Genomic DNA, 55,358 nt, shown 5'->3' with positions numbered 1-55,358 from the left:
ACGCTGACGACACCGTTCGGGCGGCCCGGCGTCCGAAAGCAGTCAAAACGTCGTCATGCACGTCTGAGTACCACACACTGACCGTCACGATAGGTGGTCAGACCAACCCATGCAACTCCCCAGTCTCATCACCGTCGAGGGCGCGTACTGGTACTTCATCACACTCCTGCTCGCGATAGCGTTCGGGTTCGCACTCTACATCGCCGCGGGAGTGCTCGGTCTCGTCCCGGGGCCACAGGAACTCGTCCCTGGTGGAGCGTCGCTCTTCCTCACGGCTTCCCTGAGAATGTCCGCGTAGCGCCGTTCACGCCACGCGCTCGTCGAGCGACCACCCGCCGGCCGCGGCGCTGTGCATCGTCGTGTCTCGCCGAGAGCCTGAGAAGGCGAGGACTCCCGAAACCGTCTTGCCAACCTCGCCCTCGATTTCCGTTGTGTCTCCGGTAGAATAACGTTTCTGAATTCGTCAACGCGGATGGGTTTCGAGCGCCGTACCGTGGTTTGCGGGAACAGGTACCACGATTCGCCCGTCGCTCACACCCGTCGCGAGGGGTGGTCCAGCCGCGGTCCTCGACCGGCCTCTGGAGGGGTGACCTCACCGTTCGTTGACGGGTACGCCGTGCGTATCGGGAGTTATGTTGTGCCCAGTCGTCAGGGGTGGTCGTCGTAAGCCGACGTTTCACGCGTTCCAGACGTTCTGAACTGCCTCTGTGGGAGGACCGTTTTCCGGGTGTAAATGTCGGGTTCGTTCACGAAACGGTGTAGGAACGTGTTCAACCAACCGTCGCAAGGGTCGGTACGGTCGGCCCGGTTTATCCGGCTCCTCGGAGTCCGAGCAGAGTGCAATGAACTGGAAGCCAACCCGACGGACGGTTGCTGCACTGCTCGTGGCCGCGCTCCTGCTCGTCGCAGGCTGCGCAGGCCCGAGCGGTGGGAACAACACGACCGACGCCGGTGGCGTCGAGGACGCCACGCCCGCGGAGGAGCCGACGACGATGGAAGAGGAGGACACGACGATGGGCGAGGAGACCTCGGAGATGCCCAGCGAGGAGACGACGGAGGGCAACATGACCGACGGTGAAACCACCGAAGGGAACATGACCGACGGCAACACGACCGACGGCAACATGACCGACGGCAACACGACCGAGGGCAACCTCACCGTCGGCAACGAGACGACCACGTCCGAGTACTAAGGCGACCGCGTCTGAGTACACGGTCGACGCCCACCGGCCACGCGGTGTCGACGCCGCAGCCGAGTGAACCGTACCTGTCGATTCCGCCACCGATTTTCGTGCCCGGCCCCGTCTTCGGGGCCACTCCGGTGGCAAGACACTACTCGCCCAGTGGCGACACCGGTGCTCCGCCGCGTCTGGGCACTCCTTCTCCGACGCATACGGGTCAGCCCACTACCCGGGCTATCACCGTCGCGGCGTACTCGCCGCGGTCGGTCGTCACCCGCACGTCGAACGCGGCGGCCACGACGGTCGTCTCACCCGCGCGCTCCTGGACGACGACGCCGTCGACCGCTTCACAGGTGCCGAACGCACGGCCGTCACCACGGGGACAGTGCTCTCGCGCCCACGCGCGAGCGGCCGCCTCGTCGTACTCGACCGCGTAGGCCACCCCGTCTGCGACGCGCGACCCTTCGAGCGTGCGTATCCTGGGCGCGAGGTCCGTCCGGACCCGTTCGACGACGCGCTCGCGCGCGCTCCAGTTCGCGCCGGTCGCGTTCGTCCCGGCCGCGTGGAGGCTCCGGGAGAGCACCCGGTCGGCGTCGGCCAGCGGCGCGTCGTAGTCGTCGTTGGCCGCGGCGTCGGGGTGGTAGCCCAACTGGAGGTACGCGAGGACGGCGGGTGCGAGCGCGACGGCGACGACCGCGGCCGCCGCGAGGACGAACTGCGCACGGTCGCGACCGAATCGCCCGGCGTCGTCCCCTGCGTCGTCACGACTCACGCGTACCACACCCGTATCGTCACGGGACCGTTCGCCGTCGTCACGGTGGTCGTCCCGACGGCCACACCCGCCGGACGGTCGTAGCCGACCGTCCCGTGGGGCGTCTCGACGTGGTACATGAGCGAGTCGGGCAACAGCCGGTCGACCCGTCGGTCGAGGGCGGCCCGCTCGCGCTCGAACGCCGCCTCGGAGCGTGCGACTTCCGCCAGTCGCGTCGTTCCACGGTGTCGCGGGGGTTCGGTCCCGAGGACGGCCGCCGCGTCCCGTGCGTACGCGTCCAGTTGGGTGTCGCGGGTGTCCGGTTGGGGGACGCCGAGGACGAACCCCATCGAGACGGCGAGAACGAGCACGACGCCGATGCCCGCCTCGACGACCGACAGCGACAGTTGGCCGCGCTCGTCCGCCCTCCTCGTTCGTGACGTGTCGGCCGAGTCACGCATCGACGGTCACCACCAGTTCCGCCTTCGTCGTCCGCGCGGGGTAGTACGTCAGGTCGACGGTTGCGGGGGTGAACGGCCCGCTGTGTTCGACCGCGAGCGTCGCCGTCTCCAGTCGCGACAGCGCGACGTCGTAGCTCCCGTCGAGCCCCGACGGGTCGTGGAGGACCACCCGCCCGTTGGCACGGACGGCCGTCACCGTCGTCGCGGCGGGCGGGTCGACGTCGAGGGTGACGCGCGGCGTCCGTCGCGGGAGCGTCACGCGGTCCGTCGGGAGGTCGAGCGTCCGCGACTGGCGCTGTTCGAGCAACACGACGCGGCGGACGGTCGTCCCGCCGGTCGGGTCGCCGCGCTCGACGACCGTCTCACCGTCGAGTCGAATCCGCACGTCGCAGCTCTCGGCGACCGGGAACCACTCGTCGAGGCGCGCCGCGTCGAGGCGGGCGACCCGCGTGCGGTTCAGCGTGTTCCCCCGGTTCGTCAGCGGACCGTCGGGAGCGACGAGTCGTTCCGAGAGCGACACCGCGACGTGGCGTTCGCCCGGCGAGCGCTCGGCACCGGCGAACGCGCCGTCGGCCAGCGCGAGTCCGAGACCGGTCGCGGCCGTCACGACGAGGAGGGCGACGGCGAGCACCGGGAGGTTCGCCTGGCCGCGGTCGCCAGGGCCGTCCCGACCCGAGTCGGGCGTCGGGGTGCTCACGCGTCCACCTCTCCGAGTTCGACGACGACTCGCCCGTCGGTCGCGTCGACGCGGACGGCCGTGTCGTCGGTGCTCTCCCACGCGCCCTCGATGCGGACCACCCGGTCGGGGAGACCGAGGGCCACCCGCCCGTCGACGTCGTCGTGGGGGTGGTCGAGGACGAGGGTTCGATTGTCGCTCCGAATCGTGTAGTGGTCGCCACGGATGGTCTCCGGGAGGTCGACACGGAGGCTGACCGCGGCGTCGTCGGTCGCCGGGACGGCCTGCTCGACGCGGGCGGCCGCACCGGCCAGCGTCCGCTCGCCGACCGCGTCACCGGCCGTCGAGCGGTAGTCGGGAACGACGCCGCCGAACAGCGTCGTGGTCAACAGCCCGATGAACAGGACGACGATGGCCGCTTCGAGCGCCTTCGCCACGACGGGCGTCACCGCCCGGTCGTCGGCGATCAGGTCCGTCGTGGACGCTCGGTCGCTCACGTCGACACCTCCGTCCGGAGGTCGTGGACGACGAGGTACGCCGTCCGTCGCCCCTCGAATCGGGCGACGACACTCGTCACACCGTCGCCGTCGATGTCCCGTCGTTCGACCGTCGCGCCGCGCTCGGTGAACCACCGCTCGAACGCACCGGGGGTCTCGGTCTCGATGGCGACGCGCCAGTAGCCCTCGCCGTGGGAGACGCGGTCGTGGCTGACGTTCGTCGAGACGGTGAGCGAGGCCCGCTCGCCGCCGACGCTCGCGGGGTCGCCCAACCGAGGCGCACCGACGAGGAGGACGCCCCCTTCGCCGCGCGAGGCCGTCACCAGCGGCGGGTCACGGAGCGTCGCGCTCCCGTTGGTCCCACGGACGATGGCTCCGCCGACGAACGCGACCCGCTGGTCGCCCGCCTCGAACACGAGCGCGTCGGTCCGCACGCGCTGTGCGACCCGGTCGCCGTCGAGTCCTTCGAGCAGGCGGACGTCGCGGGACTCGGTGTGGAGGCGGCCGTCGGTGAACGAGACCCGACCGCGGTGTCGACCCGTCGCCTCGACCGGGTCGAGCGCGGCGTCGAGGTCGTTCGCGACGCGGTCGGCGTCTGCGGCGGCGGCGTTCTGGTCCAGCACGGTGCCGATGGAGGCGGTGAGCGTCCCCATCGCGACGACGGTGATGCCGAGTAGGAGCACGACGCCGATGACGTGTGACTGCGCGCGCGAGTCGGCGAGGCCGGTGTCCGTCTCCGAACGGGGCCGACTCACAGCAGCCCCACCCCCGCGTAGACGCTGTAGGTGAGGACGACGAGCACCGAGGAGTGGAGGAGCGCCTCGTACCAACCCCGGGAGGCGGTGCCGGCGAACCAGCCACACGCCAGCATCGTCGCCTGCGTGATGACGTAGAACCGCAACCGGTCGCGCTCGGGGTCGACGGCGTTCGGGTCGAGCGCCATCCCCCCGTCGGCGACCGTCGAGAGCTGTGCGAACCCGTCGAGGACGTGGACGTTGACCGCGACGGTGATGCCGACGACCAGCAGGGCGGTCGTCCAGCCGACGGCGACGTACACCATCAGCGACGACCGCAGCGCCTTACGCTCGTGCACGAGGCGGCCGACCTCGGTCTGGAGCGTCTCGAAGACGTCCTCGGCGTCGCTGCCGACGTCGAGCGCCCCCGTCACGAGCCCCATCGTCTGTTCGGCGAGCGGGGTGCCCACGCGATCGACGAACCGGTCGAGTGCGTCCGCGCGGACGTCCTCGCCCCGCCCCGTCATCAGCGCGGTGTTGAACGCGAGGTCGTCGACGTCCGCTTGCAGCGCGCCGAGGTCGACGTCGCGGGCGACCCGCTCGACGGCCGTCGAGAACGGCCGACCGAGGCTGACGTGCCCGGCGACGGCGTGGACGAAGTCCTTCAACTCGCGGTCCTTCGCGTCGTCGCGTCGTGCCCGCCGGACCGAGACGAGGCCGACCGGCAGGCCGAACGCGGCGTAGCCGAACAGGGTGACGTTCACCGGGTGGTAGCCGAGGGTCCAACAGCCGACCGCGACGAGCACGGCGACCGGCGCGCAGACGACGGCGGCGCTCGCTGGGTTGGTCGGCGTCTCGGTCAGCACGTCGGTGACGCCGTCGGGGAGCGCGTACGACGGTGGGGCCTGGTCGGGCGGTCGGAGCGCGTCGACCAGCCACGCCGCGCCGACCCCGACGACCAGCGAGAACGCCGCCGCGCCGTAGACGAACACCGCCCGGAGCGTCGTCTCGCCGAACGGCGTCGCGACGGGCGCGGAGAGCCCCGGCGAGAGCACCGCCATGACGGTCAGGACGATGACCAACAGCGCCGGCAGGACGAGCAACACGATGAACAGTTCGGCGAGCAGTTCGAGGAAGTCGCTCGCGCGCTGGCGGGCACGGGCCTGCCGGTGTGAGAGCATCCGCGACTCCAGTTCGAGGTACGCGTCGAGTGCGTCGTCGCCCTGTCCGGCGTGCTCGCGGAACTTCAGGAGGAACGGCGACAGCAGGTCCCGCGAGGGGGTGTCCCGTGACACCATCCGTAGCCCCGAGTCGAGACTCCCCGTCAGCGCCGCCCGGTTGAGCACGCTCCGGAACGCCACCGCTGTCTCGCCGTAGGCGTCCTGTTCGGCGACCTTCCGGAGCATCGTCCGGGGGCCGTCGCTCCCCGCCGACAGCGCCCGAAGGTACCGCACCGCGCCGGGCATCGTCCGCTCGATGTTGCTCCGGCGCGCGCTGGCGGTCCACCGGAGGTAGAGACTTCCGCCGGTGACGACGAGTCGCTTGACGAGTAGACCGCCGACGACCGCGACGGCGACGGCGGCGTACAGCCGTGGCACGTCGGGGGCGTGGAGTCGGTTCGCCACCGGGAGCGCGGCGTGGAGCGTCTCGCCGAGGGTGGTCCAGACGCCCGCGGGGACGGCGAGCGTCAGTGCGGCGACGCCGACGGTCGCGACCCCGAACGCCAGCCACGAGACGCCGTAGACCCGAGCGAGGAACACGTCGAAACTCGGGCCGACGTTCGCCGCCCGGAACCGTCGCCGGTCCCGGTCGTGGCGGGCGCTGTCGGCGTGCCGGGAGAACAGCGCGTACAACCCTCGGTCGAGCGCCTCGGTGTGGTCACTCGTCGCCATCGTGGTCCCTCCGGTGGTCGCTGCCGCCGTCGGCCGCTGCGGTCTCCGACTGCCGTGACCGCTCCCGTCTCGCGGCCGCCCGTTCGACGGTCGCCGTCTCGTTTGCTCGGAGGTCCGCGAGGAAGCCGAACAGTTCGTCGACGTCGTCGACACCCTCCTGGACGAGATACTGGACGTAGCGGTGTTTCTCGCGGAACTCGCTCTCGACGGCCTCGACGGGACGGTCGGTCCGGTCGGCGATGCGCTGGACGGTCCGCGTCGTCCCCGCCGCGTCGGGGCCGAACCGGACGTCGAACCCGCCTTCGGTGGTGCGTTCGAAGACGGTGTTGTAGTGGACGGTCGCACCGGGGCGTTCGACACGTCCGTCGTGAGGGTCGCCCTCGTCGACGAGTTCGACCACCTCGCCGACGTAGCGCTCGCCGTCGTTGCGTCGCGGGAAGACGACGAGGTCGAGTTCCGCGAGCAGGTGTGGCGGGAGACCCTGTTCGATGACGCGGTTGACCAGTTTGTCGACGTCCTCGGCGTGGGTCGTCCCGAGGACGCCGTGACCCGTCGCGAGCACCTCGCCGAACGTCTCGAAACTGGCGGGCGTGTTTATCTCGGCGATGATCTCGACGTCCGGGTTGAGATAGTTCGTCTCCGTCATCAGGTCGGCCATCGAGATGCGCTTGTACCGACTCTCGTGGTCGCGGGTCTGGAGCGACACGCCCGTCTCGTGGGGCAACCGTACCTCGCGAGAGCCCTCGTCGATGCTCACCGGCCGGTCGTCGTAGGGGATGAACGGCACGTGGGCGTTCATCAGCGTCGTCTTCCCGACGCCCGTCGGCCCCGCGAACAGCACGACGCCGTGGTGTTCGTACAGCAACCAGAGCAGGGTCACGAGTTCGGTCGGGAGGCTGCCGCTCTCGACGAGGTCGACCGGCGTCAGCGGGTCGCGAGACTGCTTCCGGATGGAGATGTGGGGGCCGCCCTCGCTGATGGTCGGGAGGGCGACGGCACAGCGGATGGTCTCGTCGATACCCTCCGGTTGGAGGTTCACCTTCGCGCTCGGGGTGGAGGCGTTGACCTCGACGCCGTCGGCGGCCGCGAGCTGGGTGACGACGTTGACGAACGCCGTCTCGTCGTCGAACGCGAGGTTCGTCGGGACGCGCTCGTCGACGCCGCGGGGGACGACCTTCACGCGTTCGCCGACGCGGTTGGCCTCGACGTCCTCCAGACGCTCGTCGCGGATGGGGACCGTGAGTTGGCCGTAGCCGACGTAGTCCCTGAGGACGTAGTAGACGAGGTCGTCGAGACGGTCGGGTGCGTAGCGGTCGTCGACCGGCGGGACCGCGAGGTCGTACTCCGCGAGCGTCGAGCGGAGGCGATAACGGGTCGCGTCCAGCCACGCCCGCGTGCTGTCGGCGGTGAGTCGCCGTGCCAGCACGCCCTCCGCACGCTCGCGGACGAACGCCGCTCGCTCGTCGGCCGCGACGACGCCGTCGACCGGGGCCTCCCAGATGCGCTCTTTGCACTCCTCGATACGTTCGCCGTCTCCGGGTAGCAGGTCGGGTTCGCGGACGGCGTACTTCGTCGTGAACGGGTCCGCGCCCAGGACGTGTTCGCGATACAGGACGACGGGTACGTCGAAGTCGAGGAACGGGACGGTGTAGCGGGCGATACGCTCGTTGGCGAACCGGTCGGCGTGGGCTGCGTCGTCCAGGCCGGTCCTTGCCGGCGCGAACGACGACGTGTGGACGACGACCTCGCCGTCGCGTTCCTCGGCGACGTCGACCTGGTCGTCGAGCGCGTGTGGCGTCAGGTCGCCGAGACAGAACACCTCGGCGAGCGCGTGGTACTCCAGTCGTCGCCGCATCGACGGCGAGAGGTCGGTGAGTCGGTCGACGGCGCGGTCGTACTTCGGCGAGAACCCCTCGGCCATCCGTTCTGCCGCACCCTCGCGGGTGAGCGGGCGGTCGACGCTCGCGCCCGCGAAGTATCCGGTCACGTCGGCCAGGGCTTCACGGCCGTCGGCGGACAGCGACGGAGTCCGGGTGTCGTACTCGAACTCGTCGCGACCGCCGCGGACCGTGACGACGACCCCGGGGTGGACCGCCTCCTGCCGGCGGACGTCCGGGGCGTACCACGCCTCGGGGTCGGCCGGTGGGAGCGGCGCGGGGACCGTCGGCGACTCGGCGTCGGCGTGACGACTCGACTCGTCCATTGACGGGCATGCACTGGTTCTCGCTCTTAAATGTTATGAGATAATGAGTAAAACGAACTGTCGGTCGCAGTCGACAGCGCTCGGGACGGTTTCGGTACGCGGGAGACGGGGTGGTCTCGACTACCGGTCCCGGAGATGGATGCCGTCGTCGTCGCGCCGTTCGACGTGGTCTCGCTGCAGGTCGTGGTGGTCCTCGTCGTCGTCCCACCCGAGCATCTCTTTGACTTTCTCGGTCAACCCGTCGCTGTCGTCGTGGTCGACCCGAGCGGTGTCTTCGTCACGAACCTCGCTGACGGTTCCGAGTCGGTCGCCACGTGACGAGAACACTGGCTTGCCGACGTCGGGTTCTCCGAATCCTCGTGTCATTGCATCTGTGACCTCTCCCGGACGACGGATGGTGCTCACGCCTGCCTGCGCCGGCAGGTCACTACCGACTCTCCACGACCGGCATCCCGTCTGCGAGAAGTCCGTCGACCTCCTCCGACCCGGTCGACGGTGGAGGTAGCTACTTGTACTCTCTCGTATCTCTCGACGACCTGGATGCGTCCCTCGACACGACTCCTCACGTCGACGACGGAAGCACTCCCGTCCGCGGTGGTCGCGGCGGTCGCCAGTTGGACGTTCGCGAGCGGTGACCCGTCGTTGGTGGAGACGCGGAGCGCGTTCGTCGCGTTCGTGACGCTGTCGGTGCTGGTCGTGATGATACTGGCCAGTTACAGCTACGCAGTTTGCGCCGAGAAACACTTCCCCATCGCGAGAGTCGTCGTCGATACGTTGCTGTGGGTGTGAGACGGTCGGGCAGCGGTTTCGTTCAGAGGACGATACTCTTCGTCGTCGTGAACGCCTCGATGGAGTAGCCGATGCCCTCGCGGCCGATGCCGGAGTCGCCGACGCCGCCGAAGGGGATGTCGCCGAGGCCGTGGGACGGCGCGCCGTTGAGGCGGACGGCACCGGCTTCGATGCGGTCGGCGAGGCGCATCGCGCGGTCGTGGTCGGCGGTGAAGACGCTGGCGTCGAGACCGAGGTCGCCCTCGTTGGCGAGGCCGACGGCGTCCGCCTCGTCGGCGACGCGGGCGACGGCGGCGACGGGGCCGAACTGCTCCTCGTGGAGGATGCGGGCGTCGTGGGGGACGTCCGCGAGCAGCGTCGGTTCGACCGTCTTGCCGTCACGCTCCCCTCCCCGGACGAGCGTCGCGCCCTTCTCGACGGCGTCGACGACGAGTTCCTCGACCCACGCGGCCTGGGACTCGCTGATGAGCGGGCCGATGGCGGTGTCCTCGTCGAACAGGTCGCCGGGTTGCCAGTCGTCCATCTGGGCCTCGATGCGTTCGACGAGTTCGTCGTGGACTTCGTCGTGGGCGAGGACTCGAGAGACGGCCGAACAGCGCTGGCCGGCGTACTTGAACGAGCCTTTCGCACAGTCGGCGGCAGCCGCGTCGAGGTCGGCGTCGGGGAACACGAGCGCGGGGGCGTTCCCGCCGAGTTCCATGTGGAGGTGGACCATCCCCGACTCGCGAGCGACGTGTTTGCCCGCGTTCGAAGAGCCCGTCAGGGCGACGGCGTCGAGGCGGTCGTCGCCGGCGAGGACGTCGCCGATGTCGCTGGAGCGACCGGCGACGAAGTTGAAAGCGCCCTCGGGGAGGTCGACGTCGTCGACGACCTCGGCGAGGATGGCTCCGCTGATGGGCGTCTTCGTCGCGGGCTTGCAGACGACGCTGTTGCCAGCCGCGAGCGCGGGCGCGACCTGCAGTGCGGTCGTTGCCAGCGGGTAGTTGTACGGCGTCACACAGAGGACGACGCCGACCGGTTGGGGTTTGACGATGGCCTGCCAGCCCTCATGGCCCTCGGTCGTCCCCTCGACGAACTCGCCTTGCTGGTTGCGGGCCTCCTCGGCCGCGCGGCGGAACCGCTCGGCGGCGGAGTCGACCTCCCCGCGGGCACTGGAGATGGGCTTGCCGGCCTCGCGGACGATGACCTCCGCGAGCTCCGCCTTCCGGGCTTCGAGACCGTCGGCGATCTCCTCCAGCCACCCCGCGCGCTCGACGATGGTGCTCTCGCGCATCGGGCGTTTCGCTCGCTCGGCGGCGGTGACGGCCGCCGTCGCCTGCTCGGCGGTCGCGCTGGCGATCTCGGCGAACGTGCCGCCGTCGGCGAGGTCCTCGACTTCGATGCGGGCGTTCGATGGCTCCCACCGACCACCGATGAGGTTCGTCTTTCCGTCGTGTGCGGTTCCCACTGCCATGCGTTGACGTAGTCGCTCCTCCTTCAAGTTATTTACTCACAATCGAGTACCTGTTTGGTAACCGGGGGTCGAACTCCGTCGAACGACCGTGATGGATAGCTCGAAATCGGGGCGCTCGGACGCCGTGTGGTGGTATCGCGGAATTTGCGACGGCGTGGTACGCTTTTGGTCCTGTGGCCCACTCGTTCGGGCATGGATGACACGCGATTGCATAGCAGGGGTGTACGCCAGGACGTTCGGGAACTCGGGGCGTTGCTCGGAGACACCGTCGCCGACCTCTCGACGCCCGGCGCGTTCGAGACGGTCGAGGAGGTCCGACGCGCCGCTATCGCCTATCGACGTGGGGAGGCCGACTCGCCGGCGAACCTGGAAGCCGCGCTCGCGGACCTCTCGGCGACGCGGCAGGGAGAGGTCGCCCGCGCGTTCACCACCTACTTCGAACTCGTCAACCTCGCCGAGGAGCGCGAACGGGTGCGCTCGCTACGCCGCGACGAACAGACCGAGACGCTCGCCGACGGCGTCGCAGAGGCGGTCGAGACGCTCGCGGCCGAGGGGGCCGACGCCGAGCAGGTCGTGAGCGTCCTCGACGACGTGCTCATCGAACCGACGTTCACCGCCCACCCCACCGAGGCCCGTCGGAAGACGGTGAAGTCGAAACTCCGGGCGGTCGCCGACGGACTGGAGGACCTCGACGAGCGCCGCCTGACCGACGACGAGCGCGACCGCCTGTGGCGGGCGCTCGACGCCGAGGTGACGAGCCTCTGGCAGACCCCCCAGGTCCGCAAGCGAACCCCACAGGTCACCGACGAGGCGCTGAACGTCCAGTGGTACCTGGAGAACACGCTGTTCGACGTCGTCGGCGAGGTGTACGACGAGTTGGAGACCGAACTGGGCGAGCAGTACGGCATCGCCGACGTTCCGAAGCTGTTCGAGTTCCGGTCGTGGGCCGGCAGCGACCGCGACGGCAACCCCTACGTCACCCCCGAGGTGACCGACGAGACGCTCGAACGCCAGCGCGCGGTCGTCCTCGACCGCTACCGGCAGGAACTCAAGCGCATCTCCGGGGTCGTGAGTCAGGACGCCACCCGCGTCGACGTCGGTGATGACGTCCTCGCGCGACTGGAGCGCCACGCCGAGACGCTCCCCGGTATCGCCGACCAGGCCGAACTGCGCTACCCCGACGAGCCGTACCGCCAACTGTTGAAGCTCCTGCGCGAACGCGTCGTCCGCGTGGGGAGCGTCCGCCCGGGCGGCTACGAGGAGCCTGCGGACCTGCTGGCGGACCTCGACGCGCTGGCGACCGACCTCCGGGCGAACGGCGCGGACTCCGTGGCGGCCGCCCACGTCGACCCGCTCCGGCGGCAGGTGTCGACGTTCGGCTTCTCGCTGGCGAGCCTCGACCTCAGAGACCACCAGGAGAACCACACCCTGGCGGTGACCGAGACGCTGGAACGCGAGGGCATCGACTACGCCGCGCTCGACGAGGCCGAACGCGTCGACCTGCTCACCGAGGCCATCCTCGAACCGGACCCGCTCGTCGACGTGAGCGACCGCGACGACTGCTCGGAGACGACGGCGAAGGTGCTCGAACTGTTCGAGTCGACGGCGGAGTGGCACCGCGAGTACGGCGTCGACGCCATCGACACCTACTGCATCTCGATGTGCGAGGAGCCGAGCCACGTCCTCGAAGTGCTTTTCCTCGCCGACCAGGCCGGCATCGTCGACCTGCCGGGGTACTCGGGGCTGGACGTGGCTCCCCTGCTGGAGACGGAGTACGCCCTGTCGGGTGCCCGGCGCATCATGGGGACGCTGTTCGAGAACGAGGCGTACGCCGCGGCCGTCGAGGCCCGCAACGGCACTCAGGAGATAATGCTGGGGTACTCCGACTCGAACAAGGAGAACGGCTACCTCGCCGCCCAGTGGTCGCTCCACACCAACCAGAAACGGCTGGCGGCCATCTGCGACGACTACGACGTGAACCTGCGCCTGTTCCACGGGCGCGGGGGGTCCATCTCCCGCGGTGGCGGCCCGATGCACGACGCGTTGCTCGCGCTGCCGGCCTCGACGGTGACGGGACAGGTGAAGTTCACCGAACAGGGCGAGGCCATCGCCGAGAAGTACGCCAACCCGCGCATCGCCGAGCGGGAACTCGAACAGATGCTGAACGCCCAACTTCGCGCTCGTCACCGCGCGCTCGACGGCGACCGGGTCCGCATCAGGAGCGAGTGGCGCGAGGCGATGGAGACGGCCGCCGACGCCGCCCGCGAGTCGTACCGCGACCTGCTGGAGACCGACGGGTTCGTCGCGTTCTTCGAGCAGGCCACCCCCATCACCGTCATCGAGAACCTCAACCTCGGGTCGCGCCCGGCCTCGCGGTCGGGTGAACGGTCGGTCGAGGACCTTCGAGCGATTCCGTGGGTGTTCTCCTGGACCCAGGCGCGGTGTATCATCCCCGGGTGGTACTCGCTGGCGGCGGGTCTCGACGCCTACCTCGACGACGGCGGCGACCTCGACACGCTCCGGGAGATGTACGAGTCCTGGCCGTTCTTCGGGACGATGCTCGACAACGCCGCGCTGTCGCTGGCCCGGACCGAGATGGAGATCGCCGCCGGCTACGCCGACCTCGCCGACGAGGACCTGCGCGACGCGTTCTTCCCCCGCATCCGCGCCGAGTACGACCGCGCCTGCGAACTCGTCTTCGAGGTGACGGGACGAGAGCGACTGGTCGACCGCGACTGGCTGGAGGAGAACCTGGGCCACCGCAACCCGTACGTCGACCCGCTGAACTACCTCCAGATGACGCTGCTCGGCCGGACCCACCGGACGCCGACCGAGGACCGCACCCTCAGACTCACCGTCAAGGGCATCGCCGCCGGGATGAAGAACACCGGCTGAGCGGGTGTCGGGCCCCCCGGCCCCCCTCGACCCCTCCGTTTCGTGTCGACTCGGCGACGGTAGTTTCAACTCCCGTCGTGTCCCGTGCTACCCATGGACGACAGCACGCCCCACCGGCAGTGGGCCGTCATCCGAGGTGAGTCGCGGTGAGCTACGAGCGGTCGGTGTCCGCGCCGGACCACGACCTCGCCCCGGAGACGGTCTGGCACGTCCAGATGCCACAGATCCGCTTCGGACGCGACGCCATCGAGGAACTGCCGTTCCAGTTGCGCGACCTGGGCGTCGACGAAGACGCGACGGGACTGGTCGTCACCGACGAGGGCCTGGTCGCGGCGGGTCACGCCGAGCGCGTCGAGACGCTGTTGAGCGAGGCCGGCCTCTCGGTGGACGTCTACGACGACGCCCGTCGGGAACCATCGGTCAGCGACGTCGAGGAGTGCGTCGAGTTCGTCCGCGACGAACGCGGCGAGGCGGGCTACGACTACTACGTCGGCCTCGGTGGCGGGAGCTGTCAGGACACGGCGAAAGCCACCCGCACCGTCGTCGCCAACGGCGGCAGTCCGCTCGACTACGTCGCCGAACCGACGGGCAACGGGAAGGCCATCGCGGAGTCGGGGCCGCCGCTCGTGCTCGTCCCGACGACGGCGGGGACCGGGGCTGAGATATCGCCGGTCGCCATCCTCTCCGTGGAGGAGAAGAACATCAAGGAGGGCATCTCCAGCAACCACATCCGCGCGGACGCCGCCGTGCTCGACCCGGCGCTGACGACGACGCTGCCACCGGGGCAGACGGCCAAGACCGCGATGGACGCGCTGGGCCACGCCATCGAGGGCTACACGACCCACGAGTACGACGCACTGTTGCGGCCGAGCGACCCCGCCGACCGGCCGGTGTACGCCGGGCGGACGCCGCTGACCGAGATGTTCTCGGAGAAGGCCATCGACCTGCTGTCGAGCAACGTCCGCACGGCGGTCCACAACGGCGACGACCTGGAGGCGCGCGCGAACATGCTCCAGGGGGCGCTGTTCGGAGCCATCGCGGGGCTGACCGCGGGCGCGACGCTCTGTCACGCGATGGCCTACCCCGTCGGCAACCGCTACCACACGACCCACGGCGAGACCATCGCCGTCCTCACGCCGGCGAGCACCATCGACTACAACTCGGGGAGCGACCCCGCCCGGTTCTCGCGAGTCGCCGAACTGTTCGGCGTCGAGACGACCGGTCGGACCGACCGCGAGGCCGCCGACGCGCTGAAGACCCAGTACGTCCAGTTACAGCGCGACCTGAACGTCATCCCGAGTGGTCTCGCGGAACTCGCGGGCATCACCGCAGACGACGTCGACTGGCTGGCGGCCCAGACCGTCGACACCCAGGAGCGTCTCCTGCGGACCAACCCCCGGCCGGTGACGGAAGCCGACGTCCGCGACGTGTTTCTCGACGCGCTCCACAACTGGGAGTAAGCCGAGCGCCGTCGGACCCCCCGCACCTCCCGTCTCGCACGAACCCCTAAGTCGGTCGACAGCCCTTCTCGGGTATGGGACTGTTCGACCGGACGACCGAGGCGTTCGAACGCGAACTGAACCGCCTCCTCGACGACCTCGAAGACCCCCAGGAGAACCTCGACTACACCTACGAGCGGCTTCGCGACGAACTCGCCCGCGTCGACGAGGCGCTCGTCGACCTCGTCACCCAGCGCAAGCGCCTCGAACGCGAGGCCGACCGACTGGACGACCGCGTCTCCTCGCACAACGACCGCGCACGCGAGGCGGTCGAGGACGGCGAGGACGCCGTCGCCCGCGACCACCTGTCGGCCAAACGCGACGACATGGCTCGACTGGACGACGTGGAGGCGCGCATCGCGGAGCTACGGGACGCCGAGTCGTCGCTGAAGGGTCGCCGGAGCGAACTCGCCGAGCGCGTCGAACGCTTCCGGACCGAGCGCGCGGAGTTGACCGCCCGCCAGAGCGCCGCCCGCGCCGAAGCGTCGGTCGCCGACGCCCTCGGTGAGGAGTCCGAGGCGGGGTACGCCGACCGCCGAGTCGCCGACGCGGCCGACCACGTCGAAGAGTCCGAGGCACGGGCCGCAGCCATCGAGGAACTCCGTTCGGAAGGGTTCTTCGCGGACGACCGGACCGCCGACACCGGTAGCGACACCGTCGAGCGGGCGCGCATCGACGCCGAGGTCGAATCGGAACTCGAGACGCTCCGGAGCCAGTATCGCGAGGACGACGCCGACGCCGTCGACGGTGACGACGCCGACAGCGACGACCGGGGTGACACGACCGACGCAGACTCCGCCGATGTCGCCGATGCCGACAGCGACGGTGACGACGCCGACGACTCGTAGCGCTCGTGGGTGACAGTCGGCGCTCGTCTCGGTCGCGAACCGGTCCGCGCCGCAGTAGCTCACGGCGCGGTGGCTATCCGTAGTTATTCGTCGGTAGAATCCCTGGCCGCCGATGGCGGGGTGGCCGATGGCTGTCAGAGGCATCGTCTCGTCGCGGCCGCGCCCTCGCCACACGCCGAGAGGCGTCGAGAGGCGTCGGAACCGCATCCCCACCGTCTCCTATCTCTCGGGTTTCGAGACTAACGGTTCGCGTTGCGTGCGCGTGGCACTTATGTCATGCTGTCGCACGACTGACGGGAGAGCGCCCGTGAACCGCATTCTCCGGGTACTCAGTCGTCGGTCGCCGGCGACGTACCGCTCCGGTCGGTCGCGGACTCCGCGTCGTCGCGGACGTCGGTGACGACGCTGTCGTTGGACGTGCGGACCTCCACGTCGCCGCGTTCGACGAGACGGTCGACGTGAGCGCTGAAGCGGTCGGATTCGAGCATTTCGCGTTCGTTCCGCAGTCCGAGGTACAGCGTGTAACAGAGCACCAACAAGACGAGGGTGAACGGGAGGCCGGTCGTGATGGCGGCGGTGCGGAGGGCGCTCAACCCGCCACCGATGAGGAGGACGGCTGCCACCGCACCCTCCGAGACGGCCCAGAACACGCGCTGTGTCTTCGGGACCTCCCGTTTCCCGCCGGCGGTCATGTGGTCGACGACGAGCGACCCCGAGTCCGAGGAGGTGACGAAGAACGTCGTCACCAGCACGACGGCGACGACGCTGGTGACGGCCGTGAGCGGCAACACCGCGAACAGTTCGAACATCGCCGTCGCGACGTCGTTCTCGACGGCCCCCGTCAGGCCCCCGCCGCCGTTCAACTCGACGAACAGCGCGCTCCCGCCGAACGTCGCCATCCAGAGGAACGAGAACAGCGCCGGGAGGACGAGCACGCCAAGCAGGAACTCCCGGACGGTCCGACCCCGCGAGATGCGTGCGATGAACATACCGACGAACGGCGACCACGACACCCACCAGCCCCAGTAGAAGACGGTCCAGGTGTGTTGCCAGGTGGTCCCCGAGAACGACTCGCTCCAGAACGCGAGTTCGGGGAGGACGCTGACGTAGAACCCCAGCGTCTCGACGAACGTCCCCAGCAGGAACACCGTCGGGCCCAGCAGCAACACCGCGCCGAGCAACAGGCCCATCACGTAGAGGTTGAGTTCGCTGAGGCGTTTGACCCCCTCGTCGAGGCCCGCGACGACCGACAGCGTGGCGACGGCCGTGATGAGCGCGATGATACCGACCTGGACGAGCGTCGATCCCGGCACCGCGAACGGGAGGTACCGCCCCGAGAGGAAGGTCAGCCCCGCGTTGATCTGCTGGACGCCCAGTCCAAGCGACGTCGAGAGGCCGAACAGCGTCGCCACGACCGCCAGCACGTCGACGAGGTCGCCCATCCAGCCGTAGATACGCTCGCCGAGCAGCGGCCAGAACACCGACCGGAACGTCAGCGGCAGGCCGCGGTTGTACGCGAAGAAGGCCAGTCCGAGGCCGACGAGCGCGTAGATGGCCCACGGGTGAAAGCCCCAGTGGAAGAACGTCGTCCCGAGGGCGGCCTGCCCGGCCGCAGCGGTGCCGGCCTCCGCGCCGAAGAACGGCGGAACCGTCCCGAGGTGGGTGATGGGTTCGCCGACGCTCCAGAACATCAGGCCGATACCCATCCCGGCGCTGAACAGCATCGAGTACCACCCGAAGTTACTGAACTCCGGTTCCGCACCCGGACCACCGAGTCTGACGTCGCCGTAGCCACTCAGTGCGAAGAACAGTACGACGACGATGAACAGGTTCACCGCGAGGATGTAGAACCACCCGAACGTCCCGGAGACGGCCCCGAGGACGGCCCCGAACGCCTGCTTGGCGGTCATCGAGGAGCCCTCGATGCCCGTGACGCCGACCGACGCGAGGACGTCGGTGACACCGAGCGTCGTCAGACCCGCCACGGCCAGCGAGAACGCCTGCTCGAACAGGAGCGTCAGCACGACGAACACCACGACGAGCGTCGCGGCCACCGGGAACACCCGCGGGTGGACGTCGAAGCCCCACCGCTGGACGTTCCCGTCGCCGGGCGACCGCCCGGTGTCGGCCTCGAAGATGCCGTCGAGCGGTCCGTCGTCGTCCGGTCCGTCAGCCACGTGTCGATACCCCGCTCCGGTCGTCGCGTCGATTGCGCTCGCTCATTGGTGTGTTCGAACTGCGAGACGGGTCGAAAACGGCGTTGACGCCGCCGGTACCCGACGAGGCACCCGTTTCTACTCCCCCCGACTCGACCCACTCGGGTCGTCGTTCTGCTTGCACCTGCACCACCGACGGACACGACCGCCCGCCCCTCCCATAGAGCGGCTGTTTGAAAGTCGATGATAGTTCTTAATTTTACATGGCTGGGAAAGATATAATACGGGTGCCGCCCTGGGTGTTCGTGTGGGTCGCGTGTCGGGACCTTCCCCCCCCGTCCCGGCTCGCACCCCCACAGCAGACGGTCCGACGACCGTCCGTCCCTTTCCCCCCTTTCCCTCACGTCTCGCCGAGTCGATAGCTACTTGATAAGACTCACACACTGTCCGTGTGAAGATATGTCCGCGCTCGAACTTCGTTCCCTCCAGAAGCGTTACGGCGAGGTGGTCGCGTTGCGCGACGTCGACCTCACCGTCCGCCGTGGCGAGGTGTTCGGCTTCCTCGGCCCCAACGGGGCCGGGAAGTCGACGACCATCGACATCGTCCTCGACTACGTCCGCCCGACCGACGGCACCGCGACGGTGTTCGGCCTCGACGCTCAGCAGGAGGGTGAACGCCTCCGCCAGCGCGTCGGTGCGCTCCCCGACATGCGACTGTTCGGCCACCTCACCGCCCGCCAGCACGTTCAGTTCGTCGCCGACGCCAAGGGCTGCGACGACGACCCCGTCGCACTGCTCGACCGTGTGGGCCTCGGACGCGTCGTCGACTACACCGCAGACGGGTTCTCGACCGGGATGGGCCAACGCCTGAAACTTGCGATGGCACTGGTCGGAGCCCCCGACCTGCTCGTCCTCGACGAACCGTCGACGGGTCTCGACCCGAACGGTGCCCGCGAGATGCGCGACATCGTCCGCGAGGAGAACGCCCGCGGCGCGACCGTGTTCTTCTCCAGCCACATCCTCGAACAGGTCGAGGCGGTCTGTGACCGCGTCGGCATCCTCTCGGACGGCGAGATCGTCGCCGAGGACAGCATCGAGAACCTCCGTGACGCGACGGGGACGCAGGCGACGCTCGTCGTCAGCGTCGACTCGCTCACCGAACGGGCCGTCGCGGCCGTCCGCGACCTCGAGGACGTCTCGGACGTCGTCGCCGACGAGAACCGCGTCCGGGTCACCTGTCCCGACGAGCGCAAGGCGGCGGTCGTCGACGCCGTCCGGACCGACGACGCGACGGTGCTCGACATCGAGAGCGACGACGCCTCGCTCGAACGACTGTTCGCCACCTACACGGGGGGCCTCCGATGACCGACACCGCCACTTCGGACGACACCGCCACCTCGGACGAGACCACGAACGGGACCGGCAGGCCCCCCGACACCGCCACCGACACCGCCGCCGACTCGATTACCGGCCGCCTCGGCGCGCTCTCGGTGCTCGGCCGTCGGAGCGCGCTCGACCCCGTTCGCTCAGGGAACGGCTACGTGACGGTCGTGTTGTTCCTTCTGGTCGCCGGCCTGTTCGCGTACACCCAGGCCGACAGCCCCCAGGTGACGTTCTCGAACATCGTCGGTATCGTATCCATGGTCGCCCCGTTCCTCGTCGTCGTCCGGTGTGCGGACGCGCTGGCCGCCGACCGCGAGAGCGGCCGCGTCCGCGGCCTGCTGGCGCTCCCGTTCTCCCGCCGACAGGTGCTCGTCGGCACGCTCCTCGGGCGACTCGCGTGGTTCGTCGCGGCGGCGTTCGGCACGCTGGCCGTCGCGCTGGCCGTCTTCCTCGCCCGTGGCGGGGTCGTCGACCCGACGGCGTCGCTCGTCGGTTTCGGACTGCTGTGCCTCCAACTCACGGTGTACGTCGGCGTCGCCGTCGGCGTCTCGGCGGCCGTCGCGACGACCGCTCGCGCGGTCGTGGTCGCCAGCGCCGTCTGGCTGGTGACACAGCTGTTCTGGACAGAGCTTCCGGTGCTCGTCAGCTACCTGCTCAACGGGTTCGAGGGGGCGACCCGTCCCGAGTGGGCCGACACGTTCGTCGCCCTCGGACCGCTGGCCGCCTTCGAGACGCTGTCGACCGCGTTCGTCCAGGGAGGTTCGGTCCGGCCGGTGCTCGGCGGCGAGCCGTGGTCCGCGCTGGTCGTCCTGTTCGTCTGGTTCGCCGCGCCGGTGCTGTTCGGCCTTCGACGGTTCGAGCGCGCGTCGCTCTGAGCGACCGCCCCCCGCCCGCCTCCCGAGCGAGGCCCGAACGCCCATCTCCCTCCACGGTGTAGCTCGCTCGTGGACCTGACGACGGCCGCACTCGACCTCGCGCGCACCTACGGCTACCTGTTCGTCCTCGTGTTCGTCTTCCTGGAGACGTCCATGCTGTTCCCTCTCCTCCCCAGCGAGGTCGTCCTGCCGGCGTCGGCGTCCATCCTCGTCACGACGCCCGCCTCCCTGGGACTGTTCGTCCTCGCGGCCACCGCCGGTGCGGTCCTCGGCGGGGTCGTCGCCTACGAACTGTTCCGCCGCGCCGGCGAACGCGCCGTCGACAGCACGTGGCTCCGCGTCGAGGCGGCCGACGCCGAGCGCGCCCGTCGCTGGTTCCGCCGGTGGGGGAGCCACTCGGTGCTGTGGGGGCGACTCCTCCCCGTCCTCCGCTCCATCGTCTCGATTCCGGCGGGACTCTCGGGGATGCACCGGGCGCTGTTCACGGGGTACACCGCCGTCGGCGCGTTCGCGTTCAACGCCGCGGTCGGCGGCCTCGTCTACGCCGGCGTAGACGAGTCGGTGTACGACGCGACGCTGACGCTCGCCGGGGACCACCCGCTCGTGGTCGGGGCGCTGACGCTCGCGGCGCTCGTCGGTGCGGCGATAGCGTACCGAGAATCGACCGGGGAGTGGCGCGACCGGTGGAGCTGACCGGGCGACCGGTGGTGCCGGTGCGAACGGCGGCCGGTTGTCCGCGCCTGCGGGTCAGCTCTGTTCTTCGAACGGCGAGCGGGCGCTCTCGGGTTCGTCGCCCGGGCGGGCGATGAGGTTCTCACGGCCGATGGATATCTTGCGGACCTCGCCGTCGGCCTCCATCTTCGAGAGGAGACGCGACACCTTCGACTTCGACCAGTCGGTCTGCTCGACGATGTCGGCCTGGCGGATGCGGCCGTCGTTGGCGTCGAGCATCTGCCGGATGCGGTCCTCGTTGGTCATCGGTTCGGGCGTGGCGGCGACCGTCTCGCCCCCGTCGCTCCCGCCGTCGGTCGGCACGTGTTCGGGAGCGGCCGGCGCGTCGTCGCGCGTCCGGCCGACCCAGATGATGGCCCCGACCAGCAGCGCGTAGGCGACCAGCAGCCCCAGCACCATCGGCAGACCGTTGACGTCGAGGCCCGTGTTGCCGACGCCCTCTGCGGGGTCGGAGCCCTGCTCGACCTCCTGGCCGTCGGGGATGCCGTCGCCGTCGGTGTCGGGCTTCGTCGGGTTCGTCTCGTAGTTGTTCAACTCCTCGCCGTCGCGCAGGCCGTCGTCGTCGGTGTCGGGGTTCGTCGGGTTCGTCACGTAGCCGTTCTCCTCGCTGACCTCGAGGCCGTCGGGGATGCCGTCGTCGTCGGTGTCGCGGTCCGTCGGGTCGGTCTCGTAGTTGTTGACCTCCTGGCCGTCGGTGAGGCCGTCGCCGTCGGAGTCCTCGTTGGTCGGGTCGGTCTCGTAGCCGTCCGACCCGTTGACGATCTCCTCACCGTCCGCGAGGCCGTCGCCGTCGGTGTCCTCGTCGGCGGGGTTCGTCCCGAGCGAGGTCTGTTCGCGACCGTCCTCGATACCGTCACCGTCGGTGTCGGGGTTCGTCGGGTCGGTCTGGGGGCTGTTCTCGGTGCTCACCTCGTCGCCGTCGTTCAGTCCGTCGCCGTCGGTGTCGGGGTTCGTCGCGTTCGACCCGTGGACGTTCACCTCGCTACCGTCGGTGAGACCGTCGCCGTCGGTGTCGGGCGACACCATGTTGGTCCCGCGCTGGGCCTCCGCCTGGTTCGACAGGCCGTCCTCGTCGACGTCGCCGCCGGGCGCGAGCACCCGGACGGTCCGCGTGACGCTGTCGACGGTGCCGGAGTTGTTCCTGGCGACGACGGTGAGCGTCTGCTCGCCGGTCGTCTCACCCCAGTCCGAGACGCGTAAACTCACCGACCCCCCGCCGGCCGTCCGGCTACACGAGAGGTCGCGGGCGTCGTCGCCGGCCCCGAGTTGGGCACAGACCTGGACGGTGTCACCGCCGGAGAGGCCGACGGTGATGGTCTGGGTCTGCCACGCAGCGACGTAGGTCACGCCGTTGTCGGTCGCGATGACGCCGTCCCCGGAGAACTCGACGGAGTCGATACTCACGGGGACCGCGCCGGCGACCGCCACGGTCGAGAGGAGGAGACAGACGACTACCGCGATGGCACGGCCGGTCGTCGTGGTCGGAGGCCTCGGCATATGCTCGTAATCTATCCCTTAACGTCCGATACCATAGACCTTTTTTGTCGCGAATCAGACCGGTTGTCGGACGGGTCGGTGGGTCTCGGGCCGTTAAGCCGGTCCTCCGGGGTGAAACGGTCTGCAACGGTGGTCGTCGGCTGCTGCAAACGTCGGGACGACTGACCCGGTTTATTCGGTGGGCTATCGTCGGAGCAACTGCACATGAGACCGACTACTCGAACCGTCCTCGCCGCGGTGCTCGTCGTGGCAATGCTCGTCGTCGCCGGCTGCGCCGGCCCAAGCGCGAACAACTCCAGCGACGGGGCCGCCAACGGCACCATCACGACCATCGACCCCGCAGACACCCCAGCCGCCAACGACACCGGCGGCGAGTCGGGTGACGTCAGCGCACCCGACGGCGGTGCGGCGCTCGTGACGGGCGACGCGGTCAGGTAGGCGAACGGCCGACTCCCCTACCACTCCTCGCAGTCCGAGTAGCGCCGCGGGTGGCACGGTGCCACCCGCGGCTTCTTCACTTTCCGCGCGCCAGCCGTCGAGCGGTACGCTCGGGGAGACCGGCCGCCGCGACGGCCGCCTGGACGCTGTCGACGTCGTAGTCGACCCGGTGGTCGGTGACCGACGGCCGCCCGTCGTCGGGCAGGTCGAGGACGGCGAACGCCGCCCGCGGGTCGCCGTCGCGTGGCTGGCCGACGCTGCCGGGGTTGACGACGAGCGTGTCGTCGACCCACTCGTGGTGCTGAACGTGGGTGTGGCCGAGCACCAACACCGACTCCTCGCCGAGGTGGTCGGCGAGCGCCGGGAACCCTTCCGGGTGGACGTACCGGTCGCGCTCGACCGGGTGGTCGTGGACGACGCGCACCCGCCCGTCGGCGAGCGTCGCCTCGACCGGGAGGGCGTCGAGCCACGCCCGTTGCTCGTCGTCGAGTCGCTCGCGCGCGTAGCGCAGGCCGGCGAACGCCATCTCGTTGTGGCGGTAGCGTTCGGGGTCGGCGACGGCGCGGTCGTGGTTCCCCTGGACGGTGGTGACCGTCTCGACGCCGACCTGCCGGGCGGCGGCGTCAGAGCGCAGCGCCTCGACGCACTCGGCGGGGAAGGGGTTGTACCCGACGACGTCGCCCGCACAGACGAGTCGGTCGAGCGACGCTTCGGCGAGCGCGTCACGGACGGCCGCGAACGCGACCGCGTTGGCGTGGAGGTCCGAGACGAGACCGATGCGCATGCGACGCCCAACGAGCGGCACGGGTTTCAGGGTTGGCACGCCCTGGCGCTTGTCAACGCTTAAACCGTGAGGACTGCTACCTCGCCCGTGGAGAGAGAACGCCTCGCACCACTCTTCGTCGCCCTCCTCGCCGTCGTCGCCCTCGCGGTCGGCGCGGCGACCCTCGACTCGGCGACGAGTGGACCGGTCTCCGGGTCCGGTGACGGCCCCGGCATCGGCGACGGAGAGAACGAGCGGTTCGACACCGGTGCGGCCCCGCCAGCGGAGGACACGGACGCGCCGACGATGATCCCTCGGCTGGTACTCCAACTCATCCTCGCGCTCCTGTTCGTCGGCGGACTGGCCGGTCTGCTGTGGTGGATCAAGCGCGACGGACTCGACGCGGTCAAGACCGCCGCACTGGCGGTGTTCGGTCTGACGGGGATACTCGTGTTCTTCTACTACCTGTTCAGCGCGCTCGGGGGGTTCCCCGGCCGCGACGGCGGCGAGGGTGGCTTCCTGGGCCGGGAGTTCGAGATTCCGAGCGGCGGCGGCGGTGGTACCGACGGCGGCGAGGTCGCACAGGTCGCGACCGACCCCTCGGCGGTGTTGCTCGCGGTCTTCGCGCTCGTCCTCGTCGGAGCGCTCGCCGTCGTCGTCACCCGCTCGTCGAGCGAGACCGCCGACGAGGAACCGCCCGAGGCCGACTCCGACCCCGAGGCCGACCCGAGCGTCCAGGCGGTCGGGGAGGCCGCCGGACGCGCCGCCGACCGCATCGACGACTCCGGCGACGTCGAGAACGCCATCTTCCGAGCGTGGCGCGAGATGACGACCCCGCTCGACCTCCCCCGCGAGACGACGACACCCGGCGAGTTCGCCGCGGCGGCCGTCGACGCCGGGATGAGCCGCGACGACGTCGCGGAGCTGACCCGGCTGTTCGAGACGACGCGGTACGGCGGTCGGACCGTCGACGCCGACCGCGAGGAGCGAGCGACGACGGCGCTCAGACGCATCGAGCGGACCTACGGTGGCGACAGATGAGGGCGCGGGTCGTCCTCGGGACGCTCGCCGTCCTCGTCGGCCTGGTCGCCACCGCCGGCGTCGTCAGCGTGTCGCTCCCGCCGTCGTTCGTTCCGCTCGTCGGGTTGGCCGCCGTCGTCATCGCACTCCAGGCCGTCCGCGACCTGTCCGGGCCGTCGGACGCGCCGATACTCCCCGAACCCGAACGGCGGCACGTCGCGACGGTGCCCGGCGACGCCTTCGACGACCTGCTCACCTCGGCGTCGCTGTACGGCCGCGTCGACGGCTCGTCGGACCGCCTCGCCATCCGCGACCGACTGGAGACGGTCGCAATCGACGTGCTGACGCGCTACGACGGCGACACACCCGAGGAAGCCCGGACGCGTCTCGCCGAGGGGACGTGGACCGACGACCCCACGGCGGCGGCGTTCTTCAGTTCGACCGTCGAGGCCGACGTCAGCTTCCTCGACCGGTTCCGGTTCAGCGCGACCAGCGACTCGCAGTTCCGACGGGAGGCCGCCCACGCCGTCGGCGCGCTCGCCCGGCACGTCGAGGGAGGCCGATGAACCCCATCACCCACCGGACCGGCCAGCGAGAGCGGATGACGGCGGCCGCCCTCGCGCTGGCCGGCATCGGCGTCCTCACCGGGCAGGCGGGACTCCTGCTCGCGTCGGTGGTCGCCGTCGCGCTGGCCGCCCACGGCCGGGCGGCGGTGTTCCCCGACCCGTCGTTGACGGTCGGCCGCGAGGTGTCGACGACGACGCCCGACCGCGAGGAGACGGTGACGGTCACCGTCACGGTGACCAACGAGGGCGAGTCGACGCTCCCCGACCTCCGGTTCATCGACGGCGTGCCCGACACGCTGACGGTCGCCGACGGGTCACCGCGACACGCGACCGCGCTGCGGGCCGGCGAGTCCACGACGTTCAGCTACGACGTCACCGCCGAACGCGGCCACCACACGTTCGACCCGCTGTACGTCGTCGCCCGCGACTCCAGCGGCAGTGCGGCCCATCACAGCGACGTCGCGGTCGCGACCGAACTGGAGTGCGTCCCGCCGCTGCCCACACCCGCGGCCCTGCCGCTACGACCGACGGCGGCGGGCATCGTCGGCGAGACGGCCACCCCCGAGGGCGGGTCGGGTGTCGCCTTCCACGCCATCCGGGAGTACCGTCGGGGCGACCCGCTCAACCGCATCGACTGGAACCGCGCGGCCCGGACGGGGACCCTCTCGACCGTCGAGTTCCAGCGCGAGCGCTCGGCGACGGTCGTGGTCCTCCTCGACGCCCGCGAGGAGGGGTACGTCGCGAGCGAGGAGACCGACCGGACGACGCTCGAACGCTCCATCGAGGTCGCCGGAGCCGTCTACGAGGGACGCCGGCAGGTCGGCGACCGGGTCGGCGTCGCGGCGCTCTCGCCGCGGGACTGCTGGCTCGCACCAGGGACCGGCGCTGGCCACCGCGCTCGCGTTCGCCGACTGCTCGCGACCCACGAGGCGCTCGCCCCGCTCCCGAACGACGACCCGTTCTTCGGGACGCTGAAGACCGCCAGACTCCGCCGACAACTCCCGAGCGACGCGCAGGTGGTGTTCTGTACGCCGCTGGTCGACGACTTCGCGCTGCGGACGGCCCGCCGCATCGACGCGGGAGGGAACCCGGTCACGGTCGTCAGCCCCGACCCGACCGTCGGCGGGACGGTCGGGCAACGACTGGCGAACGTCGAGCGCTCGCTGCGCTGTTCGGCGCTCCGCGAGGCGGGCATCCCGGTCGTCGACTGGGGGGAAGAGTCGTTCCAGGCGACGGTCGCCAACGCCGTCCGGCGGTGGTCGGCGTGACCGACCCCGCCATCGACACCCGCCCGACGGCGGACGACGCCGCGGTGGTCGGTGCCATCGCACTGGTCGGTGCCATCGCGCTGGTGGGGTCGGCCAGTGCGCTCGTACTCGCCTTGCTCGGCACGCTCCTGCTCGGCGGCGGGACCGCCAGTGGCTCCCCGCGTCTCGTCTCGCTCGGAGCGGTCGCCGCGCTCGGGGGCGTCGTCGTCGGCGGTGTCGCCGGCGTCGCCGTCGTGTTCCTCCTCGTAGCGACGGTCGGGGCGCTCGTCGCCTGGGACGCCGCGATTCAGGCGCTCGACCTCGGCGAGACGGTCGGCCGGGACGCCGACGCCCAGCGCGCGCTCACGGCCCACGCCGGCGTCGCCGGCGGCGTCGCCACGCTCACCGCGGGTCTCGGCTACGTCGTCTACTTCGCCAACGGTGGGGGCCGGCCCGTCGGCGCACTCGTGTTGTTGCTCGCCGGAGCGGTGTTGCTCGCGGCGGCGCTACGCTGAGCGGTGTCCGCGGGCGGTGTTTGCGGGATGTGTTCGCGAGCGGCAGTCGTGACTCGCCTCACCTTTCGTCTGCGGGCCGACGGTATTCGGTCGCTCCCGGAGTACCGACGCCCCATGACCGACCTCTCACTGGGGTACACCCTGTCGAGTGAGGAGCACGACCCGATGGCGCTCGTCGAGCAGGCCCGCCGCGCCGAGGCGGCGGGGTTCGACTTCCTCTCCATCTCCGACCACTACCACCCCTGGGTGGAGGCGCAGGGCGAGGCGTCGTTCGTCTGGAGCACGCTCGGTGCCATCGCCGCCGTCACCGACGACGTCGAGGTCGGCGTCGGCGTCACCTGCCCGACGGTCCGTATCCACCCGGCCATCCTCGCGCAGGCGACGGCGACGGTCGCAGACATGTTCGACGACCGGTTCGTCTTCGGCGTCGGCACCGGCGAACGCCTCAACGAACACGTGCTGGGCGACCACTGGCCCGAACACGCCGTCCGCCTCCGGATGCTCGAGGAGGCAGTGGAAGTCGTTCGGAGACTGTGGAGCGGCGAGCAGACCAGCTTCCACGGCGAGTTCTACGACGTCCAGAACGCCCGCCTGTTCACTCTGCCCGAGGAGTCTCCGCCCATCTGCGTCTCGGCCTACGGCGAGCGCGCGGCGACGGCGGCCGCCGAGTTCGGCGACGGCTTCTGGTCGGTCGGTCCACAGGAGGTCGTCGAGACCTGGGAGGACGCCGGTGGGGAGGGGCCACGCTACTGTCAGCTCCACGCGTGCGTCGACGAGGACGTCGACCGCGCCGCCCGCACCGCCTACGAGCAGTGGCCGAACTCGGGGCTGCCGGGCGAACTCAGTTCGCAGTTGCCGACGCCGACGCACTTCGAGCAGGCCTGCGAGATGGTCTCCGAGCAGGACATCCGCGAGAGCTCCATCATGCTCGGCGACGACGCCCAGCAGCACGTCGACAGCATCCAGGAGAGCGTCGACCGGGGGTACGACCACGTCTACGTCCACCAGATCGGCGACGACCAGGAGGCCGCCATCGAGTTCTACGAGGAGGAGGTGCTCCCGTCGTTCTGAGCGGTCGCTCGGCGGACTCTCCGGGGGGCGGCGAGAACGGAGGGACGCGACTCAGACGGTGGGGACCGTCACCGAGTCCAGCACGTCCGCGACGACGTCGTGTTTGTTCACGTTCTCGACCTTCGCGTCGGGCGTGAGGACGAGGCGGTGAGCGAGCACCGGTTGGGCGATGTGCTTGATGTCGTCGGGCGTGACGAAGTCGCGGCCGTCGAGGACGGCCTGTGAGCGCGCGGACTCGAACAACCGCTGGGTCCCACGCGGGGAGACGCCGATCTCGACGCGGCGGTCGGTGCGAGTGCCACGCGCGATGTCGACCATGTAGTCGAGCAGGTCGTCCTCGACGCGGACGGTCTCGGGGACGGTCCGGAGTTCCTTCACCGACTCCGTGTCGAGGACGGTCTCCACGTCCGGACTCCGGGTGACACGACCCGAACGACGCATCAGCAGTTCGACCTCGCCGCCGTGGTCGGGGTAGCCGATGGAGGTCTTGACGGTGAAGCGGTCGACCTGCGCTTCCGGGAGGGGGAAGGTCCCCTCCTGCTCGACGGGGTTCTGCGTGGCGATGACGAAGAACGGGTCCGGAAGCGGGCGCGTCTCGCCGTCGACGGTGACCTGGTGCTCCTCCATCGCTTCGAGGAGGGCGGCCTGGGTCTTCGGCGGCGCACGGTTGATCTCGTCGGCGAGCACCACGTTCGCGAAGATGGGACCGGGTTGGAACTCGAACTCGCGGTCCTTCTCGTTGAACACGTGCGTCCCCGTCACGTCGGACGGGAGGAGGTCGGGGGTGAACTGCACGCGGGAGAACGACAGTCCCAGGGCGGTGGCCACGCTGCGGGCGGTGAGCGTCTTCCCGGTCCCGGGCACGTCCTCCAGCAGGACGTGCCCGCGGCCGAGGACGCCGAGGAGGATGCGCTCGACGAACGTCTCGTCGGCGATGACGCCCGAAAGCACGGAATCGGTGACCGACGCACACTCGGCGGCGGCCGTCTCGATGTCCATGAACCCGCGTTGGTGTCACTCGGTTTCAAGTTACCGCATGGCAGTCGGTGCCGCCATCGGCGTGAACCGAAACGAACTAAGTGGACGACGCTGAACTGTGGGGTAAGCCGAGGTAGCCTAGCCTGGCCAAGGCGGCAGATTCGAAATCTGCTGTCCTCACGGACTCGGGAGTTCAAATCTCTCCCTCGGCGCTTCTGCTGGCGCAACGTGACGAGTGTAACGAGTCACCAGCGCCAGCGAACGCCCACGAAGATTCGAATCAGGAAGCGAGCGACCGTGGTTCAAATCTCTCCCTCGGCGCTTCTCGGCGACCTACGTACCGAGCGACCGCGTAGCGTGTCGCTCGAACGGTCTCGGGTCGTCGTGGGACGCTCAGAACACCCGTCGTGGGTCGACGCTCAGGCCAACTCCTCTTCGACTGCGGTCTCCTCGACCGTGTCCTCCTCCTCGTCGACGCGGTCTCGGGCGAACCCGGTGCGGAAGGCGATCCAGCCGAGGACGCTGATGAACAGGATGGGTGGGAGGATCATGAACCCCCACAGCGGGTCGAGACCCCACCAGAGGAGCAACGCCACGTCCGCGAGGCCGAGCAGGACGAACGGGGTGATGGCGACCGTGGCCTCCTTGCGCGAGACGGAGAACTCCGTGGCCATACGTGTCGTCGGTCGCCCAGCGGCAAAAACGCCGCGACTCCACGGTTCGACCGCGTCTCCCCGCGCATACACTTTTCCTCCCCGTGTGTGAACCCGACGACATGAGCGACGACCTGTGGCGCGTACCGGCGGTCGAGTTGGTCCGTCGAATCTGGCGAGGTGAGCTCTCGCCGGTGACGCTCGTCGAGTGCTGTCTCGACCGCATCGAAGCGCGCAACGAGCGGACGAACGCGTTCGTGACGGTGCTGGCCGACGAGGCGCTCGACCGCGCTCACGAGGCCGACCGGGCGGTCGAACGGGGCGAGGAGTTGGGGCCGCTCCACGGCGTCCCGGTCGGCATCAAGGACCTGACGTCGGTCGCGGGCGTCCGGACGACCTACGGGTCGACGGCGCTGGCCGAGCACGTCCCCGAGCGCGACGACCCCGCCGTCGCCCGACTCCGCGAGGCGGGGGCCATCGTCCTCGGGAAGACCAACACTTCGGAGTTCGGTCACCTCGCGACGACCGACAACGACCTGTTCGGCTCGACGGGGAACCCGGTCGACCCGACGAAGACCGCCGGTGGCTCCTCCGGTGGGAGTGCGGCCGCCGTCGCCGACGGTCTGGTGCCGCTGGCCCAGGGCACCGACGCGGGCGGGTCGGTTCGGATTCCGGCGAGCGCCTGCGGCATCGTCGGCATCAAACCGTCGTTCGGGCGCGTCTCGCGGTTGACCCGTCCCGACGCGTTCACCGACGCCAGCCCGTTCGTCGCGACGGGGCCGCTGGCGCGGACGGTCGGTGACGCTGCGCTGTTGCTCGACGCGATGGCGGGTGTCGACCCGCTCGACCCGTTCAGCCTCCCGACGGCCGACGAGAGCTTCGTCGACGCCACCGACGCTGCCGTCGACGGGTTCCGGGTCGCGTACAGCCCCGCGCTCGGAGCGTTCGCCGTCGCGGAGGCGGTCCGCGAGACGGTCGAGGACGCCGCGGACGCGTTCGCCGACGCGGGGATGGCCGTCGAGCGTGCGGACCCCGACCTCGACGGGGTGTGGGAGGAGGCGCGCGAGGCGTCGCTCGTCACCTTCCAGTCGAAGATGGCGACGACCGTCGCGGGGTCGGCGGCCGCCTTCGGCGTCGACCTCGGCGAGCGCCTCGACGAGTTGAGCGGCGTCCTCCCGGCGATGGTCGAGCGAGGGCGCGAGCACAGCGCCGTCGACCTCGGGCGGGCGAACGCCGTTCGGACGGCGGTGTTCGACGCGATTCAGGCGCTCCTGTCGGAGTACCACCTGCTGGTCGCGCCGACGCTCGCGGTGCCGCCGTTCGAACGCGAGTCGTTCGGTCCCGAGCGCATCGACGGTGAGCGCGTCGACCGCTACACCGGCTGGTATCTCACCCAGCCGTTCAACATGACCGGCCACCCTGCCGCCTCGGTGCCGGCCGGGACGGTCGACGGTCTCCCGGTGGGTCTCCAGATAGTCGGCCGGCGACACCGCGACGCCGACGTCGTCGCTGCGGCCGCGGCGTTCGAACGGCAACGGCCGTGGACCGAGCACGTCGCCTGAGCGGGTGTCGTCGGAGGACTCGCGGTCGCGGCACGTGGGCCGCGCTCAGACGTCCTGGACGAGCTCTCCGAACTCCTCGGTCGGGAGCAGTTCGTGGGTGTGCATGTCCAGGCCGCGCCGTTCGACGACGATAGCTATCTGGAGGGCGGTCTGGTGGTCGGGGGCCTCGAACAGGATGAGGAAGTCGTGGTCGCCGAGGATTGCGTACGAGTCTTTCATCTCCCCGCCGACGTCGTCGATGTCGTTCCGGAGGTCACCCCAGATGCTCGCGAGTTCCTGAGCGTTCTGCACGCGCGACTCCACCACGTCGACCAGCGCCATGTACGAACCCATACTCGCGAGCAGTCGGGGCGAGCGTAAATGGGTAGCGCCCGTTCCACCCTGGCAACTGTTTCCAATCGACACTACCGGGAGTAGGACCGCCACTCGCCACCCCTGGTTGGTCCCGACGAACGGGGTCTCCGGGCGTGTTCGACACCTTTCGCCCGCGACGTGTCCTTCCGAGAGGGACGTGAATTTTGGCTATCCGTTCGAGGGCTAACCTTACATACTCGGTTGGTGAATACCATACCATGTCACCTGATGCCACGGTTCGCGGCGTGGGGGTGAGCGTCGACGACGGCGGCGAGCGAACGCCCGTGGTGATGCTCGACGTCGGTGAGTCCGTGGTGCCCATCTTCGTCAGCGACGACCAGGCCCAGTCGATTCGACTCGCACTGGAGGGCGGGTCCTTCGAGCGACCGCTGACCCACGACCTCCTGCTGGAGATGACCGCCGAGTTCGGCGCGGCGGTCGACCGCGTCCGCATCGACGACCTCTCCGAGGTCACCTTCTACGCGAAGATCGAGACCGAGCAGTACCGCGACGGCGAGCGTCGGACCCTCTCGTTCGACGCCCGCCCGAGCGACGCCATCGCGCTCGCACTCCGTCTGAACTGTCCCATCGAGGTGTCGCCGAGCGTCGTCGAACGCGCCGGTCGTCCCTCCTCCTCGTCGGCGTAACCGACCCCAGTCACCGTGGGCAGTGGGCCGTGGCCCGTCGCCCGTTACTCGCGAGTGACCGAACCGTTCAACACGGACTGTCGAGTAGCCGCCCGCCATGGAGTTCGACGAGCGCGAACGTCGCTACGGCCGCGAGGAGTACTACTGGGGGACGACGCCGAACGACCTGGCGAGAGAGACCGTCGAGTACGCCCCCGACCGCGAGACGCCGACGCTCGTCGACGTGGGTGCGGGCGAGGGTCGGGACGCCGTCTACTTCGCCGAACGGGAGTTCGACGTGCTCGCCACCGACGTCTCGCCGAACGGCCTCGCGAAGGCCGAGCGCCTCGCCGCCGAGCGGGACGTCTCGATACGGACGCTCGAAGCCGACGTGAACGACCTCACGCTCCCCGAGTCGGTGGACGTACTCTACTCCTGTGGTGCCATCCAGTATCTCCGACCGGCGAACCGCGACGAGCAGTTCGCCCGGTTCCGTGCGGCGACGACGCCCGGGGGGCTCCACGTCCTGTTCGCGTTCGTCGACCACCCCGACGTGCCGACACCGCCCGACTGGACCAGCGAGGAACAGTTCTACGCGCCCGGCGAGGTGCGCTCGTACTACGACGAGTGGACGGTGCTCGACGAGCGAGAACTGGTGTTCGAGGACGACTCGGGCGGGGAGCCACACGAACACGCCGCGGAGGTCGTGCTGGTCCGGAAGCCGACGGAGTGAGGCGGAGAGAACCGAGAGAAGGGTCGAGCGGTGGTTACGACGGGACGACGGTTATCTGCTGGCCGCGGTCGATGGCCTGTTCCATCTCCTCGGCGATGGCGCTGCCGCGTGAGACCTGAATCTCGCCGCCCCGCGAGACGGTGGCGGTGAACAGGTAGTCGCCCTCGGCACGGACTTCGACGGTCTCGCCGCTCCGGCCGTCGACGGGGACGATGATGTGTCGCGACGTTATCTCCGGGGTGACGACCTCGCCGGCGTGGCCCGGCCCTTCGTTCACCCTACTCGCGTTTCCCGACCCACCGCCACCAGCGCTCGCGCCGCCGGTACTCCGGTGGTGGTCGGGCCGTTCGTCGAGCGTCCGGACGTCGATGTCGATGCCGAGCGCCTGCTCGATCTGGTCGATGCGACCGCCGCCCTTCCCGATGACGTAGGAGATGTCGTCCTCCTCGACGTAGACGATGGCGCGGTTCTGACTCTGGAGTTCGACCTGAACGTGGCCGCGAGCGACCGAGCGAACCTCGCGTTCGATTTCGTTGCGCGCGAGGCGGTCGACGCCGGTCTCGTCCTCGCCGTCTGCGTCGTCGAGCGGGACGGTGACGACCTGCCGGTTGAACGTGTATATCTCGTACGCGGGGCGCTGGGTCTCGTGGTCCGAGACGACGATGACGGGCCGAGCGAGGTCCTCCTCCATCAGGCCGTGGGGGACCTTCACTTCGGTCGAGACGTCGTAGACGGTCTCGACGTCCCCCGCCTCGATGTACGCGACGGTGTCGACGACCTGGGGAATCATGCCGAGTTCGACCCGGCCGATGAGACGCTGGAGCGCGTCGATGGCGCGGGTGGCGTGGACGACGCCGACCATCCCGACGCCCGCCAGACGCATGTCCGCGAACGTGCGGAAGTCGTGGGTCTTGCGGACTTCGTCGTAGACGGTGTAGTCCGGTCGGACCATCAGGAGGGCGTCGGCGGTCTTGTCCATGCTCCCGTCGAGTTCGGTGTACTGGGTGATGCCCTCGTCGACCTGGAGGTCGCGGGGTTTCTCCATCGTCTTCACCGAGTAGTCGGCGTCGGCGAGGAACTGGGCGACGGCCTGTGCGTACGTCGACTTCCCGGCCCCCGGCGCGCCGGCGATGAGGACGCCGCGCTGGTGGTCGAGCAGGCGCTCCTGGATGTCCTCGCTGTAGGCGTAGTCGGCCATCGTCGTCCGGGCGACCGGGCGGACGGCCGTAATCTCGACGCCGTCGGAGAACGGCGGTTCGGCGATGGCGATACGGTAGTCGCGGAACTGGACGATGGTCATGCCGGGTTCGGAGAGTTCGGTGAACCCGTCCTCGGAGGCGTCGGCGGCGTTGCGAACGTCGCTGACGTACTCGCGCATCGTCTCGTCGTCCAGCACGTCCTCGGCGATGGCCTCGTAGCGCACCTCGCCGACGTCCCCGCGTTTCGCCATCGGGCGGACCCCCGTCTTCAGGTGGACCGACATCGTCTCCTCGTCGAAGTACGACTCGATGGCGAGTTCCTCTATCTCGTCGTCGTACGGTTCGAGGTACTGGACGTCCAGTCCCTGTGCCTTCCCGACCTCGCTCTGGACGATGTCGCTGGTGACGAACGTGGCGTCGTGGTCGGCGGCCACGTCGCGGATGAGGGCGTCGATGGCTCCCGACCGGGCGCGCTCTATCTCCTCGGTGGTCGCGCGTCGGCCGACGTACTCCAACTGGATGCGCCCCTCGTCGGCGAAGGAGGCCAGTTTCTGGAGCTCTTCGAGGCCCTGCCAGCCGATGTCCCGGCCAGAGTTCGCCTGCGATTCGAGTTCGCCGACGACGGCCTGTGGCACGTATATCGTCGCGTCGGCGAACTCACCGCTCTCGATACGCTCGGACACGCGGCCGTCGACGACCACGCTCGTGTCCGGAACGACATTCATACTGGCCATTCGGACGGCGGGCCTGATAAGGCTACGTAACGCACGGTGGCACGGTCCACGCGCCCTCGGGTGGTCCGTCGGCGTCGCCCCGCCGTCGCGAGTGACCTCCGCCGCCGACCACCACCGTGGCCCGAACGAGCAGGAGTGTTTTCGACGGTCCACGACGAGAGGTGGGTATGAGCGAACTCTCGGACTTGACGCGGCGACTCGTCGCCACGCCGAGTCACGACGACGAGACGGCCGCCGGCGCGGTCGTCGCCGAGTGGCTCCGCGAACACACCGACGCGACGGTCGACCACGACCCCGACGGGGCGGGCGTCGTCGCCCGCAAAGGGGACCCCGACGCGGCCGACCGCATCGCACTGGTGGGCCACCACGACGTGGTCGCGCCCGACGCCGGACAGGTGACCGACGACGGCGCGTACGTCGTCGAGGAACGCACCGAGGCCGACGACACGCGCCTGTACGGCCGCGGGACGGCGGACATGAAGGGCTCCGTCGCGGCGGCGATGGTCGCGTTCCGCGACGCCGACGCACCCTGTACGTTCGCGTCGTTCCGGGGCGAGGAGCGCGGTGGCGTCGGCGCGCGCCACGCCATCGAAGCGGGGTTCGCGCCCGAGTACGCCATCGTCGGCGAGGGGTCGACGAGCTACGCGACGCCGGGCGTCACCGACGTCGTCGTCGCGCACAAGGGTCGACGCGGGTCGACCGTCACCGCCCACGGCCGCGCCTGTCACGCCAGCGAACCAGACCGCGGGGAGAACGCCATCTACCGTGCGAGCGAGGCCATCGAGGTCGTCCGGTCGCTCGACACCCCCGAGGCCGACGTGCTCGGCGTCACCCAGTCCGGGAGCCTCGCGGTGACCGAAATCGAAGGCGGAAGCGGCTGGAACGTCGTCCCCGAGCGGTGTTCGTTCACCGTCGACGAGCGCACCGTCGCGGGCGAGCGGGCGGCGCTCGACGCGGTCGAGACCGTCGACGGCGTCACCTGGACCGTCGACCAGGACCTCCCGCCGATGGCGTGTGACGACGAGTGGTTCGCCGACGCGGTGCTGGCGGCGGCGGTCGACGCCCAGGCCGGCGAACCACGACACGTCTCGAAGCCCCACGCGACGGACGCGGGGTGGCTGGCGCAGGCGGGGACGACCTGTGTGGTCTGTGGTGCGTCGGAGCCGGGAGAGGCCCACACCGCCGAGGAGAGCGTCTCGCTCGCCGTCGTCGAGCGCTGCGCTCGACTCTACCGGGACGCCGTCGAGCGGGTCGCCGAGAGCTGACGGCTGCTTTGTATATCAGCCACCACAGTTAAGACGGTGACTGCCACCAATTAACAATCGGGGACACGATGAAAGAAAGTCCGAAAACGGGAATTTCCGGGGGGGAACAGAGTGACGAACATCGGACTGTCCTGGCGGACCGTCGACGACGGTTCGTCATGGACGACCTGCTGGGTCGGGTGTGGCCGGTCGCCGTCTACGACCTGACCGACCGACTCCTGTCGTGGGAGGCCGAGCGGGGGAACGACACGGAACCGTTCGACGTCGTCCGGGCGAAACTCGTCGACGTCCACCTGCCGAAACTGGTAGAGGCAGGGCTGGTCGACCCCGTCGACGGCCAGCGGTACGAACTCACCGAGGCGGGGTTGACGCTGGAGGCGAACGCCCGCGGCATCGACCTCGCTGCCGTCGAGGAGGACCCGGAGTGGGTCCTGTCCGACTGACTTCGCGTTCTCACGCCGCGGTGGCCGCCGCGAGCGCGACGACCAATCGGTCGCGAGGCGTGCCGTTCGCGGTAGCGACCGGCGGCCGGCCCCGTGTCACGAGGCGTTCTCGGTGGCCCCGACGCGAATCCTGACGCCGTACTCCCGGGGGTCCTCCCCGGGCGACCGCGCGAGGTCGCGGAACACGGCGCTGTCGTTCACGAAGTACCGGATGGTCCGCTCGCCACCGTCGCTCACGCCGACGGTGCCGTTCGAACAGACGCGCGTCGACTGCGCCGTCTCGACGGTGACGAACCAGCCCTCGCCGGTCCGGTCCACCCGGTCCGGTTCGGGGTCAAACGCGACCTCGACGTGGTCGCCGTCGGCGTGCCGGCCGTAGGTGTACGCTTCTTCGAGGTCGGCGACGAACGCTCGGACAGTCTCGTTCGTGAGCGTCGCCGGCCGGTCGGGGTACGGGACGGCCGTTACGCGCTCGTCCGGGCAGTCGTCGCGGGGGGCGGCGCTCGACCAGCCGAGACAGCCACTCGTCAGGAGCAGTGCGACGACCGCGAGCACGAGGCAGGAGTCGGAGGGACGCGAGGGAGGGGACACACCGCGAGGTCGTGTCGTCGAGCTATCAGTGTTCGGTCGCGTGTCGCCGACCTCTCGGTCCGTTCACCACTCCGAACGCAGGAGGCCGTACGCGAGCATGTCGTGGTACTCGCCGCGGAACCACGCCGCCTCCCGGCGGGTGCCCTCGTGTTCGAAGCCGAGCGACTCGAGCAGGCCGACGGAGGCGTCGTTGAAGCTTCCCACCTCGGCGTGGAGTCGGCGGAGGTTGCGGTCCTCGAAGGCGTACCGAACCAGCAGTTCGGCGGCCTCGGAGCCGTAGCCCTGTCCGTGGTGGTCGGGGTGGAACCAGTAGGCGATTTCGGCGGCCCGAGCACGCGACGTCTCGCTCGGACCGTACTGGGACTCGGTCAGCGAGAGGAGCCCCAGGGGTTCCTCGTCCACGCACGCGAGGCAGTGGACACCCCCCTCGCCCGAGACGACGCGCTCGAAGAACTCGGTGCAATGGCTCTCGTTCGTCGGGTTCACGTCGAGCGCGGGTCGCCAGACGCGGGGGTCGTTCATACAGCGCTGGAGGAACGGGACGTCGTCGGGTTCGGCAGCGCGGAGCGTGACGCGGTCGCCTTCGAGGAACACTGGTCCGGGCATGTTCGAGCGTCCGGGAGGACGGATAAATGCCTTCCCGTGGTGTGTTCGTGGCTCTCTACCGTGGCGGGCCGTGTTCGCCGCCAACCGCAACCCCTACCCCACCGCCCCGCACAGCCCCGGGTATGCAACTGGGAGTCGTCGGTCTGGGGCGGATGGGCCGTATCGTCGTCGACCGCACGCTGGAGGCGGGCCACGACGTGGTGGCGTTCGACATCGACGAGGGCGCACGCGAGGCGGCGGCGGAAGCGGGAGCGACCCCCGCCGACTCGCTCGAAGCACTCGCCGAGGAACTGGGCGAGGAGAAGCGCATCTGGCTGATGGTGCCCGCCGGCGACGCCGTCGATGCCGCGCTGTCGGAACTGGAACCGTTCCTGGACGACGAGGACGTCGTCGTCGACGGCGGCAACTCGCACTTCGAGGACTCGACGCGCCGGGCCGAGACGACGCCCGCGGCGTACCTCGACTGTGGCACCTCGGGCGGCCCCGCGGGCGCGGAACTCGGCTTCTCGCTGATGGTCGGCGGCCCCCAGTGGGCCTACGAGGAACTCTCGCCGGTGTTCGACGCCGTCGCGACCGGTCCAGCGGGCCACGCCCGGATGGGACCGGTGGGGTCGGGCCACTACGTCAAGATGGTCCACAACGGCGTGGAGTACGCGCTGATGCAGGCGTACGGCGAGGGGTTCGAACTGCTCCACGAGGGCCGCTACGACCTCGACCTGGAGGCCGTCGCGGGCGTCTGGAACAACGGCGCGGTCATCCGCTCGTGGCTGCTCGAACTCTGCGAGGAGGCGTTCCGCGAGGAGGGCAGTTCGCTGGGAACCGTCGCCGACCGCATCGAGGGCGGGTCGACCGGGACGTGGACCGTCCAGGAGGCGCTCGCCCAGGAGGTGCCGCTGCCGCTCATCTACGCCGCGCTCTCCGAACGGTTCGGCTCGCGGGCCGACGAGGGGCGGTTCTCGCGACGCCTCGCCAACCGTCTCCGGTACGGCTTCGGTCGCCACGAGGTCCAGCGCGTCGACGAGTAGCGGACCGCGTCGCACTCCCGGTCACCTCCTCCCGCCACTATCGTCCGTTCACTACCGCCCGTTCGTCGTCTCCCGTCCGCCACTTCTCGCACGCGCCGTCCGTTCGCCACCGCTCGTCTCCCCTCGGAGACCGTTCCAACGTCGAACTGTTCGCCGAACGAACCTAACGAACGTTTATTATGTTTCTCGGGAAGGGTGTAACGGGGCAGGACCATGGTAAGCGTCAACACACGAAAGCGGATGTACGAGACGATGGTGACCGCGCGTCACTACGAGGAGCGTCTCCAGGAGGAGTATCTGGAGGGGAAACAGCCCGCCTTCGACATCTCGGCGGGCCCCATCCCCGGCGAGTTGCACCTCGCGGCGGGCCACGAGGCCGCGGCGGCGGGCGTCTGTGCCCACCTCCGACCCGAGGACACCGTGACGGCGACTCACCGGCCACACCACGTCGCCATCGCGAAGGGCGTCGACCTGAAGCGGATGACCGCCGAGATATTCGGCCGGCGGACCGGTCTCTGTAAGGGGAAGGGCGGGCACATGCACCTGTTCGACCCGGACGTCAACTTCGCGTGCAGCGGCATCATCGCAGAGGGGAGTCCGCCCGCCGTGGGCGCGGCGCTCGCCGCGAAGAAACGCGGGACGACGGACGTCGCCGTCTCGTATCTGGGCGAGGGGGCCATCAGCCAGGGTGGGTTCCTCGAATCGCTGAACCTCGCGGCCGTCCAGAACCTCCCAGTCGTGTTCGTCATCGAGGACAACGACTGGGCCATCAGCATGCCGAAAGGCCGCGTCACGGACGTCGAGAACGGTTCCCAGCGCGCCGACGGGTTCGACATGCCGGGGGTGCGCGTCGACTACGACGACGCGCTGGCGGTGTACGAGACGGCCCACGACGCCGTCGAACGCGCCCGGGCGGGCAACGGCCCGACGCTCATCGAAGTGCAGGTCCACCGCCGGATGGGCCACTTCATGGGCGACGCCGAGGGCTACCGCCCGAAGGAGGACGTCGAGCGCGCGAAGCGCCTCGACTGCATCGAACGGTTGGCCGACGACCTGCGCGAGGAGGGCGTCACCGACGGCGACCTGGCGGAGTTGACCGACCGCGCCCACGAACGCGTCGAGGAGGCCATCGAGTGGGCGAAAGAGCAACCCGAACCGGACCCGGAGGAGGCGTTCGCCGACGTGTTCGTCAACCCGCCGGTGCGGGGCGAAATCGTCTCCGACGGCGGAGCGGACGACGCGGACGATTTGGAGGCGACGGACGCCGAACCACGGGAGAGCGACGCGGACGACGGAGGTGAGGACCGATGACCCAACAGGTAGCCAAACGCGAACTGACGATGAGCCGTGCGATGGTCGAGGCCATCGCCCACGAGATGCGCGAGAGCGAGGACGTGTTCTACATGGGCGAGGACGTCGCCGACTACGGCGGCATCTTCGACTCCACGCAGGGTCTCCTCGACGAGTTCGGCTACGACCGCGTGATGGACGTGCCCATCAGCGAGACGGCGTACATCGGTGCCGCCGTGGGGGCCGCTCAAGCGGGTATGCGCCCGATTGCGGAGCTGATGTTCGTCGACTTCTTCGGCGTCTGTATGGACCAGATCTACAACCAGATGGCGAAGAACACGTACATGAGCGGCGGGTCGGTGAACGTCCCGATGGTCCTGACGACGGCCGTCGGCGGCGGGTACAACGACGCCGGCCAGCACTCCCAGACGCTGTACGGCACGTTCGCGCACCTGCCGGGGATGAAGGTCGTCGTCCCCTCGAACGCCTACGACGCGAAGGGGCTGATGCACAGCGCCATCCGCGACGACGACCCGGTCGTCTACATGTTCCACAAGCGCCTGATGGGTATCGGCTGGATGCCCGCCCCCGAGGGACCGAAGACCGACGTGCCGGAGGAGGACTACACCGTCCCCTTCGGCGAAGCGGCGGTCAAGCGCGAGGGCGACGACGCCACCGTCGTCACGCTCGGTCTGCACGTCCACCGCGCGATGGAGGCCGCCGAGGGCTTGGCCGACGACGGCATCGAAGCGGAGGTTATCGACCTGCGGACGCTCGTCCCGTTCGACACCGAGACCATCGTCCAGTCGGTGCGGAAGACCGGCCGCCTCGTCGTCGTCGACGAGGACTACCGCTCGTTCGGCCTCACGGGTGAGGTGGTCGCCCGGGTCGCCGAACGCGCCCTCGACGACCTGGAGGCAGTCGAGCGGGTCGCCATCCCGGACGTGCCCATCCCGTACGCTCGCCCGCTGGAGCAGGCGGTCAACCCCAGCACGGCCGACATCGCCGAGGCGATTCGCACCGTCCACGAATGAGTGCGTCCGAGACGCTCGTCGACTCCGCGGCCGTCTGGCCCGCGGACTCGATGGACGTGGACGAAGCCGTCGTCAGCAACTGGTTCGTCCGCGAGGGTGGCCACGCAGACGCCGGCGACACCATCTGTGAGATACAGATCGAGAAGGTCTCCATCGACGTGCCGATGCCCGTCGCCGGCACCGTCACCGAGCGACTCGTCGGCGAGAACGACGTGTTCGCGCGTGGCGACCCGCTCGCACGAATCGACCCGGACTGAGACGGTTCGGGGGTGCGGTCGCGGTGCGGAGCGGTTGCGGAGCGGTTGCGGAGCGGTGCGGTGCTGTGCGGTCACGTTTTTCGACTGTACCGCGAGCGAACGAGCGTAGCGAGTGAGCGAGCGGGCCGACGACTGAACGGAGCGAGAGCGGAGTGAAGGAGGAGCGCTTTTGGTCCAGGTTTTGCCAGTGAGCCGCTGGCGGCTTGGCCGCCAGCACGCGAACGCAGCAAAACGTGGTATCGCAATGCTGTTAACGCCCCCTCGCTAACCCGCGAGCATGGTAGACGCACTGGGACTCGGCCTCGGGGCGGGCATCGTCCTCCTCGTCGTGCTCCTGCATTTCTCGCGGGGGACGGAGTGGACGCCCACCGAGGACATCTCCAACGAGTTGCTCGAACGCCGTGCTTCGACGGTCCCCGAGACGGACTTCCCCGAGCCGATGAACCGCTCTATCGGTGGCGGCGGTGTCGCTGCGGGTGCGGTCGCGGCCGGCTCCGAAGGTGAACTGGAAGAGGGCGAGGACGAGGCCGAAGAAGCCACCGACGACCCATCGGCCATCCCGGACGACGAGGCCGAGACCTACGAGATCGAGTTCGTCAAGGAGGGGACGACCATCGAGGTCAAGGAGAACACCACTGTGCTCGAAGCGGGCGAAGAGGAGGGCTGGGACCTCCCCTACGCCTGCCGAGAGGGTCAGTGTATCTCCTGTGCAGGTCACATCACCAGCGGCGGTCACTCCGAGGACTACATCAAACACCACACCAACGAGATGCTCGGCGACGCCGAGATGTCCGACGGGTACACCCTGACGTGCGTCGCGTACCCGGTGTCCGACTTCTCCATCGAGACGGGCGAGAGCCCGTAACTCCGCAGTTCGCTCTCACGTTCTCTCGCCGTTCATCGCTCGGCCGTCGAGCGTCCGGGTTCGCCGGAGCGCTCTCCCAGTGCCATAGCCACTCCTTCTCACGCCAGTCCTAAGACGACGCACCCGAACCCCTGACGAGAGTGAGTCCTCCGTGAGTCGAGAACGTAGCATCACCGAGGGTGGGTTGGCGTGGCCGCTGTTCACGCTCGCGTGGCCCATCGTCGTCACCGAACTGTTGCAGGTCGCGTACAACCTCGCCGACACCATCTGGCTCGGGCGGTACTCCGCGGCTGCCGTCGGCGCGATGAGCCTCGCGTTCCCGCTCATCTTCCTGTTGTTGTCGGTCGGCGGCGGGTTCACCGTCGCCGGGTCGACGCTGGTGGCGCAGTACACCGGCGCTGGGAGCGACGGCGACGCCGACTTCGTCGCCGGCCAGACGCTGTCGTTCGTGACGAAACTCGCCGTCGTGCTCGGCGCGTTGGGGTTCGTCGCGACCGGACCGATGCTGGGCGTGTTGCCGACCGACCCCGAGACCGCCCGCGAGGTCGTGCCGCTGGCGGCCGACTACATGGAGGTGTTCTTCCTCGGGACGCCGTTCCTGTTCGGCTTCTTCGTGTTCGCGGCGCTGATGCGCGGCTACGGCGACACCCGGACGCCGATGCTCGTCATGCTGCTCTCGGTGGTGTTGAACATCGTGCTCGACCCCATTCTCATCTTCGGATTCACCGAGAACCCGCTGTTCGGGATGCTCGGCGCGGGGGGCCTCCAGGCGAGCCTCTACGCCCAGACCGGTTTCACCGGGATGGGGGTCGAGGGGGCGGCGCTGGCGACGCTCATCGCGCGGGCGGTAGCGACGTTCGTCGGCGTCTACGTCCTGTTCGCCACCCACCTCGGCCCGGACCTCCGGGTCGAATACCTGAAGACTGACCGCGAGAGCGTCCGGAAGATAGTCGACATCGGCGTGCCGAGCGCGCTCGAACAGTCGACCAGCGCGCTGGCGATGATCACGCTCACCGCGATGGTCGTCACCTTCGCGACGCCCGTGGTCGCCGCTTACGGTCTCGGGAACCGGCTCATCTCGCTGGTGTTCCTCCCCGCGATGGGCCTCGGTCGTGCGACCAACACGATGGTCGGCCAGAACCTCGGTGCGCAGAAGGCCGGACGGGCCGAGCGCGCCGTCAGGCTCGCCGCCAGCGTCGGCGCGGGGGTGATGTTCGTCGTCGCCGTCGTCGCCTACCTGTTCGCAGAACCCGTCGTCTCGGTGTTCATGGGGACGGGGACCGAAGACGCGGCCGCGACTATCCGTCACGGCACGGAGTACCTCCGGATTCGTACCGTGGAGTTCGCGTTCATCGGCGTGTTGCAGGTCGTCCTCGGGGCGTACCGCGGCGCGGGGAACACGAAGACGGCGCTCGCCTTCTCGCTGATGGCGCTGTGGGTGGGTCGGGTTCCGACGGTCGCCTACCTCGTGTTCGTCGCGGGGTGGGGTCCGACGGGGCTGTGGGTCGGGATGGCGCTCGGCAACGTCGTCGGTGCGTTCGGCGCGGTGGCGTGGTTCCTCCGCGGGACGTGGAAGGAGTCGGTCGTCGAGGACCGGCCGACCGGCGCGACGCTCGCAGAGGACTGAAACTCACAACGGTTATGGGCGGCGGTCCGGTAGTCGGGGGCACAGGGCCCGTAGCTCAGTGGATAGAGTGCCAGGTTCCGGACCTGGTTGTCGGGGGTTCAAATCCCTCCGGGCTCGTCGGTTCTCTCTCGAACGAACGTGAGAGAGGAATCGACAGACAGCCGGTGGGTTTGGACCAGAGAGCGAACACGGTGAGCGACCATGGTTCGAAATCCCTCCGGGCTCGCTTCTACTCCGGCCGTCCACGCGAGGAGCGATGCGGCGACGAAGGATTCCGAATCGACGAGCGGCGTGACCGCGCTGCTCGGCGTTCGATTCGGTCCCGAATCACGCGAGCCCGACGGTGACGACCCTGCGTCTCACCGGGTCGGGTCGCTGCGGGCCCGCGCTCCCGAACGACCGTGTGTCAGGTACCAGAACGCGGCGTTGAACGCCAGACCGCCGACGAACAGGGCGATAGTCGCCCAGAACGACTTGTAGTAGAGGACGTCAACGTAGACGACCGGTCCCTCGACCAGCGGCCAGAGCACTTCGAGGCGTGTCGACTTGTCCGGTGCCGAGAGGGTGTCCGCGAAGAGGTGTGAGAGTCCGGTCACGAACACGACGACGACGCCGAGGGGGACGGCACGTGCTGCTGCCTCGCTGGACAGCCACTTCGTGTCGCCGAACAGTCGCCGCATCGCGAGTCCGAGCAGTGGGCCGACAGTCGCCGCCGCGAGCACGACGAACAGGACGGTGTGGACGACGCCGTGGTGGTGGACTCCGAGCGCGTCGATGGACGAGAGGACGAGGTCGGTGTCGGGGAGCATCCCGAACCAGAAGCCGACGGCCAGTACCGTCACCGCCGTTCGTTGGTCGTCGATGAACAACCAGCACGGTGACAACCATATCAGCGCCATCCCGAGGTGACCGAGCACGTCGACCATACACCCCCGACCACGCCGGGACTGATAGTTCCCTACTACCGACTCCTCCGGACGAGTGGTCGTCGAGCGCTACACTCGTCGCTCGCGCTCGGTGGTCGGTGCTTCGAAAAATCGAGAGAACTCCCGCGGCCGCCTCAGATCTCTTCGATGTCGAGTTCGTCGTCGTCGTCGCGCGAGCGCAGTGCCGACAGCGCGACGGCGGCGGCCCCGAGCAGGATGGCGACGGTGCCGAGTCGGCGGCCGGTGCGGCGGGCGTCCGCGAGTCGGGCCCCGATGGCCGTCCGGCGGCGTCGCTCGACCGTCGCGACGAGCTGACGACCGTCCTCGGTCTCGACCGTCGAGAGGTCGGTGATGGTCTCGCCGCTGCGGGCGTCGATGTCGAACGTCTCGGCGAGCGACCCGGCCGCCTCGCCGAACGTGACGGCACGTTCGCCCTCGAACTGCTCTTCTTCTGGCTCCTCCTCGCCGGTGGCGACGCCGGGGTCGACCGCTTCGGCCTCGACCTCCTCGGTCGTCTCCTCGTCTTCGATTTCGATGTCTACCGTGTCGGACATACCCGCAGGAAGTAGCGACGAGGGGAAAAGCGTGATGGCGGCACAGCGTGCCGTTCTCGGCGTCGTGAAAGTCTCTCTCCTCGACTCGGTGCCGGTCTACGCACCCAGTCCCCGCAGCGCGACGATGGCACCGACGGTGAGCACCGACAACAGCAGTTGGAGCAGGCCGCCGACGCGGGCGTAGTCGCTGAACTTGTAGCCGCCGGGGCCGTAGACGAACAGGTTCGTCTGGTAGCCGACGGGCGTCAGGAAGGCCGTCGAGGCGGCGAACGTCACTGCGAGGACGAACGCGAACGGGTTCGCGCCGACGCGGACGGCGGTGTCGACGGCGACGGGTAACATGAGGACGACGCTCGCGTTGTTCGAGATGACGTTGGTGATGAGGCTCGTCGCGACGTAGAACACCCAGAGGACGCCGATGGCGGGGAGGTACTCGCCGGTCATGGCGACGAGCGCGCCCAGCAGTTGTGCGCCGCCGGTGTTCTGGAGGGCGATGCCCAGCGGGATGACGCCCGCGAGCAGGAAGACGACGTTCCACTCGACGGACTCGTACACCTCGTTGGGGCGGATGACGCCCGTGACGAGCATGGCGACGACGCCCGCGAGCGCGCTGACGACGATGTCGAGGAGGCCGACGGCGGCGACGCCGACGACGGCAACGATGATACCGACCGCGAGCGGGATCTTGTCGGTGCGGTAGGCGGGCGTCTCGGGTTCGCGGGCGACGATGAAGTCGCGGTTCTCCGCGAGTCGGTCGAGGCTGTCGGGGGTGGTCTGGACGAGCAGCGTGTCGCCAACCTGGATGGTGATGTCCTCCAGGCGGTTGCGGATGAGCTCCCCGCGCGAGCGGAACGCGAGGACGTTCGCGTCGTAGCGCTGGCGGAACGTCGAACTCTCCAGGGTCTCGCCGACGAGGAACGACCCGCGCGGGACGACCACCTCGACGAGCTCTGGGTCGATGTCCTCGTCGGTCTCGGTGAGGTCGGCGTCCGAACGAGGGCCGCCGAGCAGGCTCAGGCCGTCGGCGAGCATGAACCGTCGGAGCGTGTTGCGGTCGGCGCGGACCCGGAGGGTGTCGCCCGCCTCGATCTCCTTCTTGCCGAGCGGTTCGGCGAACGTCTCGCCCGCGCGTTCGAGTTGGAGGATGTCGGCGTCGAACAGCGTCTCGTCGACCGCCCGCGAGACCGGCATCCCGACGAGGATGGAGTCCTCGTCGACGACGACGTCGGTCAGGAAGCCCTCTATCTCGTACTCCTCGACGTAGCCCTCCTCCGGGGGGATGCGTTCGGGCGTCAGGCGGTAGCCGACGGTCATCAGGTACACCGACCCGACGAGGAGGACGACGACGCCGATGTCGGTGAACTCGAACACCGAGAACGCGCGCAGTCCCAGGCCCGCGTAGCGCTCCTGCTCGCCGAGCGACGCCGCGGTTGAACTGGCGAGGATGTTCGTCGAGGTCCCGATGATGGTGAGCATCCCGCCGAGCATCGACGCGAACGAGAGGGGCAACAGGAGCTTCGACGGGGAGGTGCGGCCCTTGTGCGCCAAATCGGAGATGACCGGGACGAGGATGGCGACGACCGGCGTGTTGTTGATGAACCCCGAGGAGACGCTGGTGACGCCGATGGTCGCCGCCAACTGTTTTCGGCGGTCGGTGCCCGCGAACTGCGCCATCTTCCGGCCGAGAATCTGGACGGCCCCGGTCTTCGAGATGCCCGCAGAGAGGATGAGCATCGCGAGGACGGTGATGGTCGCCGGGTTCGAGAACCCCGAGAGGCCCTGTGTGACCGTGACGCCCGTCAGCGGTTCGAGCACCATCAGCGTCACCGCGACGAGCAGCGCGGTCACGTCGATGGGGAGGGCTTCGGTCGCGAACAGCACCAGCGCGAGGAGGACGACCCCGAAGACGACGAGCATCCCCGGGGTCACTGCCGGGACCGTCACCGACGACTGCACGAGAGGGGCCGTGTTCACGACCCCTACGTTGCGCGCAACTCGGATTAAACACTCCCCTCGACCGACCAGACGCGAGCGGTGACCACCCGTCGGCCGTGAGCTGTCGGCGGTCGACACAGTCTCCGGTAATACACATAGCCGACCGGACCGGTCGGGGTTCGACTATGTAGCGGCTACCGAGATGGAGAACGGGTCGTGACTGTGTGATACGTCCGGAAACGGACCTTGCCCGGAAACGGGCGTTGGCACACACACAATCATGGCACACGAACTGGCACGCGAATCGGGTGAGGAGCGGCGATGGGGCTGACCCGTCGAGCGTTCCTCCTTTCGGCAGGCGCACTGGGTTCGGCGGGCGTCACTGGCACGGCGCTCTCGGGTCCCGAGGCGGAGGTGAACGTGAAGATATGGTTCACCGAACAGGCGAGCGACCACGTGGCGTGGAACCGACTGCGCGACCACGTCCAGCGAGCGTTCGACCCGACGGGGAAACTCGTCGCCGTCGAGTTCGGCGGCACCGTCGAGACGTCGAGCGAGAACGCGTACGAACTGGTGACCGGCGGCGAGTGGCCCAAGAAACTCGCGCAGGGCACCGTCGGCGGCGAGGCGAAACCCGCAGACGACGTCAACCTCCTCGTCACCGCGCGCTCGATGTACGAGTTCCCGACCGGCGCGGGCATCCCGCACGTCGCCTCCGTCGGCGGCGCGGAGGCGCTCGCGAACCTCCCACCCGTCGAGGACTGTCCCGACGTCGTCGGCTGGTCCGACCCCGCCTACGCGCTGCAGGTCCTCCTCCACGAGTGCGGTCACGCCCTCGGCCTCGACCACGAGGACGGCTACATGGAACCGGCCGGCGACGAACTCGTCGTCAGCCCGATGGTCAGCGGCTACCCCTGGGAGTCCGACGAGGTGAAAGAACAGCAGTTCGACACCCAACAGGGCACCTGTGGCTGTGAGTTCGTCGACCCCGAGGGCCGCGACCCGCGACTGATGCTCACCTTCTCCGAGTGCGAGCGCGAACGCATCCGCGAGTACGACGGCGGCTACGCCCCCTGGTGACCCGCTCGCTCGGACCGCCGCTTCTCTTCACTCCTCGACCGCGCCGTCCTCCCAGCCCTCGGTGAACACCCGCTCGTCCGGGGCGTCGAGGGCCGCCAGCTCCTCGGTCGTGTCGACGACCATCTGGGGGACGCCACAGACGTAGAAGTCGCGGTCGTCGAACGAGTCGAACACGTCGTCGAGGTGGTCCTGAACGTGGCCTACCCGGCCGTTCCACTCGTAGCTCGAATCGGAGAGTACGAGCGTGTAGTCGAGGTTCGCGTGTTCGCTGGCGAGCTGTTCGAGCGTCTCGCGGTAGATGACGTGTTCCTGGTCCTTCTCGCCGTACAAGAAGTGAACGTGCCCGGAGCCGACCTCGAGGTACCGCTTGAGCATCGCTATCATCGGGGTGATGCCGGTGCCGGTCGAGACGAACGCGACGTCCTCGTCCGGGTCGTCGACGGCGAGGTTCCCCTCGAACTCGCCGATGGTGACGGTGTCTCCGACCCGGCGCTCGTGCATGTACGCCGAGGCGAGACCGTCGTCGTACACCTTGATAGCGAGGGTGACCTGGTCGCCGCCGGGGGTGTTGGTTGCGGTGTAGGGCCGGACGACGGTGTCGCCGGGCTCCGCGTCGCCGACGGCCCCCTCGCCGTCGAACTCGAACTGGACGGTGGTGTGCTGGCCCGGGTCGAAGTCGAACTCGTGGTCGGGCACGCGCAGTCGGAACTGCTTGACCCTCGGCGTGAGACGGTGCACCGCGACGACCTCGGCCTCCTCGGACATGGAACCGACGACTCGCGGAATCGGCCTAAGGCTGTGGCTGGCTTCTGCGGGTCGCCGCGACCCGACTCCGGGACTCTCTCGAAGCCCGCCGCTTTCGGTACGTTGATGCGCTCGGCAGCGGCGTGTCAACACATGCCGACCATCGACTGCGGGACGCTCGTCGACGGTATCGCCGACGAGCCACGCCACGACGTTCGTATCCGGGTCGCCGAGGGGCGCATCGACGCGGTGGGTCCGCCCGAGGACGTCGACGCCGACGATGAGCACTTCGACCACGACGTCGTGGTACCGGGCCTCGTCGACGCTCACATCCACCTCGCGGGGAGTCGCGTCATCGACCCGATGCACTGGGTCACCGAGGACGTCGCGACGCTGACTGCACGGGCGACGGCCGACTGCCGCAAACTGCTCGCCGCCGGGTTCACCAGCGTCCGGGACGTCGGGAGCGCCACCGGTCTCGGTCTCAAGCAGGCCGTCGCCGAGGGCGAGATTCCCGGCCCGCGAATCTACACCAGCGGGAAGAGCATCTCCCAGACCGCGGGCCACGGCGACACCCACTCGCTCCCCGTCGAGTGGGTCGCCAGCGACTCCGGGTTGGCGACGCTCGCCGACGGCGAGGCCGAGTGTCGCAAGACCGCCCGACAGCGCATCCGCCAGGGCGTCGACTGTCTGAAGATAATGACGACCGGCGGCGTGCTCTCGGAACTCGACGCGCCAGACCAGAGCCAGTTCACCGACCGCGAGATTCGGGCGTTCACCGAGGAGGCCCACCGCGTCGGCATCCCCGTCGCCTCCCACGCCCAGGGGACGCCGGGCGTCGTCAGCGCACTGGAGAACGGTGTCGACACCATCGAACACGGCTTCTACCTCGACGAGCATGCCATCGCGCTGTTCCACGAGCACGACGCGACGTTCGTCCCCACCCTCGCCATCATGCACCGCATCGTCGAACACGGCGCGGACCACGAGATGCCCGAGTGGGGCCTGCGGAAGGCCCGCGAGGCGTACGAAGCGCACGTCGACTCCGTCCGGCGCGCCTACGAGGCCGACGTTCCCATCGCGCTGGGGACGGACTTCATCGGCCCCGACCTCGTCCCCCACGGCGAGAACGCGCTGGAAGCCGAGTTGCTGGTGAACGAGATCGGCCTGAGCGAGATGGAGGCCATCCGGGCGGGCACCAGCGTCGCCGCCCGCACCGTCCCGGACGACGACATCGGTCGCGTCGAAGAAGGAGCGAAGGCCGACCTGCTCGCACTCGGTGCGGACCCGCTCGACGACATCTCGGCGCTGCGTGACGTCGAGACGGTGTACAAGGACGGCGAGCGGGCGGCGCTGTAACTCACGACCCGATTCGTCCCTGTGGTTCGGACGCGGTCGACGTGTTCGAAGACGGCGTTCCGGCAGCGTTCGCCCGGTCGTCGTGTACTCTCCTGCACAGCACTAAGTCGGCTGTGGGCGAACGAGCGGTATGGGCCGCGTAGACCGCTGGGGTCGGAACCATCCACGAATCAACGCCGTCGGTGGCCTCGTCGTCGGACTCGTACTGTTCGTCCTGGGGGTGCCCGCCACGCTCTGGTGGGTCCTGTTCGGCTTCGGACTCGCGCTCACGGTCGGCCTGCTCGCCCGACGACTCTTCGACTGGGAGTACTCGGGAGGCGACCCGGTGGACGGTCGCGGCGGGGGCGTCGCCGTGACGACGTTCTCCCTCGCGATGGTCGTCGAACTGTTCTTACTCGACATCCCGCTCCACCCGCTGGCGACGGTCGACACGGGGACCGAAACAGTGCCCATCGGACTCCTCTGGGTCTGCGTCTCCGTGATGCTGCTCGTCGGCGTGCTGCGCGCGCTCGCAATCGAAGTCCTGTACCTCACGACGAGTCGATTCCGGAACGACTCGCCGTGACTCGACTCCCCGGCGGGGCTGGCCGCTTCAGAACTCCTCGACGTGTGGGCGCACGTCGAGTTCGAGCGTCCACGCCGAGCGGTCCTGTTCGACGAGGTTCCAGTACGTCTCGGCGATGGCGTCGGGGTCGAGGTACTGCTCTCGTTCACTCTCGTCCAGTCCCTCGCGCGCGCTCGGGGTGAGGATGCCACCGTCGACGACGACGTGGGCGACGTGGACGCCCCGTGGTCCCAACTCGCGGGCCATCGACTCGGCCATCCCCCGACAGGCGAACTTCGCCGCGGAGAAACCGATGGCTCCGTCGCGTCCTCGTTTCGAGGTGGTCGCGCCGGTGAAGATGACCGTCCCGCCGGCCCCGCCCTCGCCCGACAGCATGTCGGCGACGGCCTCCTGCGAGCAGTACAGCGCGGCCTTCGGGCCGGTGTCGAGCGCGCGCTCGAACGACTCGTGGGTGACGTCGAGCGTGCCGTCCCAACTCGCCGCGCTGGCGTGGTTGACGAGCACGTCGACGGGACCGAACGCCTCCCGGACCGTCTCGAACCCCGCCGCGACCTGCGCGGGGTCGGTGAGGTCGGTCGGGACGGCGAGCGCGTCCGGTCCCAGCGAGTCGGCGAGGTCCTCGACGTACGCCTCCGAACGGGCGAACAGTCCGACCTGACAGCCTTCGGTGACGAAGCGGCGAGCGAGCGAGGCACCCAGACCGGGGCCGACCCCGGCGACGACGGCGGTTCGTGGCATAGGTTCCGTTCGGGGCCGACGGTGATGAGAGTCACCGACGGGTATTTGTATTCGAAAACGTGACAGTCTCACGAGATGGAAACGATGACAGTCGCGCTGCTCGGCGGCGCAGTGGTGCTCGTGGCGCTCGTCGGCGGCGGACTCCTCCTCCGGGCGAGGCGAGCGTCCGGCGGTTCCACGGCGCACGCTCGGACCGAGACCCCCCGGCCGACCCGCGACAGCACTGGCTCGACCGCTTCGAAGACCACCGGGTCGACCCAGGAGTCTTCCCGGTCCGCTGCTGCGGCGACGGACGCGTCGCGGCCGGCCCAGGAGCGCGGGACGAGTCTCTCGGCGGACATCGAAGCACAGCTCTCGGAGTCGCCCTCGACCGAAGCTACCACGGCGACCGCTACGACCACGGCGTCGTCGACGCCGACAACTGGTGGGTCGTCGGCCGAGGACGACGGCAGTCTCGACGACCTCTGGGACGACTCGACGACGATGGAGGGTGACGGCGACGACCTCTCGGCGGCCTCCGAGGCGCTGTTGAACGCCGACGACCTGAGCGACGACGACTGGTCCACCGACGGCGAGTGCGCGTCCGGCGACGGCGACGACCTGTTCGCCTCTTCGGACGAGTCGTCGAGCCGGGACTACCGTGCGGCCGACCCGGACGCCGGCGGCGACCCGGACGACGACCTGGACTCGTTGTTCTCGTGAGTGAACGCAGTGAACGAGCGAGTGCCAGCGAGACGAGCGACGCGACGGTCGACGGTCGACGGTCGACGGTCGGTCAGCGGTTCTCGCCCTGGTAGTCGCCGTCGTAGGTCTCCTCGTGGTCCGCGCGTGCGAACACCAGTTGCGCGATACGCGCGCCGGCCTCCAGTTCGAGTTCGTGGCCGACCTGCAACAACCCCTCCCCGCGACCCTCGTAGCCGGCGTCCCAGACGGCGGTGTTGAGCATCGCCGAGTTTCGCAGTAGCGACGAGCGAGGGTAGACGAACCCGACGTGGTCGTCGGGGATACGGATGACCTGTTCGTAGCGGACGACGTACGCACCCGGAGAGAGCCGGTAGACGGTGTCGTCGGGGCCGGACAGCGCTTCGACTCGCTCGCGCTCGCCGACGCTCTTTCCGCCGCGAGCGACCCGTCCGGGTTCGACCTGCTCGAACACCGCTTCGAGGGTGAGGTCGAGACCGTTGGGCTGGACCTGGCGCTCTCGAACTGGCTCGCACTGCTCGGCGACGAACGCGCCGCTTCTGAACATGGCCGAGGTGACGAGGGCGACGGCAAGACGCTACTGGTTCTCGGAGCGCGTCGAAGGGTCGCACGCCGACACCACACCGCGGCCGTCCCGTCGTGCGATGCGGTGCCAATCCAACCGTCAAGAACGTTCGTGGAGGTTCGGCGGTTCTGACTCGGCGCAACGGTCGAATTCGACTGTTTTAGGCCGTCCTAACGCAAGCGTGGCCGGACACGGGTGATTTATATTTGTGGCCGGGCGACGTTCGGGTGATATGGGACAGACGCTTACGGAACAGATTCTCGACGACCACCTCGTCGAGGGCGAACTCGAGACCGGCGAGGAGATCGGTATCGAGATCGACCAGGTGCTCACACAGGACACGACCGGGACGCTCGTCTGGCTCCAGTTCGAGGCGCTCGGACTGGACGAGGTCCAGACGGAACTGGCCGCCCAGTACTGTGACCACCAGACGTATCAGTTCGACTTCAAGAACACGGACGACCATCGCTTCCTCCGTTCGGCCGCGGGCACGTTCGGCGCTCACTTCTCGCGTCCGGGCAACGGTATCTGCCACAACGTCCACAAGGAGAACTTCGCCGCGCCCGGCAAGACGCTCCTCGGTTCGGACTCCCACACGCCGACGCCCGGTGGCCTCGGCGAACTCGCCATCGGTTCGGGTGGCCTCGACGTCGCCGTCGCCATGGGTGGCGGCCCCTACTACATCGAGATGCCCGAGGTCGTCAACGTGCGACTCGAAGGCGAGCTCCCCGCGTGGTCCACCGCGAAGGACGTCATCCTCGAGATGCTCCGACGCCTCTCCGTGAAGGGCGGTGTCGGCAAGATCTTCGAGTACACCGGTCCCGGTGCGGACTCCCTCAGCGTTCCGGAGCGCACCACCATCACGAACATGGGGACGGAGCTCGGCGCGACCTCCTCGCTGTTCGGCACGGACGAGAAGACCGAGGAGTACCTCGCCCGTCAGGGTCGTGCAGACGAGTACGTCGAACTCACCCCCGACGACGACGCGGAGTACGACGACGAGATCGTCATCGACCTCTCGGACCTCGAACCGCTCATCGCGTGCCCGTCGATGCCCGACAACGTCGTCCCGGTCCGCGAGGTCGCGGGCGAGGACGTCGAGCAGGTCATCGTCGGCTCCTGTACGAACGGTGGCTACGAGGATATCCTCCCGGCCGCGAAGATGCTCGAAGGCCGTGAGATCGACATGAAGACCGAGATGATCGTCGCGCCCGGTTCGAAACAGGCGTCCGAGATTCTCGCGCGTGAAGGCTGGACGGCCGAGATGATGGCCGCTGGCGTCAACTTCTCCGAGGCGACGTGTGGGGCCTGCATCGGCATCGGCCACGTCCCCGCTTCCGACTCCGTCTCGCTGCGGACCTTCAACCGCAACTTCGAGGGTCGCTCCGGTATCGAGGACGACAACGTCTACCTCTGCTCGCCGGAGGTCGCCGCCGCGGCGGCCATCAAGGGCGAAATCGTCGACCCGCGTGACCTCGCGGACGAACTCGGCGACATGGAAGACCCCGGCTTCGAGATGCCCGAGAAGTACAACGGGTCGAAGACGGACCTCATCGCCCCCCAGGAGGCCGTCGACGACGGTCTCGTCAAGGGGCCGAACATCGGCGACGTCCCGCTGAAGGACCCGCTCGACGCCCACCTCGAGGGCGAAGTCCACCTCAAGATGGAGGACAACATCACGACCGACCACATCATCCCTGCCACGCAGGACATTCTGATGTACCGGTCGAACATCCCGAAGCTCTCGGAGTTCACGCTCTCGCGTGTCGACGACACGTTCGCCGAGCGCGCACTGGAGGGTGACGGCGGCTTCCTCGTCGCCGGCGAGAACTACGGCCAGGGCTCCTCGCGTGAGCACGCCGCGCTCTGTCCGATGTACCTCGGTATCGAGGGCGTCCTCGCACAGAGCTTCGCGCGTATCCACCGCGCGAACCTGTTCAACTTCGGTCTGCTCCCGCTGACCATCGACGAGGACACCTACGCGAAGATCGAGCAGGGCGACGACATCGAGATCGTCGACGACGTCGCGGAGGCCGTCGAGTCCGGCCAGGAGGAGTTCACCATCCGCGTCAACGACGACTGGGAGGCGACGGGCAACCTCGACGCCTCCGAGCGCGAACGTCGTATCCTCTCGGCCGGTGGCAAGCTGCCACTGACCCGCCAGCAGTACCAGGACGGCGGCAGCGGCGCGACGCCCGCCGACGAC

The 55,358-nt window shown here is 69.1% G+C and carries 55 protein-coding genes and 2 tRNA genes; 33 read left to right on the top strand and 24 right to left on the bottom strand.

The annotated features are described in order from the left end of the window. The first annotated feature begins 109 nt into the window (after nucleotides 1-109). Both M1L36_RS05465 and M1L36_RS05460 read left to right on the top strand, forming a co-directional pair. A complete protein-coding gene (locus tag M1L36_RS05465) occupies nucleotides 110-298 on the top strand; it encodes a hypothetical protein (protein ID WP_250872716.1) in 189 nt (62 codons plus the stop codon). A 544-nt stretch (nucleotides 299-842) separates the two neighbouring features. Further along, entirely contained in the window at nucleotides 843-1,193 is a 351-nt protein-coding gene (locus M1L36_RS05460) for a hypothetical protein (protein WP_250872715.1), read from the top strand. 205 nt (nucleotides 1,194-1,398) lie between these two features. Here M1L36_RS05460 and M1L36_RS05455 read toward each other — a convergent pair whose 3' ends face one another. The 8 genes from M1L36_RS05455 to M1L36_RS05420 all read right to left on the bottom strand — a co-directional run bounded on the left by M1L36_RS05455 (nucleotide 1,399) and on the right by M1L36_RS05420 (nucleotide 8,761). Beyond that, nucleotides 1,399-1,953 (bottom strand): DUF7261 family protein, encoded by a 555-nt coding sequence (locus M1L36_RS05455; RefSeq protein WP_250872714.1) that lies wholly within the window; start codon nucleotides 1,951-1,953, stop codon nucleotides 1,399-1,401. After that, nucleotides 1,950-2,393 carry a DUF7262 family protein gene (locus M1L36_RS05450; protein ID WP_250872713.1) on the bottom strand — a complete coding sequence of 148 codons (444 nt, stop codon included), beginning with the start codon at nucleotides 2,391-2,393 and terminating at the stop codon, nucleotides 1,950-1,952. The genes M1L36_RS05455 and M1L36_RS05450 overlap by 4 nt, the downstream gene beginning before the upstream one ends. Continuing rightward, nucleotides 2,386-3,090 (bottom strand): DUF7263 family protein, encoded by a 705-nt coding sequence (locus M1L36_RS05445; RefSeq protein ID WP_250872712.1) that lies wholly within the window; start codon nucleotides 3,088-3,090, stop codon nucleotides 2,386-2,388. The genes M1L36_RS05450 and M1L36_RS05445 overlap by 8 nt, the downstream gene beginning before the upstream one ends. Then, a complete protein-coding gene (locus M1L36_RS05440) occupies nucleotides 3,087-3,566 on the bottom strand; it encodes a DUF7266 family protein (protein WP_250872711.1) in 480 nt (159 codons plus the stop codon). Before M1L36_RS05440 ends, M1L36_RS05445 begins: the two co-directional genes overlap by 4 nt. After that, entirely contained in the window at nucleotides 3,563-4,321 is a 759-nt protein-coding gene (locus tag M1L36_RS05435) for a DUF7289 family protein (RefSeq protein ID WP_250872710.1), read from the bottom strand. The genes M1L36_RS05440 and M1L36_RS05435 overlap by 4 nt, the downstream gene beginning before the upstream one ends. After that, a complete protein-coding gene (locus tag M1L36_RS05430; RefSeq protein ID WP_250872709.1) occupies nucleotides 4,318-6,192 on the bottom strand; it encodes a type II secretion system F family protein in 1,875 nt (624 codons plus the stop codon). Before M1L36_RS05430 ends, M1L36_RS05435 begins: the two co-directional genes overlap by 4 nt. After that, nucleotides 6,179-8,395 carry a type II/IV secretion system ATPase subunit gene (locus tag M1L36_RS05425; RefSeq protein ID WP_250872708.1) on the bottom strand — a complete coding sequence of 739 codons (2,217 nt, stop codon included), beginning with the start codon at nucleotides 8,393-8,395 and terminating at the stop codon, nucleotides 6,179-6,181. Before M1L36_RS05425 ends, M1L36_RS05430 begins: the two co-directional genes overlap by 14 nt. Before the next feature lie 120 nt (nucleotides 8,396-8,515). Next, the gene (locus tag M1L36_RS05420; RefSeq protein WP_250872707.1) at nucleotides 8,516-8,761 is read right to left on the bottom strand and encodes a DUF8593 domain-containing protein; all 246 of its coding nucleotides are present in this window, start codon (nucleotides 8,759-8,761) and stop codon (nucleotides 8,516-8,518) included. Nucleotides 8,762-8,935: 174 nt separating this feature from the next. Here M1L36_RS05420 and M1L36_RS05415 point away from each other — a divergent pair, with 174 nt between their 5' ends. Next, nucleotides 8,936-9,184: a hypothetical protein gene (locus M1L36_RS05415; RefSeq protein WP_250872706.1), complete on the top strand. Its 249-nt coding sequence runs from the start codon at nucleotides 8,936-8,938 to the stop codon at nucleotides 9,182-9,184. Between the two features lie 22 nt (nucleotides 9,185-9,206). Here the strand turns inward: M1L36_RS05415 and M1L36_RS05410 are convergent, their stop codons facing one another. Continuing rightward, complete coding sequence (locus tag M1L36_RS05410; RefSeq protein WP_250872705.1) at nucleotides 9,207-10,637, bottom strand: aldehyde dehydrogenase family protein; 1,431 nt, start codon at nucleotides 10,635-10,637, stop codon at nucleotides 9,207-9,209. Between the two features lie 192 nt (nucleotides 10,638-10,829). Between M1L36_RS05410 and ppc the strand changes: the two genes are divergently transcribed. From ppc to M1L36_RS05395, 3 genes are all read left to right on the top strand, one after another. After that, complete coding sequence (gene ppc, locus M1L36_RS05405) at nucleotides 10,830-13,532, top strand: phosphoenolpyruvate carboxylase (protein ID WP_250872704.1); 2,703 nt, start codon at nucleotides 10,830-10,832, stop codon at nucleotides 13,530-13,532. Nucleotides 13,533-13,678: 146 nt separating this feature from the next. Beyond that, nucleotides 13,679-14,992, top strand: a complete 1,314-nt coding sequence (locus tag M1L36_RS05400) for a hydroxyacid-oxoacid transhydrogenase (RefSeq protein WP_250872703.1) — start codon at nucleotides 13,679-13,681, stop codon at nucleotides 14,990-14,992. Nucleotides 14,993-15,066: 74 nt separating this feature from the next. Next, on the top strand, nucleotides 15,067-15,879 hold the full coding sequence (locus tag M1L36_RS05395; protein WP_250872702.1) for a PspA/IM30 family protein: 813 nt from the start codon (nucleotides 15,067-15,069) through the stop codon (nucleotides 15,877-15,879). 329 nt (nucleotides 15,880-16,208) lie between these two features. On the opposite strand, the gene M1L36_RS05390 is transcribed toward M1L36_RS05395, so the two are convergent. Beyond that, nucleotides 16,209-18,056: a BCCT family transporter gene (locus M1L36_RS05390; protein ID WP_250872701.1), complete on the bottom strand. Its 1,848-nt coding sequence runs from the start codon at nucleotides 18,054-18,056 to the stop codon at nucleotides 16,209-16,211. 438 nt (nucleotides 18,057-18,494) lie between these two features. Between M1L36_RS05390 and M1L36_RS05385 the strand changes: the two genes are divergently transcribed. The 3 genes from M1L36_RS05385 to M1L36_RS05375 all read left to right on the top strand — a co-directional run bounded on the left by M1L36_RS05385 (nucleotide 18,495) and on the right by M1L36_RS05375 (nucleotide 20,986). Further along, nucleotides 18,495-19,400: an ABC transporter ATP-binding protein gene (locus M1L36_RS05385; RefSeq protein ID WP_250872700.1), complete on the top strand. Its 906-nt coding sequence runs from the start codon at nucleotides 18,495-18,497 to the stop codon at nucleotides 19,398-19,400. Next, nucleotides 19,397-20,293 (top strand): ABC transporter permease subunit, encoded by an 897-nt coding sequence (locus M1L36_RS05380; RefSeq protein ID WP_250872699.1) that lies wholly within the window; start codon nucleotides 19,397-19,399, stop codon nucleotides 20,291-20,293. The genes M1L36_RS05385 and M1L36_RS05380 overlap by 4 nt, the downstream gene beginning before the upstream one ends. A 69-nt stretch (nucleotides 20,294-20,362) precedes the next feature. Next, nucleotides 20,363-20,986, top strand: coding sequence for a DedA family protein (locus tag M1L36_RS05375; protein WP_250872698.1), 624 nt, complete (start codon nucleotides 20,363-20,365; stop codon nucleotides 20,984-20,986). A gap of 54 nt (nucleotides 20,987-21,040) precedes the next feature. On the opposite strand, the gene M1L36_RS05370 is transcribed toward M1L36_RS05375, so the two are convergent. Then, a complete protein-coding gene (locus tag M1L36_RS05370; protein WP_250872697.1) occupies nucleotides 21,041-22,522 on the bottom strand; it encodes a helix-turn-helix transcriptional regulator in 1,482 nt (493 codons plus the stop codon). Nucleotides 22,523-22,726: 204 nt separating this feature from the next. On the opposite strand from M1L36_RS05370, the gene M1L36_RS05365 reads away from it, so the two are divergent. Next, complete coding sequence (locus M1L36_RS05365) at nucleotides 22,727-22,960, top strand: hypothetical protein (protein WP_250872696.1); 234 nt, start codon at nucleotides 22,727-22,729, stop codon at nucleotides 22,958-22,960. Between the two features lie 76 nt (nucleotides 22,961-23,036). Here M1L36_RS05365 and M1L36_RS05360 read toward each other — a convergent pair whose 3' ends face one another. Next, a complete protein-coding gene (locus M1L36_RS05360) occupies nucleotides 23,037-23,744 on the bottom strand; it encodes a metallophosphoesterase family protein (RefSeq protein WP_250872695.1) in 708 nt (235 codons plus the stop codon). A gap of 87 nt (nucleotides 23,745-23,831) precedes the next feature. Here M1L36_RS05360 and M1L36_RS21545 point away from each other — a divergent pair, with 87 nt between their 5' ends. The 5 genes from M1L36_RS21545 (at nucleotide 23,832) to M1L36_RS05335 (ending at nucleotide 28,142) form a co-directional block, all read left to right on the top strand. Further along, complete coding sequence (locus tag M1L36_RS21545; RefSeq protein ID WP_250872694.1) at nucleotides 23,832-24,764, top strand: DUF4129 domain-containing protein; 933 nt, start codon at nucleotides 23,832-23,834, stop codon at nucleotides 24,762-24,764. Beyond that, nucleotides 24,761-25,309, top strand: a complete 549-nt coding sequence (locus M1L36_RS05350) for a DUF7269 family protein (RefSeq protein WP_250872693.1) — start codon at nucleotides 24,761-24,763, stop codon at nucleotides 25,307-25,309. The genes M1L36_RS21545 and M1L36_RS05350 overlap by 4 nt, the downstream gene beginning before the upstream one ends. Further along, nucleotides 25,306-26,577 (top strand): DUF58 domain-containing protein, encoded by a 1,272-nt coding sequence (locus tag M1L36_RS05345; RefSeq protein WP_250872692.1) that lies wholly within the window; start codon nucleotides 25,306-25,308, stop codon nucleotides 26,575-26,577. Before M1L36_RS05350 ends, M1L36_RS05345 begins: the two co-directional genes overlap by 4 nt. Then, nucleotides 26,574-27,071: a DUF7519 family protein gene (locus tag M1L36_RS05340; RefSeq protein WP_250872691.1), complete on the top strand. Its 498-nt coding sequence runs from the start codon at nucleotides 26,574-26,576 to the stop codon at nucleotides 27,069-27,071. The genes M1L36_RS05345 and M1L36_RS05340 overlap by 4 nt, the downstream gene beginning before the upstream one ends. A gap of 114 nt (nucleotides 27,072-27,185) precedes the next feature. Beyond that, nucleotides 27,186-28,142 carry a TIGR03557 family F420-dependent LLM class oxidoreductase gene (locus tag M1L36_RS05335; RefSeq protein WP_250872690.1) on the top strand — a complete coding sequence of 319 codons (957 nt, stop codon included), beginning with the start codon at nucleotides 27,186-27,188 and terminating at the stop codon, nucleotides 28,140-28,142. Nucleotides 28,143-28,193: 51 nt separating this feature from the next. Here the strand turns inward: M1L36_RS05335 and M1L36_RS05330 are convergent, their stop codons facing one another. Beyond that, entirely contained in the window at nucleotides 28,194-29,141 is a 948-nt protein-coding gene (locus tag M1L36_RS05330) for an AAA family ATPase (protein ID WP_250872689.1), read from the bottom strand. Between the two features lie 106 nt (nucleotides 29,142-29,247). Between M1L36_RS05330 and M1L36_RS05325 the strand changes: the two genes are divergently transcribed. Then, nucleotides 29,248-29,332, top strand: a tRNA-Ser gene (locus M1L36_RS05325). Between the two features lie 207 nt (nucleotides 29,333-29,539). Here the strand turns inward: M1L36_RS05325 and M1L36_RS05320 are convergent. Next, nucleotides 29,540-29,794, bottom strand: coding sequence for a DUF8142 family protein (locus tag M1L36_RS05320; RefSeq protein WP_250872688.1), 255 nt, complete (start codon nucleotides 29,792-29,794; stop codon nucleotides 29,540-29,542). Nucleotides 29,795-29,895: 101 nt separating this feature from the next. On the opposite strand from M1L36_RS05320, the gene M1L36_RS05315 reads away from it, so the two are divergent. Next, nucleotides 29,896-31,335, top strand: a complete 1,440-nt coding sequence (locus M1L36_RS05315; protein ID WP_250872687.1) for an amidase — start codon at nucleotides 29,896-29,898, stop codon at nucleotides 31,333-31,335. A 45-nt stretch (nucleotides 31,336-31,380) separates the two neighbouring features. Here M1L36_RS05315 and M1L36_RS05310 read toward each other — a convergent pair whose 3' ends face one another. Further along, entirely contained in the window at nucleotides 31,381-31,668 is a 288-nt protein-coding gene (locus M1L36_RS05310; protein WP_250872686.1) for a GYD domain-containing protein, read from the bottom strand. A gap of 239 nt (nucleotides 31,669-31,907) precedes the next feature. On the opposite strand from M1L36_RS05310, the gene M1L36_RS05305 reads away from it, so the two are divergent. Both M1L36_RS05305 and M1L36_RS05300 read left to right on the top strand, forming a co-directional pair. Continuing rightward, nucleotides 31,908-32,336 (top strand): bifunctional nuclease family protein, encoded by a 429-nt coding sequence (locus M1L36_RS05305; protein ID WP_250872685.1) that lies wholly within the window; start codon nucleotides 31,908-31,910, stop codon nucleotides 32,334-32,336. 97 nt (nucleotides 32,337-32,433) lie between these two features. Continuing rightward, complete coding sequence (locus M1L36_RS05300) at nucleotides 32,434-33,048, top strand: SAM-dependent methyltransferase (protein WP_250872684.1); 615 nt, start codon at nucleotides 32,434-32,436, stop codon at nucleotides 33,046-33,048. Nucleotides 33,049-33,082: 34 nt separating this feature from the next. Here M1L36_RS05300 and M1L36_RS05295 read toward each other — a convergent pair whose 3' ends face one another. Next, nucleotides 33,083-34,972 carry a PINc/VapC family ATPase gene (locus M1L36_RS05295; RefSeq protein WP_250872683.1) on the bottom strand — a complete coding sequence of 630 codons (1,890 nt, stop codon included), beginning with the start codon at nucleotides 34,970-34,972 and terminating at the stop codon, nucleotides 33,083-33,085. Nucleotides 34,973-35,148: 176 nt separating this feature from the next. On the opposite strand from M1L36_RS05295, the gene M1L36_RS05290 reads away from it, so the two are divergent. Together M1L36_RS05290 and M1L36_RS05285 are read left to right on the top strand one after the other, a co-directional pair. Beyond that, entirely contained in the window at nucleotides 35,149-36,246 is a 1,098-nt protein-coding gene (locus M1L36_RS05290; protein ID WP_250872682.1) for a M20 family metallopeptidase, read from the top strand. A 68-nt stretch (nucleotides 36,247-36,314) separates the two neighbouring features. Beyond that, on the top strand, nucleotides 36,315-36,689 hold the full coding sequence (locus M1L36_RS05285; protein WP_439954812.1) for a DUF7344 domain-containing protein: 375 nt from the start codon (nucleotides 36,315-36,317) through the stop codon (nucleotides 36,687-36,689). 96 nt (nucleotides 36,690-36,785) lie between these two features. Here M1L36_RS05285 and M1L36_RS05280 read toward each other — a convergent pair whose 3' ends face one another. Next, the gene (locus M1L36_RS05280; RefSeq protein ID WP_250872680.1) at nucleotides 36,786-37,280 is read right to left on the bottom strand and encodes a hypothetical protein; all 495 of its coding nucleotides are present in this window, start codon (nucleotides 37,278-37,280) and stop codon (nucleotides 36,786-36,788) included. 63 nt (nucleotides 37,281-37,343) lie between these two features. Next, nucleotides 37,344-37,886: a GNAT family N-acetyltransferase gene (locus M1L36_RS05275; RefSeq protein WP_250872679.1), complete on the bottom strand. Its 543-nt coding sequence runs from the start codon at nucleotides 37,884-37,886 to the stop codon at nucleotides 37,344-37,346. A gap of 122 nt (nucleotides 37,887-38,008) precedes the next feature. Here M1L36_RS05275 and gnd point away from each other — a divergent pair, with 122 nt between their 5' ends. The 7 genes from gnd (at nucleotide 38,009) to M1L36_RS05240 (ending at nucleotide 44,101) form a co-directional block, all read left to right on the top strand. Then, the gene (gnd, locus tag M1L36_RS05270) at nucleotides 38,009-38,911 is read left to right on the top strand and encodes a phosphogluconate dehydrogenase (NAD(+)-dependent, decarboxylating) (RefSeq protein WP_250872678.1); all 903 of its coding nucleotides are present in this window, start codon (nucleotides 38,009-38,011) and stop codon (nucleotides 38,909-38,911) included. A gap of 240 nt (nucleotides 38,912-39,151) precedes the next feature. Beyond that, the gene (locus M1L36_RS05265) at nucleotides 39,152-40,222 is read left to right on the top strand and encodes a thiamine pyrophosphate-dependent dehydrogenase E1 component subunit alpha (protein WP_369694215.1); all 1,071 of its coding nucleotides are present in this window, start codon (nucleotides 39,152-39,154) and stop codon (nucleotides 40,220-40,222) included. Continuing rightward, nucleotides 40,219-41,235, top strand: a complete 1,017-nt coding sequence (locus M1L36_RS05260; RefSeq protein ID WP_250872676.1) for an alpha-ketoacid dehydrogenase subunit beta — start codon at nucleotides 40,219-40,221, stop codon at nucleotides 41,233-41,235. Before M1L36_RS05265 ends, M1L36_RS05260 begins: the two co-directional genes overlap by 4 nt. Continuing rightward, on the top strand, nucleotides 41,232-41,492 hold the full coding sequence (locus M1L36_RS05255) for a lipoyl domain-containing protein (RefSeq protein ID WP_250872675.1): 261 nt from the start codon (nucleotides 41,232-41,234) through the stop codon (nucleotides 41,490-41,492). Before M1L36_RS05260 ends, M1L36_RS05255 begins: the two co-directional genes overlap by 4 nt. A gap of 277 nt (nucleotides 41,493-41,769) precedes the next feature. Continuing rightward, a complete protein-coding gene (locus tag M1L36_RS05250; protein WP_250872674.1) occupies nucleotides 41,770-42,357 on the top strand; it encodes a 2Fe-2S iron-sulfur cluster-binding protein in 588 nt (195 codons plus the stop codon). Nucleotides 42,358-42,508: 151 nt separating this feature from the next. Continuing rightward, nucleotides 42,509-43,984, top strand: a complete 1,476-nt coding sequence (locus M1L36_RS05245; RefSeq protein WP_250872673.1) for an MATE family efflux transporter — start codon at nucleotides 42,509-42,511, stop codon at nucleotides 43,982-43,984. A gap of 44 nt (nucleotides 43,985-44,028) precedes the next feature. Then, nucleotides 44,029-44,101 (top strand) — tRNA-Arg (locus M1L36_RS05240). A gap of 242 nt (nucleotides 44,102-44,343) precedes the next feature. Here M1L36_RS05240 and M1L36_RS05235 read toward each other — a convergent pair. The 3 genes from M1L36_RS05235 to M1L36_RS05225 all read right to left on the bottom strand — a co-directional run bounded on the left by M1L36_RS05235 (nucleotide 44,344) and on the right by M1L36_RS05225 (nucleotide 47,381). After that, entirely contained in the window at nucleotides 44,344-44,910 is a 567-nt protein-coding gene (locus M1L36_RS05235) for a metal-dependent hydrolase (protein ID WP_250872672.1), read from the bottom strand. Nucleotides 44,911-45,044: 134 nt separating this feature from the next. Further along, the gene (locus M1L36_RS05230) at nucleotides 45,045-45,464 is read right to left on the bottom strand and encodes a hypothetical protein (protein WP_250872671.1); all 420 of its coding nucleotides are present in this window, start codon (nucleotides 45,462-45,464) and stop codon (nucleotides 45,045-45,047) included. A 96-nt stretch (nucleotides 45,465-45,560) separates the two neighbouring features. Further along, nucleotides 45,561-47,381, bottom strand: coding sequence for an SLC13 family permease (locus M1L36_RS05225; RefSeq protein WP_250873440.1), 1,821 nt, complete (start codon nucleotides 47,379-47,381; stop codon nucleotides 45,561-45,563). A gap of 339 nt (nucleotides 47,382-47,720) precedes the next feature. Between M1L36_RS05225 and M1L36_RS05220 the strand changes: the two genes are divergently transcribed. Continuing rightward, nucleotides 47,721-48,479 (top strand): hypothetical protein, encoded by a 759-nt coding sequence (locus M1L36_RS05220; RefSeq protein ID WP_250872670.1) that lies wholly within the window; start codon nucleotides 47,721-47,723, stop codon nucleotides 48,477-48,479. Between the two features lie 27 nt (nucleotides 48,480-48,506). Here the strand turns inward: M1L36_RS05220 and M1L36_RS05215 are convergent, their stop codons facing one another. Beyond that, nucleotides 48,507-49,244 (bottom strand): ferredoxin--NADP reductase, encoded by a 738-nt coding sequence (locus M1L36_RS05215; protein WP_250872669.1) that lies wholly within the window; start codon nucleotides 49,242-49,244, stop codon nucleotides 48,507-48,509. 132 nt (nucleotides 49,245-49,376) lie between these two features. Here M1L36_RS05215 and M1L36_RS05210 point away from each other — a divergent pair, with 132 nt between their 5' ends. Further along, nucleotides 49,377-50,582 carry a metal-dependent hydrolase family protein gene (locus M1L36_RS05210; RefSeq protein WP_250872668.1) on the top strand — a complete coding sequence of 402 codons (1,206 nt, stop codon included), beginning with the start codon at nucleotides 49,377-49,379 and terminating at the stop codon, nucleotides 50,580-50,582. A 130-nt stretch (nucleotides 50,583-50,712) separates the two neighbouring features. Further along, on the top strand, nucleotides 50,713-51,147 hold the full coding sequence (locus M1L36_RS05205) for a hypothetical protein (protein ID WP_250872667.1): 435 nt from the start codon (nucleotides 50,713-50,715) through the stop codon (nucleotides 51,145-51,147). 27 nt (nucleotides 51,148-51,174) lie between these two features. On the opposite strand, the gene M1L36_RS05200 is transcribed toward M1L36_RS05205, so the two are convergent. Next, nucleotides 51,175-51,885 (bottom strand): SDR family NAD(P)-dependent oxidoreductase, encoded by a 711-nt coding sequence (locus M1L36_RS05200; RefSeq protein WP_250872666.1) that lies wholly within the window; start codon nucleotides 51,883-51,885, stop codon nucleotides 51,175-51,177. Between the two features lie 75 nt (nucleotides 51,886-51,960). Between M1L36_RS05200 and M1L36_RS05195 the strand changes: the two genes are divergently transcribed. After that, nucleotides 51,961-52,587, top strand: coding sequence for a hypothetical protein (locus tag M1L36_RS05195; protein WP_250872665.1), 627 nt, complete (start codon nucleotides 51,961-51,963; stop codon nucleotides 52,585-52,587). A 73-nt stretch (nucleotides 52,588-52,660) separates the two neighbouring features. On the opposite strand, the gene M1L36_RS05190 is transcribed toward M1L36_RS05195, so the two are convergent. Next, complete coding sequence (locus tag M1L36_RS05190; RefSeq protein ID WP_250872664.1) at nucleotides 52,661-53,134, bottom strand: deoxyuridine 5'-triphosphate nucleotidohydrolase; 474 nt, start codon at nucleotides 53,132-53,134, stop codon at nucleotides 52,661-52,663. A 250-nt stretch (nucleotides 53,135-53,384) separates the two neighbouring features. On the opposite strand from M1L36_RS05190, the gene M1L36_RS05185 reads away from it, so the two are divergent. Beyond that, the coding region (locus M1L36_RS05185) for an aconitate hydratase (protein ID WP_250872663.1) at nucleotides 53,385-55,358 on the top strand (1,974 nt) is incomplete at its 3' end.

Origin of the sequence: Halomarina rubra, assembly GCF_023699475.1 — an archaeon.
In the GTDB taxonomy this organism is placed as follows: domain Archaea; phylum Halobacteriota; class Halobacteria; order Halobacteriales; family Haloarculaceae; genus Halomarina; species Halomarina rubra.
Note: the sequence above shows the minus strand (reverse complement) of the source record. Positions and strands in the feature narration are given on the sequence as shown.

Bases quoted from the DNA above. Each gene is read 5' to 3' on its own strand.
- M1L36_RS05465 (WP_250872716.1), top strand. From the start codon at position 110: ATGCAACTCCCCAGTCTCATCACCGTCGAGGGCGCGTACTGGTACTTC.
- M1L36_RS05460 (WP_250872715.1), top strand. From the start codon at position 843: ATGAACTGGAAGCCAACCCGACGGACGGTTGCTGCACTGCTCGTGGCC.
- M1L36_RS05450 (WP_250872713.1), bottom strand. From the start codon at position 2,393: ATGCGTGACTCGGCCGACACGTCACGAACGAGGAGGGCGGACGAGCGC.
- M1L36_RS05430 (WP_250872709.1), bottom strand. From the start codon at position 6,192: ATGGCGACGAGTGACCACACCGAGGCGCTCGACCGAGGGTTGTACGCG.
- M1L36_RS05425 (WP_250872708.1), bottom strand. From the start codon at position 8,395: ATGGACGAGTCGAGTCGTCACGCCGACGCCGAGTCGCCGACGGTCCCC.
- M1L36_RS05420 (WP_250872707.1), bottom strand. From the start codon at position 8,761: ATGACACGAGGATTCGGAGAACCCGACGTCGGCAAGCCAGTGTTCTCG.
- M1L36_RS05415 (WP_250872706.1), top strand. From the start codon at position 8,936: ATGCGTCCCTCGACACGACTCCTCACGTCGACGACGGAAGCACTCCCG.
- M1L36_RS05410 (WP_250872705.1), bottom strand. From the start codon at position 10,637: ATGGCAGTGGGAACCGCACACGACGGAAAGACGAACCTCATCGGTGGT.
- ppc (WP_250872704.1), top strand. From the start codon at position 10,830: ATGGATGACACGCGATTGCATAGCAGGGGTGTACGCCAGGACGTTCGG.
- M1L36_RS05395 (WP_250872702.1), top strand. From the start codon at position 15,067: ATGGGACTGTTCGACCGGACGACCGAGGCGTTCGAACGCGAACTGAAC.
- M1L36_RS05385 (WP_250872700.1), top strand. From the start codon at position 18,495: ATGTCCGCGCTCGAACTTCGTTCCCTCCAGAAGCGTTACGGCGAGGTG.
- M1L36_RS05380 (WP_250872699.1), top strand. From the start codon at position 19,397: ATGACCGACACCGCCACTTCGGACGACACCGCCACCTCGGACGAGACC.
- M1L36_RS05370 (WP_250872697.1), bottom strand. From the start codon at position 22,522: ATGCCGAGGCCTCCGACCACGACGACCGGCCGTGCCATCGCGGTAGTC.
- M1L36_RS05365 (WP_250872696.1), top strand. From the start codon at position 22,727: ATGAGACCGACTACTCGAACCGTCCTCGCCGCGGTGCTCGTCGTGGCA.
- M1L36_RS05360 (WP_250872695.1), bottom strand. From the start codon at position 23,744: ATGCGCATCGGTCTCGTCTCGGACCTCCACGCCAACGCGGTCGCGTTC.
- M1L36_RS05350 (WP_250872693.1), top strand. From the start codon at position 24,761: ATGAGGGCGCGGGTCGTCCTCGGGACGCTCGCCGTCCTCGTCGGCCTG.
- M1L36_RS05345 (WP_250872692.1), top strand. From the start codon at position 25,306: ATGAACCCCATCACCCACCGGACCGGCCAGCGAGAGCGGATGACGGCG.
- M1L36_RS05335 (WP_250872690.1), top strand. From the start codon at position 27,186: ATGACCGACCTCTCACTGGGGTACACCCTGTCGAGTGAGGAGCACGAC.
- M1L36_RS05330 (WP_250872689.1), bottom strand. From the start codon at position 29,141: ATGGACATCGAGACGGCCGCCGCCGAGTGTGCGTCGGTCACCGATTCC.
- M1L36_RS05320 (WP_250872688.1), bottom strand. From the start codon at position 29,794: ATGGCCACGGAGTTCTCCGTCTCGCGCAAGGAGGCCACGGTCGCCATC.
- M1L36_RS05315 (WP_250872687.1), top strand. From the start codon at position 29,896: ATGAGCGACGACCTGTGGCGCGTACCGGCGGTCGAGTTGGTCCGTCGA.
- M1L36_RS05310 (WP_250872686.1), bottom strand. From the start codon at position 31,668: ATGGGTTCGTACATGGCGCTGGTCGACGTGGTGGAGTCGCGCGTGCAG.
- M1L36_RS05305 (WP_250872685.1), top strand. From the start codon at position 31,908: ATGTCACCTGATGCCACGGTTCGCGGCGTGGGGGTGAGCGTCGACGAC.
- M1L36_RS05300 (WP_250872684.1), top strand. From the start codon at position 32,434: ATGGAGTTCGACGAGCGCGAACGTCGCTACGGCCGCGAGGAGTACTAC.
- M1L36_RS05295 (WP_250872683.1), bottom strand. From the start codon at position 34,972: ATGAATGTCGTTCCGGACACGAGCGTGGTCGTCGACGGCCGCGTGTCC.
- M1L36_RS05290 (WP_250872682.1), top strand. From the start codon at position 35,149: ATGAGCGAACTCTCGGACTTGACGCGGCGACTCGTCGCCACGCCGAGT.
- M1L36_RS05285 (WP_439954812.1), top strand. From the start codon at position 36,315: ATGAAAGAAAGTCCGAAAACGGGAATTTCCGGGGGGGAACAGAGTGAC.
- M1L36_RS05275 (WP_250872679.1), bottom strand. From the start codon at position 37,886: ATGCCCGGACCAGTGTTCCTCGAAGGCGACCGCGTCACGCTCCGCGCT.
- gnd (WP_250872678.1), top strand. From the start codon at position 38,009: ATGCAACTGGGAGTCGTCGGTCTGGGGCGGATGGGCCGTATCGTCGTC.
- M1L36_RS05265 (WP_369694215.1), top strand. From the start codon at position 39,152: ATGTACGAGACGATGGTGACCGCGCGTCACTACGAGGAGCGTCTCCAG.
- M1L36_RS05260 (WP_250872676.1), top strand. From the start codon at position 40,219: ATGACCCAACAGGTAGCCAAACGCGAACTGACGATGAGCCGTGCGATG.
- M1L36_RS05255 (WP_250872675.1), top strand. From the start codon at position 41,232: ATGAGTGCGTCCGAGACGCTCGTCGACTCCGCGGCCGTCTGGCCCGCG.
- M1L36_RS05250 (WP_250872674.1), top strand. From the start codon at position 41,770: ATGGTAGACGCACTGGGACTCGGCCTCGGGGCGGGCATCGTCCTCCTC.
- M1L36_RS05235 (WP_250872672.1), bottom strand. From the start codon at position 44,910: ATGGTCGACGTGCTCGGTCACCTCGGGATGGCGCTGATATGGTTGTCA.
- M1L36_RS05230 (WP_250872671.1), bottom strand. From the start codon at position 45,464: ATGTCCGACACGGTAGACATCGAAATCGAAGACGAGGAGACGACCGAG.
- M1L36_RS05225 (WP_250873440.1), bottom strand. From the start codon at position 47,381: ATGCTCGTCGTCTTCGGGGTCGTCCTCCTCGCGCTGGTGCTGTTCGCG.
- M1L36_RS05220 (WP_250872670.1), top strand. From the start codon at position 47,721: ATGGGGCTGACCCGTCGAGCGTTCCTCCTTTCGGCAGGCGCACTGGGT.
- M1L36_RS05215 (WP_250872669.1), bottom strand. From the start codon at position 49,244: ATGTCCGAGGAGGCCGAGGTCGTCGCGGTGCACCGTCTCACGCCGAGG.
- M1L36_RS05210 (WP_250872668.1), top strand. From the start codon at position 49,377: ATGCCGACCATCGACTGCGGGACGCTCGTCGACGGTATCGCCGACGAG.
- M1L36_RS05205 (WP_250872667.1), top strand. From the start codon at position 50,713: ATGGGCCGCGTAGACCGCTGGGGTCGGAACCATCCACGAATCAACGCC.
- M1L36_RS05200 (WP_250872666.1), bottom strand. From the start codon at position 51,885: ATGCCACGAACCGCCGTCGTCGCCGGGGTCGGCCCCGGTCTGGGTGCC.
- M1L36_RS05195 (WP_250872665.1), top strand. From the start codon at position 51,961: ATGGAAACGATGACAGTCGCGCTGCTCGGCGGCGCAGTGGTGCTCGTG.
- M1L36_RS05190 (WP_250872664.1), bottom strand. From the start codon at position 53,134: ATGTTCAGAAGCGGCGCGTTCGTCGCCGAGCAGTGCGAGCCAGTTCGA.